General features: G+C 67.7%; 54 protein-coding genes and 1 tRNA gene (2 of these 55 cut by a window edge). 31 read left to right on the forward strand and 24 right to left on the reverse strand.

Translation table 11 applies throughout. The features are described from left to right. The 7 genes from glmM to SOM18_RS13865 all read left to right on the forward strand — a co-directional run. Positions 1–793: the 3' portion of a phosphoglucosamine mutase gene (glmM, locus tag SOM18_RS13835; RefSeq protein ID WP_031439764.1), read on the forward strand. 548 nt of this gene lie to the left of the window's left edge; 793 of the gene's 1341 nt are visible here — the last part of the coding sequence; the start codon falls outside the window, past its left edge; it ends in the stop codon at positions 791–793. Beyond that, the gene (locus SOM18_RS13840; RefSeq protein WP_031439763.1) at positions 793–1008 is read left to right on the forward strand and encodes a DUF1272 domain-containing protein; all 216 of its coding nucleotides are present in this window, start codon (positions 793–795) and stop codon (positions 1006–1008) included. Before glmM ends, SOM18_RS13840 begins: the two co-directional genes overlap by 1 nt. 206 nt (positions 1009–1214) lie before the next feature. Continuing rightward, positions 1215–2006 carry a bifunctional hydroxymethylpyrimidine kinase/phosphomethylpyrimidine kinase gene (thiD, locus tag SOM18_RS13845; protein WP_320481832.1) on the forward strand — a complete coding sequence of 264 codons (792 nt, stop codon included), beginning with the start codon at positions 1215–1217 and terminating at the stop codon, positions 2004–2006. Further along, positions 1994–2632 (forward strand): ribonuclease HII, encoded by a 639-nt coding sequence (locus SOM18_RS13850; protein WP_042466978.1) that lies wholly within the window; start codon positions 1994–1996, stop codon positions 2630–2632. Before thiD ends, SOM18_RS13850 begins: the two co-directional genes overlap by 13 nt. A gap of 177 nt (positions 2633–2809) precedes the next feature. Next, positions 2810–3952, forward strand: coding sequence for a site-specific DNA-methyltransferase (locus tag SOM18_RS13855; RefSeq protein WP_320481833.1), 1143 nt, complete (start codon positions 2810–2812; stop codon positions 3950–3952). 156 nt (positions 3953–4108) lie between these two features. Beyond that, positions 4109–5167: a dihydropteroate synthase gene (folP, locus tag SOM18_RS13860; protein ID WP_192069477.1), complete on the forward strand. Its 1059-nt coding sequence runs from the start codon at positions 4109–4111 to the stop codon at positions 5165–5167. A 104-nt stretch (positions 5168–5271) separates the two neighbouring features. Next, the gene (locus tag SOM18_RS13865; RefSeq protein WP_031396098.1) at positions 5272–6156 is read left to right on the forward strand and encodes a bestrophin family protein; all 885 of its coding nucleotides are present in this window, start codon (positions 5272–5274) and stop codon (positions 6154–6156) included. Between the two features lie 43 nt (positions 6157–6199). Here SOM18_RS13865 and SOM18_RS13870 read toward each other — a convergent pair whose 3' ends face one another. After that, positions 6200–7615: a sigma-54-dependent transcriptional regulator gene (locus SOM18_RS13870; RefSeq protein ID WP_031439238.1), complete on the reverse strand. Its 1416-nt coding sequence runs from the start codon at positions 7613–7615 to the stop codon at positions 6200–6202. 207 nt (positions 7616–7822) lie between these two features. Between SOM18_RS13870 and SOM18_RS13875 the strand changes: the two genes are divergently transcribed. From SOM18_RS13875 to SOM18_RS13905, 7 genes are all read left to right on the forward strand, one after another. Beyond that, entirely contained in the window at positions 7823–7945 is a 123-nt protein-coding gene (locus tag SOM18_RS13875; protein WP_031396100.1) for an aa3-type cytochrome c oxidase subunit IV, read from the forward strand. A gap of 4 nt (positions 7946–7949) precedes the next feature. Further along, entirely contained in the window at positions 7950–9071 is a 1122-nt protein-coding gene (locus SOM18_RS13880; protein ID WP_320481834.1) for an NAD(P) transhydrogenase subunit alpha, read from the forward strand. Positions 9072–9140: 69 nt separating this feature from the next. Then, positions 9141–9434, forward strand: a complete 294-nt coding sequence (locus SOM18_RS13885) for an NAD(P) transhydrogenase subunit alpha (RefSeq protein WP_031394789.1) — start codon at positions 9141–9143, stop codon at positions 9432–9434. A 28-nt stretch (positions 9435–9462) separates the two neighbouring features. Beyond that, positions 9463–10896 (forward strand): NAD(P)(+) transhydrogenase (Re/Si-specific) subunit beta, encoded by a 1434-nt coding sequence (locus tag SOM18_RS13890; protein ID WP_031439236.1) that lies wholly within the window; start codon positions 9463–9465, stop codon positions 10894–10896. Between the two features lie 108 nt (positions 10897–11004). Further along, complete coding sequence (locus SOM18_RS13895; protein ID WP_052380809.1) at positions 11005–11955, forward strand: hypothetical protein; 951 nt, start codon at positions 11005–11007, stop codon at positions 11953–11955. Between the two features lie 75 nt (positions 11956–12030). Beyond that, positions 12031–12106: transfer RNA gene (locus tag SOM18_RS13900), tRNA-Val, on the forward strand. Positions 12107–12172: 66 nt separating this feature from the next. Next, complete coding sequence (locus SOM18_RS13905; RefSeq protein WP_031439234.1) at positions 12173–13492, forward strand: M20/M25/M40 family metallo-hydrolase; 1320 nt, start codon at positions 12173–12175, stop codon at positions 13490–13492. A 22-nt stretch (positions 13493–13514) separates the two neighbouring features. Here the strand turns inward: SOM18_RS13905 and SOM18_RS13910 are convergent, their stop codons facing one another. The 4 genes from SOM18_RS13910 to SOM18_RS13925 form a co-directional block, all read right to left on the reverse strand. Then, on the reverse strand, positions 13515–15950 hold the full coding sequence (locus SOM18_RS13910; RefSeq protein ID WP_320481835.1) for a hypothetical protein: 2436 nt from the start codon (positions 15948–15950) through the stop codon (positions 13515–13517). A gap of 53 nt (positions 15951–16003) precedes the next feature. Continuing rightward, positions 16004–17308, reverse strand: coding sequence for a nicotinate phosphoribosyltransferase (pncB, locus tag SOM18_RS13915; protein ID WP_031439232.1), 1305 nt, complete (start codon positions 17306–17308; stop codon positions 16004–16006). A 21-nt stretch (positions 17309–17329) separates the two neighbouring features. Then, positions 17330–17989 (reverse strand): dTMP kinase, encoded by a 660-nt coding sequence (locus SOM18_RS13920; protein ID WP_320481836.1) that lies wholly within the window; start codon positions 17987–17989, stop codon positions 17330–17332. Positions 17990–18131: 142 nt separating this feature from the next. Beyond that, positions 18132–18410: a chorismate mutase gene (locus SOM18_RS13925; protein ID WP_031439230.1), complete on the reverse strand. Its 279-nt coding sequence runs from the start codon at positions 18408–18410 to the stop codon at positions 18132–18134. A 101-nt stretch (positions 18411–18511) separates the two neighbouring features. Between SOM18_RS13925 and SOM18_RS13930 the strand changes: the two genes are divergently transcribed. Next, positions 18512–19540 (forward strand): polyprenyl synthetase family protein, encoded by a 1029-nt coding sequence (locus SOM18_RS13930; RefSeq protein ID WP_031439229.1) that lies wholly within the window; start codon positions 18512–18514, stop codon positions 19538–19540. Positions 19541–19618: 78 nt separating this feature from the next. On the opposite strand, the gene SOM18_RS13935 is transcribed toward SOM18_RS13930, so the two are convergent. The 3 genes from SOM18_RS13935 to mutS form a co-directional block, all read right to left on the reverse strand. After that, on the reverse strand, positions 19619–20029 hold the full coding sequence (locus tag SOM18_RS13935) for a glycine zipper 2TM domain-containing protein (RefSeq protein WP_031439228.1): 411 nt from the start codon (positions 20027–20029) through the stop codon (positions 19619–19621). A 52-nt stretch (positions 20030–20081) separates the two neighbouring features. Beyond that, complete coding sequence (locus SOM18_RS13940; protein ID WP_031439227.1) at positions 20082–21041, reverse strand: cation diffusion facilitator family transporter; 960 nt, start codon at positions 21039–21041, stop codon at positions 20082–20084. A gap of 127 nt (positions 21042–21168) precedes the next feature. Beyond that, positions 21169–23748 carry a DNA mismatch repair protein MutS gene (gene mutS, locus SOM18_RS13945; protein ID WP_320481837.1) on the reverse strand — a complete coding sequence of 860 codons (2580 nt, stop codon included), beginning with the start codon at positions 23746–23748 and terminating at the stop codon, positions 21169–21171. A 151-nt stretch (positions 23749–23899) separates the two neighbouring features. Here mutS and SOM18_RS13950 point away from each other — a divergent pair, with 151 nt between their 5' ends. Further along, complete coding sequence (locus tag SOM18_RS13950) at positions 23900–26158, forward strand: NADP-dependent malic enzyme (RefSeq protein WP_031394701.1); 2259 nt, start codon at positions 23900–23902, stop codon at positions 26156–26158. 159 nt (positions 26159–26317) lie between these two features. On the opposite strand, the gene SOM18_RS13955 is transcribed toward SOM18_RS13950, so the two are convergent. Further along, the gene (locus tag SOM18_RS13955; RefSeq protein ID WP_031439786.1) at positions 26318–27106 is read right to left on the reverse strand and encodes an SDR family oxidoreductase; all 789 of its coding nucleotides are present in this window, start codon (positions 27104–27106) and stop codon (positions 26318–26320) included. A 344-nt stretch (positions 27107–27450) separates the two neighbouring features. On the opposite strand from SOM18_RS13955, the gene SOM18_RS13960 reads away from it, so the two are divergent. Beyond that, the gene (locus tag SOM18_RS13960) at positions 27451–28065 is read left to right on the forward strand and encodes a CHAP domain-containing protein (protein WP_081874169.1); all 615 of its coding nucleotides are present in this window, start codon (positions 27451–27453) and stop codon (positions 28063–28065) included. Positions 28066–28078: 13 nt separating this feature from the next. On the opposite strand, the gene msrB is transcribed toward SOM18_RS13960, so the two are convergent. The 4 genes from msrB to SOM18_RS13980 form a co-directional block, all read right to left on the reverse strand. Then, positions 28079–28585 (reverse strand): peptide-methionine (R)-S-oxide reductase MsrB, encoded by a 507-nt coding sequence (gene msrB / locus SOM18_RS13965; RefSeq protein WP_031439784.1) that lies wholly within the window; start codon positions 28583–28585, stop codon positions 28079–28081. 62 nt (positions 28586–28647) lie between these two features. Continuing rightward, positions 28648–29850, reverse strand: coding sequence for a cytochrome P450 (locus SOM18_RS13970; RefSeq protein ID WP_031439783.1), 1203 nt, complete (start codon positions 29848–29850; stop codon positions 28648–28650). Between the two features lie 142 nt (positions 29851–29992). Further along, the gene (locus tag SOM18_RS13975) at positions 29993–31222 is read right to left on the reverse strand and encodes an ABC transporter permease (RefSeq protein WP_031439782.1); all 1230 of its coding nucleotides are present in this window, start codon (positions 31220–31222) and stop codon (positions 29993–29995) included. Further along, positions 31219–32130 carry an ABC transporter ATP-binding protein gene (locus tag SOM18_RS13980; RefSeq protein WP_031439781.1) on the reverse strand — a complete coding sequence of 304 codons (912 nt, stop codon included), beginning with the start codon at positions 32128–32130 and terminating at the stop codon, positions 31219–31221. The genes SOM18_RS13975 and SOM18_RS13980 overlap by 4 nt, the downstream gene beginning before the upstream one ends. Positions 32131–32174: 44 nt before the next feature. On the opposite strand from SOM18_RS13980, the gene queG reads away from it, so the two are divergent. Both queG and SOM18_RS13990 read left to right on the forward strand, forming a co-directional pair. Next, a complete protein-coding gene (queG, locus tag SOM18_RS13985) occupies positions 32175–33326 on the forward strand; it encodes a tRNA epoxyqueuosine(34) reductase QueG (protein ID WP_031439780.1) in 1152 nt (383 codons plus the stop codon). 125 nt (positions 33327–33451) lie between these two features. Next, the gene (locus tag SOM18_RS13990; RefSeq protein WP_320481838.1) at positions 33452–34474 is read left to right on the forward strand and encodes a VacJ family lipoprotein; all 1023 of its coding nucleotides are present in this window, start codon (positions 33452–33454) and stop codon (positions 34472–34474) included. A gap of 5 nt (positions 34475–34479) precedes the next feature. Here SOM18_RS13990 and SOM18_RS13995 read toward each other — a convergent pair whose 3' ends face one another. From SOM18_RS13995 to SOM18_RS14005, 3 genes are read right to left on the reverse strand one after another with little or no spacing between them, the layout of a single operon-like run. After that, entirely contained in the window at positions 34480–34887 is a 408-nt protein-coding gene (locus SOM18_RS13995; protein WP_192140612.1) for a hypothetical protein, read from the reverse strand. Continuing rightward, on the reverse strand, positions 34887–35585 hold the full coding sequence (locus SOM18_RS14000; RefSeq protein WP_056406908.1) for an EI24 domain-containing protein: 699 nt from the start codon (positions 35583–35585) through the stop codon (positions 34887–34889). Before SOM18_RS14000 ends, SOM18_RS13995 begins: the two co-directional genes overlap by 1 nt. A gap of 49 nt (positions 35586–35634) precedes the next feature. Further along, the gene (locus tag SOM18_RS14005; protein ID WP_031440838.1) at positions 35635–36198 is read right to left on the reverse strand and encodes a helix-turn-helix domain-containing protein; all 564 of its coding nucleotides are present in this window, start codon (positions 36196–36198) and stop codon (positions 35635–35637) included. Between the two features lie 105 nt (positions 36199–36303). Between SOM18_RS14005 and SOM18_RS14010 the strand changes: the two genes are divergently transcribed. The 3 genes from SOM18_RS14010 (at position 36304) to SOM18_RS14020 (ending at position 38477) form a co-directional block, all read left to right on the forward strand. Beyond that, positions 36304–36906: a DUF6456 domain-containing protein gene (locus SOM18_RS14010; protein WP_414712119.1), complete on the forward strand. Its 603-nt coding sequence runs from the start codon at positions 36304–36306 to the stop codon at positions 36904–36906. After that, positions 36891–37838 (forward strand): diaminopimelate epimerase, encoded by a 948-nt coding sequence (dapF, locus tag SOM18_RS14015; protein ID WP_031440505.1) that lies wholly within the window; start codon positions 36891–36893, stop codon positions 37836–37838. The genes SOM18_RS14010 and dapF overlap by 16 nt, the downstream gene beginning before the upstream one ends. A gap of 84 nt (positions 37839–37922) precedes the next feature. Next, positions 37923–38477: a fasciclin domain-containing protein gene (locus SOM18_RS14020; protein ID WP_031440506.1), complete on the forward strand. Its 555-nt coding sequence runs from the start codon at positions 37923–37925 to the stop codon at positions 38475–38477. A 242-nt stretch (positions 38478–38719) separates the two neighbouring features. Here SOM18_RS14020 and SOM18_RS14025 read toward each other — a convergent pair whose 3' ends face one another. After that, complete coding sequence (locus SOM18_RS14025; RefSeq protein WP_031440507.1) at positions 38720–39985, reverse strand: NupC/NupG family nucleoside CNT transporter; 1266 nt, start codon at positions 39983–39985, stop codon at positions 38720–38722. A gap of 161 nt (positions 39986–40146) precedes the next feature. Between SOM18_RS14025 and SOM18_RS14030 the strand changes: the two genes are divergently transcribed. The 6 genes from SOM18_RS14030 (at position 40147) to SOM18_RS14055 (ending at position 44134) form a co-directional block, all read left to right on the forward strand. Continuing rightward, the gene (locus SOM18_RS14030) at positions 40147–40791 is read left to right on the forward strand and encodes a queuosine precursor transporter (protein WP_031440508.1); all 645 of its coding nucleotides are present in this window, start codon (positions 40147–40149) and stop codon (positions 40789–40791) included. 132 nt (positions 40792–40923) lie between these two features. Further along, entirely contained in the window at positions 40924–41841 is a 918-nt protein-coding gene (gene argB, locus SOM18_RS14035; RefSeq protein ID WP_031440509.1) for an acetylglutamate kinase, read from the forward strand. 179 nt (positions 41842–42020) lie between these two features. Continuing rightward, positions 42021–42323 carry a YggT family protein gene (locus SOM18_RS14040; protein ID WP_031395935.1) on the forward strand — a complete coding sequence of 101 codons (303 nt, stop codon included), beginning with the start codon at positions 42021–42023 and terminating at the stop codon, positions 42321–42323. Then, the gene (locus tag SOM18_RS14045; protein WP_320481839.1) at positions 42320–42616 is read left to right on the forward strand and encodes a DUF167 family protein; all 297 of its coding nucleotides are present in this window, start codon (positions 42320–42322) and stop codon (positions 42614–42616) included. The genes SOM18_RS14040 and SOM18_RS14045 overlap by 4 nt, the downstream gene beginning before the upstream one ends. A 10-nt stretch (positions 42617–42626) precedes the next feature. Beyond that, the gene (gene folD / locus SOM18_RS14050; RefSeq protein ID WP_320481840.1) at positions 42627–43517 is read left to right on the forward strand and encodes a bifunctional methylenetetrahydrofolate dehydrogenase/methenyltetrahydrofolate cyclohydrolase FolD; all 891 of its coding nucleotides are present in this window, start codon (positions 42627–42629) and stop codon (positions 43515–43517) included. Beyond that, on the forward strand, positions 43514–44134 hold the full coding sequence (locus tag SOM18_RS14055; RefSeq protein ID WP_031440980.1) for a MarC family protein: 621 nt from the start codon (positions 43514–43516) through the stop codon (positions 44132–44134). Before folD ends, SOM18_RS14055 begins: the two co-directional genes overlap by 4 nt. Before the next feature lie 250 nt (positions 44135–44384). Here SOM18_RS14055 and SOM18_RS14060 read toward each other — a convergent pair whose 3' ends face one another. After that, complete coding sequence (locus SOM18_RS14060; protein WP_320481841.1) at positions 44385–46175, reverse strand: AcrB/AcrD/AcrF family protein; 1791 nt, start codon at positions 46173–46175, stop codon at positions 44385–44387. 112 nt (positions 46176–46287) lie between these two features. On the opposite strand from SOM18_RS14060, the gene SOM18_RS14065 reads away from it, so the two are divergent. Together SOM18_RS14065 and SOM18_RS14070 are read left to right on the forward strand one after the other, a co-directional pair. After that, on the forward strand, positions 46288–46692 hold the full coding sequence (locus SOM18_RS14065; protein ID WP_320481842.1) for a GtrA family protein: 405 nt from the start codon (positions 46288–46290) through the stop codon (positions 46690–46692). Between the two features lie 16 nt (positions 46693–46708). Beyond that, on the forward strand, positions 46709–47437 hold the full coding sequence (locus SOM18_RS14070; RefSeq protein WP_320481843.1) for a class I SAM-dependent methyltransferase: 729 nt from the start codon (positions 46709–46711) through the stop codon (positions 47435–47437). Positions 47438–47475: 38 nt separating this feature from the next. Here the strand turns inward: SOM18_RS14070 and SOM18_RS14075 are convergent, their stop codons facing one another. The 4 genes from SOM18_RS14075 to SOM18_RS14090 form a co-directional block, all read right to left on the reverse strand. Beyond that, positions 47476–47715: a hypothetical protein gene (locus tag SOM18_RS14075; RefSeq protein ID WP_152555544.1), complete on the reverse strand. Its 240-nt coding sequence runs from the start codon at positions 47713–47715 to the stop codon at positions 47476–47478. Between the two features lie 642 nt (positions 47716–48357). Next, positions 48358–49350 carry a glycosyltransferase family 2 protein gene (locus SOM18_RS14080; protein ID WP_031441714.1) on the reverse strand — a complete coding sequence of 331 codons (993 nt, stop codon included), beginning with the start codon at positions 49348–49350 and terminating at the stop codon, positions 48358–48360. A gap of 62 nt (positions 49351–49412) precedes the next feature. Then, the gene (locus SOM18_RS14085) at positions 49413–51224 is read right to left on the reverse strand and encodes a DUF885 domain-containing protein (RefSeq protein WP_320481844.1); all 1812 of its coding nucleotides are present in this window, start codon (positions 51222–51224) and stop codon (positions 49413–49415) included. 507 nt (positions 51225–51731) lie between these two features. Beyond that, entirely contained in the window at positions 51732–53852 is a 2121-nt protein-coding gene (locus SOM18_RS14090) for a RelA/SpoT family protein (RefSeq protein WP_031394869.1), read from the reverse strand. A 248-nt stretch (positions 53853–54100) separates the two neighbouring features. Between SOM18_RS14090 and SOM18_RS14095 the strand changes: the two genes are divergently transcribed. Next, positions 54101–54502, forward strand: coding sequence for a winged helix-turn-helix transcriptional regulator (locus SOM18_RS14095; RefSeq protein ID WP_042467067.1), 402 nt, complete (start codon positions 54101–54103; stop codon positions 54500–54502). Positions 54503–54506: 4 nt separating this feature from the next. Here the strand turns inward: SOM18_RS14095 and SOM18_RS14100 are convergent, their stop codons facing one another. Both SOM18_RS14100 and SOM18_RS14105 read right to left on the reverse strand, forming a co-directional pair. Further along, positions 54507–54935, reverse strand: coding sequence for an acyl-CoA thioesterase (locus SOM18_RS14100; RefSeq protein WP_031440658.1), 429 nt, complete (start codon positions 54933–54935; stop codon positions 54507–54509). Between the two features lie 455 nt (positions 54936–55390). Then, positions 55391–56438, reverse strand: partial view of an LL-diaminopimelate aminotransferase gene (locus tag SOM18_RS14105; protein ID WP_031440657.1) — the 3' portion only. 161 nt of this gene lie beyond the right edge of the window; the window shows 1048 of its 1209 coding nt (coding positions 162–1209); its start codon lies off the right edge, out of view — the gene reads right to left on this strand; it ends in the stop codon at positions 55391–55393.

Consider the following 56438-nt stretch of genomic DNA (forward strand, 5'->3'; position numbering starts at 1 on the left):
CGGCGCCGCCTACAAGGTCGCCCCCTCGGCGCTGTGGGAACTCGGCGCGGACGTCGTCGCGATCGGCGTCACGCCCGACGGCACCAACATCAACGACGGCGTCGGCTCGACCGCACCGCAGGCGCTTGCCGAGACGGTCGTCGCGAGCGGCGCGGATATCGGCATCGCGCTCGACGGTGACGCCGACCGGCTGATCGTCGTCGACGAGACCGGCACGATCGTCGACGGCGATCAGCTGATGGCGACGATCGCGGCAAGCTGGGCGCGGCAGGGGCGGCTCAAGGGCGGCGGCCTCGTCGCCACCGTGATGTCCAATCTTGGCCTCGAACGCCATCTCGCCGCGCAGGGGCTCGGGCTGGTCCGTACCCAGGTCGGCGATCGTCACGTGCTCGAAAAGATGCGGTCGAGCGGCTATAATGTCGGCGGCGAGCAGTCGGGGCACATCATCCTCAGCGACTATGCCACGACCGGCGACGGCCTGGTCGCCGCCCTCCAGATCCTCGCCGAGGTCAAGCGCTCGGGCGCGCGCGCGGGCGAGGTGCTCCACCGGTTCGAACCCTTGCCGCAACTGTTGAAGAACGTACGGTTCGGCGGCGGCAAGCCGCTCGACGACGAGGCGGTGAAAGCGGTGATCGCGCAGGCCGAGGCCGAGCTCGCCGGCAAGGGGCGGCTCGTCATCCGCCCGTCGGGCACCGAACCCGTGATCCGCGTGATGGCGGAAGGGGATGATCCGGGTCAGGTCGGGCGCGTCGTCGACCGGATCTGCGAAGCCGTCCGCAAGGTCGCCGCCTGATGCTCGAGATGCGCCCCACCTGCGAACGCTGCGCCGCCGAGCTTCCCGCCGACGCGCCCGGCGCGTTCATCTGCTCGTACGAATGCACCTTCTGCGCCTCCTGTGCGGACGCGCTCGACGAGCGCTGTCCCAATTGCGGCGGCGAACTCCTCGACCGCCCGACCCGGTTCGGCGATGCCCCGCCACAGAGACCCGCCTCGGGCCGGCGGCACTAGACCCCGCTCCAAACCTCAACCACCCCGGCGAAGGCCGGGGCCCAGTTGGCAAGGTCGAGGTAACGGATCGCTGCCCTCCGTCAGGAGCAGTCCCCAACTGGGCCCCGGCCTCCGCCGGGGAGGTGGCGAGGGCATGGCCCTGTCCCGCACCGCACCGACTATGCCATAGCCCGACCCATGACCTCCAACCCCGCCCGGCACCGCCAATGACCGCGAGACTCCTCATCATCGCCGGCTCCGATTCAGGCGGCGGCGCCGGCATCCAGGCGGACATCAAGACCGTCACGATGCTCGGCGGCCACGCGATGACCGCCATCACCGCGATCACCGCGCAGAACACGCTCGGCGTGCAGGCGGTCCACCCGGTGCCCACCGACATCGTCCTCGCGCAGATCGACTCGGTCGTGTCCGACATCGGCGTCGACGCGGTGAAGATCGGCATGATCGGCTCGGCCCTGACCGCCAACGCCGTCGCCGACCGCCTGACGTCAATGTTTTCCCGCGACCCGATACCGATCATCTTCGACCCGGTCATGATCGCCAGCAGCGGCTCGGTGCTCGCCGCCCCCGACACGATCGCCGCCTTCGCCCGCCTCATGCGGATCGCCACGCTCGTCACCCCCAACCTCCCCGAACTCGCAGCGCTCGGCGGCGAAGCCGCGGTACGCGCACTCGGGCCCGCCGTGCTCATCAAGGGCGGCCACGCCGAAGGCCCGCTTGTCACCGACCGCCTCGTCACCGACGCCGGCGAAACGCTGTGGACCAACCCCCGCATCGAAACCCGCCACGCGCACGGCACCGGCTGCACGCTCGCCAGCGGGATCGCCACCGGGCTCGGCCAGGGCATGCCGCTCGACGCAGCCATCGCGCGCGCGATCGCGTTCGTCCGCGCCGCGCTTGCGCAGCCGCCGGGGCTTGGCGCAGGGCACGGGCCGATGGGGCACGCGCTCGGCGTCAGCCCGTTCGACCAGCTGAAAGACCGCACATGCCCGGCATGAAACATGAAAAGCTCTGCGTCGGCCCCGTCGCCGGCGTCGACGAAGCCGGTCGCGGTCCGCTCGCCGGCCCGGTCGTCGCCGCCGCGGTGATCCTGCCCGCAAAGGGCGTGCCCCGCGGCATCGACGATTCGAAGAAGCTCTCCGCCTCCGAGCGCGAACGGCTCTGCGCGCGGCTCAAGGGCTGTGCGATCGTCGGTATCGGCATCGTCGAGCCCGATGAGATCGACACGCTCAACATCTACTGGGCGACGATGAAGGCGATGACGCTCGCGGTCGATGCGCTTGCCACCGAGCTCGGCCACGCGCCCGGCCATGTGCTGGTCGACGGCAACCGCCTGCCGCGCTGGAGCTACCCCGCCACCCCGCTGGTCGGGGGCGATGCGAAATCGCTGTCGATCGCCGCCGCCTCGATCGTCGCCAAGCACACGCGCGACCTGATCATGATCGCCGCCGCCGACGTCCACCCCGAATATAACTGGCATTCGAACAAGGGCTATGGCTGCGCGCACCACATGAAGGCGCTGCGCGATCATGGCCCCACACCGATTCATCGCCGCAGTTTCGCCCCCGTCGCGGCGGCCTATCGGACGCGCGAGGGCCTTTTCGCGAAGGAAACGACGAGCTGAGTCTTTCGCGCCACACCCCAAGGGCTTGAGGCGCGAGTCTGTCACGACTCAACATCTGGGCGACGGCGACTCGTTTGGTCGCACCGACGGATTCGCGCCCGCGCGCCGTTCATCAAACTCTGCTTGACGGAGTCGGACAATTCCGCAGCTATGGGGGTCGACAAGGGGCGCAAAAACATGGGTTTGATCGACACGATCGCGCGGCCGCGCGCGGTAAAGAGGGTAGCGGCGCCGGCGGTGCAGCCCGCGCTGCCGCTCGACCAGATCCTGCGCGGCGACTGTATCGAGCGCATGAAGGCGCTGCCGTCGAACTCGATCGACATGATCTTCGCCGATCCGCCCTACAATCTCCAGCTCGGCGGCGAGCTCTATCGCCCCGATGGCAGCCATGTCGACGCGGTCACCGACGAGTGGGACAAGTTCGACACCTTCGCTGCCTATGACCGCTTCACCCGCGCCTGGCTGAAGGAAGCGCGCCGGATCCTCAAGGACGATGGCAGCATCTGGGTGATCGGCAGCTATCACAACATCTTCCGCGTCGGCGCGGCGGTGCAGGATCTCGGCTACTGGATCCTCAACGACATCGTCTGGCGCAAGACCAACCCGATGCCCAATTTCCGCGGCACCCGCTTCACCAACGCGCACGAGACGCTGATCTGGGCGTCGAAGGGCGAGAAGGCGAAATACACCTTCAACTACCGCGCGATGAAGACGCTCAACGACGAGCTGCAGATGCGCAGCGACTGGGAATTCCCGATCTGCGGCGGCCCCGAGCGGTTGAAGAAAAACGGCACCAAGGTCCATCCGACGCAGAAGCCCGAGGCGCTGCTCTACCGGATCCTGCTCGCGTGCACCAAGCCCGGCGACGTCGTGCTCGACCCGTTCTTCGGCACCGGCACGACCGGCGCGGTCGCCAAGCGGCTGGGGCGCAGCTGGATCGGAATCGACCGCGAGGGCGAGTATATCGAGGCGGCGCAGGAGCGGATCGAGGCCGCACTGCCGCTCGACGAATCCGCGCTGGCGACGATGATGAGCCCGCGCGCGCAGCCCAAGGTCGCGTTCGGCGTGCTCGTCGAGAATGCCTATCTCGCGCCCGGCACGGTGCTGACCGACGGCAAGCGCCGCTGGCGCGCGACGATCCGCGCGGACGGCTCGCTGCTCAGCGATTGCGGCACGATCGGCTCGATCCACAAGCTCGGCTCGACGCTCCAGAACGCGCCCGCCTGCAATGGCTGGAGCTTCTGGCATTACGAGAGCGACAAGGGCCTGAAGCCGATCGACGATCTCCGCCAGACCTATCTGCTGGCGACGACGGTCTAGCGAATTGCCGTTCGTGCCGAGTAGAGACCGAGCGTAGTCGAGGGCTCGTATCGAGGTACATGTCCCTCGATACGGTATCTCGACGTGCTCGATGCCTATACGGGACGAACGGGATTAGCCGTTTGAACGGCATGCGGATTTGGGGAAAAGGGGGGCATGACCAGCCTCCACCTCCGCCCCGTTCAGTTCGTCGACACCCCGATCGGCCATCCCGACGGCAGCGTCGCGCGGCTCGCGGGCGGGATGCAGTGGTTCGCCGCCTATGAGGTGATCGAGCACGGGACCCGTCGCACGATCCCGGTCGCCGACGTCGCCACGCTGGGCGACCGCGCCGCGCATCGCCACGCGCTGATCACCGCGCCGCGCGCGCCGCTCGCGCTCGGCGAGCGTATGCTGCGCTTCGACCAGCCGCTCGTCGCCGCTATTCTCAACGTCACCCCGGACAGCTTTTCCGACGGCGGCAAGCATGTCGACGACCCCGCCGCCGCCGCGGCCGCCGGGATCGACATGGCCGCGGCGGGCGCGACGATGATCGATGTCGGCGGCGAATCGACCCGCCCCGGCGCGGCGGCGGTCTGGGAAGGCGACGAGATCGCCCGGCTCGTCCCCGTCGTCGAGCGGCTTGCCCGCGCCGGCGCGATCGTCTCGGTCGACACGCGCAAGGCCGGCGTGATGGCGGCGACGCTCGCCGCCGGCGCGCATATCGTCAACGACGTCGCCGCCCTGCTGTGGGACGACCGCGCGCTCGAGGTCGTCGCCGCCAGCGGCTGTCCGGTCGTGCTGATGCACTCGCCCGACCCCCGCGAGGGCGGCCACGGGCGGACCGGCTACGGAAACGTCGTCACCGACGTCTTCGACTGGCTCGAGGCGCGGATCGCCGCGGTCGTCGCGGGCGGCGTCGATCGCACGCGGATCATCGTCGATCCCGGCATCGGCTTCGGCAAGACGCTCGCCGACAATCTCGCGCTGCTCAACGGCCTGGCGATGTTTCACGGGCTTGGCTGCCCAATCCTGCTCGGGGCGAGCCGCAAGCGGCTGATCGGCGCGCTGTCGAACGAGGCCCCGGTCGGCGACCGGCTCGCCGGATCGCTCGCGCTCGCGCTCAAGGGCGTCGAGGCGGGCGTCCAGATCCTGCGCGTCCACGACGTTGCCGAGACCGTTCAGGCGCTGCGCGTCTGGCGCGGGATGCGTGACCTCGCACTCGTCGGCGGCTGACCCCGCGCCGATCTTCTGGTCACATGTTCGGGGCGGAATATCGCCGCATTGCAGCGAAATGCGCGATCGCGCATTAGACAAGGTGTCAGCAAGGAGCCTTTCGTTTGATCGTTACCGCAACACCGCGCCTCAGCCAGATCCTCAGCGAAGTGTGGCGCCCGTTGCTCGGGCTCTTTGTCTGGGACGTCGTGGTAACCATCACCTATTATGTCCTGCCCTTTCATGCGCCGTCGCTGCCGCTGACGCTGTTCGGCACCGCGCTCGCGCTGTTCCTCGGCTTTCGCGACAATTCCGCCTATCAGCGCTGGTGGGAAAGCCGCGGCCTCTGGGGGCTGATGACCAACGCCTCGCGCAGCCTTGCCCGCATGACGCGCAACCTGCTGCCCGAACCCGAAGGCCATGATCTCAAGCGCACGATCGTCCTGCGCCAGATCGCCTATGTAAACGCGCTACGCTGTCAGCTGCGCCGCCAGCCGGTCGCGCCCGATGTCCTGCGCTTCCTGTCGGAGGACGAGGCGTCGTTCGCACTCGCGCGGACCAATCCCGCCAACGGCCTGCTCGACGGCACCGGACGGCGGATCGACATCGCCCGCCGCAATGGCTGGATCGACACGATCCAGCAGGCCTCGTTCGAACGGCTGCTGGTCGATATCGCCAATGCGCAGGGCGGGATGGAGCGGATCAAGAACACCCCGCTGCCCAACCAGTACCGGTTCTTCCCGACGCTTTTCACCCGGCTGTTCTGCATCCTGCTGCCGATCGGGCTGGTCGAAACGCTCGGCTTCGCAACCCCGATCGGCTCGACGATCGCAGGGCTGATGTTCCTCGCCGTACTTCAGATCGGCGACGATCTCGTCGATCCGTTCGCGGACACGATCCACGACGTACCGCTCAACGCGATGTGCCGGACGATCGAGATCGACCTGCTCCAGGCGATCGGCGACGAGGCCCCCGAGCCGCTGAAACCGGTCAAGGGCGTGCTCTGGTAGGTCGCTGCCTTTAATCCAGCTCCAGGACAACGTCGCCTAGGGATCAGGCGACGTTGTCGATCCCGAGTTCGGCGAGCTTGCGGTACAGCGTCGACCGCCCGATCCCGAGCCGCCGCGCGACCTCGGTCATCCGCCCGCGATAATGACCGATGGCGAGCCGGATGAGGTCCGATTCGATCTCCTCCAGCGTGCGCAGATGCCCGTCTGCGCTGAACAGCGTCACACCACCGCCACCGGCCGCGGTCGCGGGCTCGGGCCGGCGACGGCTGCCGAGCGCCGCGATCTGCGGGAAATCGGCGCGTGTCAGCGCGTCACTCTCGCACAGCACCGCGGCGCGGAAGAGCGCATTCTGCATCTGCCGGACATTGCCCGGCCAGTCATATTGGACCAGCAGCGCCAGTGCATCGTCGGTGATGCCGAGCGGGCGCAGTCCCGGCTGCTGCGCGATCCGCGCGAGCAGATGGCGGGCAAGCGCCGGGATGTCGCCGGTTCGCTCGCGCAGCGGCGGGATCGTCACCTGCACCGCGTTCAGCCGGTAATAGAGGTCCTCGCGAAACCGGTCCGCCTCGACCTCGTCGATCAGCGTCGTGTTGCTCGCGGCGATCACCCGGACGTCGACCTGCTGCGGATGCCGCGCACCGAGTGCATGGACGTCGCCCGTATCGAGCAGATGGAGCAGCTTGATCTGCGCGTCGATCGGCATCGCGCCGATCTCGTCGAGGAACAGCGTGCCGCCGTCCGCCTCGCGAAACCGGCCGATCTTGCGCTCGAACGCGCCGGTAAACGCGCCTTCCTCGTGCCCGAACAGCTCGCTCTCGACCAGATTGGCGGGGATCGCGCCGCAATTGACGCTGATCATCGGGCGTTTGGCGCGCGGCGACGCCGCGTGGATCGCCTCGGCCACGACCTCCTTGCCGACCCCGCTTTCGCCTTCGAGCAGGATTGCGACGCGGCCGCGCGCGGCCTTGGCGGCGATCGCCAGCGCGGCGCGGAAATCGGGCGACGAGCCGACGATCTCGTCGAAGGCGAGCAGCGCGGGGATCTTCTCGGTCAGCGGGCGCAGCTCGCCCGCGGTCGTGCCGGCGACGACTGCATCGAGCGAGGCGAGCAGCCGGTCGGGCGCGAGCGGCTTGACCAGGAAGTCGGTCGCGCCCGCGCGCATCGCGTTCACCGCATGCTCGACCGATCCGTTCGCGGTCAGCATCAGGATCGGCAGTGCCGGGCGGCGATTGCGCAGCTCGGCGATCACCGCCGATGCGTCCTCATGCGGTGCGGAATGGTCGAGGATGATCGCGTCGAGCTGCATCCCGTCCTGCGTGCCGAGCGTGGCGATCGCCATCTCGCCGTCGCTCGCGAACACGGTCCGCCAGCCGCCACGCGACGCCAGTGCGGACACCAGCCGCCGTTGTGCAGGCTCGTTGTCGATCAATAGTAGCAGGCGCTGCCCGTTGCGCGTCATGGCGAATCCTGTCCCGTTTGCGGACAGTCTTTAGCGTTTTCAGGTAAAGGGCGACTTAAATATCGCTTTGGGGCGGTTGCGATGCGCTCCGACCATGTCGCCGCGGCTGTACGACGGCGTGAAGCCGGGGTTTGGAAGCGCGGGGGTTGAGGCTGGGGCATCGGCCCGATAAGGTCGCACCGATAACAGAATGGCGAGGGACGGATCATGGCGGACGATGCAAACATCAAGGGTCATGCTGCGACCTATGACAGCGTCATCGGCGTGATGAAGATCGGCGCGATCGCCTGTGCGGTGATCGTCGCGATCGTCATCTGGCTGATTTCCTGATCCGATGAAGATCGCCGTCCTCAAGGAGCAGGTGGACGGCGAGCGGCGGGTTGCCGCGACGCCCGAAACCGTCCGCAAGTTCGTCGCTTTGGGCGCGACGCTCGCGGTCGAGGCAGGGGCCGGCCAGTCCGCGTCGATCGCCGACGCCACCTATGCCGATGCGGGGGCGAGCGTCGCCGACCGGGCGGCGGCGATTTCGGGCGCGGACACCGTGCTCGGCGTGCAGGCGCCGGATCCGGCAACGCTGGCAGGCGTCGCGCCCGGCGCCTGGGTCGTCGCGAGCTTCAATCCCTTTGGCGAGCGCGCCCGGGTCGATGCCTATGCCGCGGCGGGCCTCGAGGCGCTGGCGATGGAGTTCATGCCGCGGATCACGCGCGCGCAGTCGATGGACATCCTGTCCTCGCAGTCGAACCTGTCGGGCTACAAGGCGGTGCTCGACGCGGCGGCCGAATATGGCCGCGCCTTTCCGATGATGATGACCGCGGCAGGGACGATCAGCGCCGCGCGCGTGTTCGTGATGGGGGTCGGCGTCGCCGGGCTCCAGGCGATCGCGACCGCGCGCCGGCTCGGGGCGCAGGTCTCCGCCACCGACGTCCGCGCCGCGACGCGTGAGCAGATCCAGTCGCTCGGCGCGAAACCGATCTTCGTCGAAAGCGTCGCCGGGATCGAGGGCGAGGGGACGGGCGGCTATGCGGGCGAGATGAGCCCCGAATATCAGGCCGCGCAGGCCGAACTCGTCTCCGGGCACATCGCCAAGCAGGACATCGTCATCACCACCGCGCTAATTCCCGGCCGCCCCGCGCCGCGGCTGATCTCGGCCGCGCAGGTCGCGAGCATGAAGCCCGGCTCGGTGATCGTCGATCTCGCGGTCGAACAGGGGGGCAATGTCGAGGGTGCGGTCGCGGGCGAGATCGTCGAGGTGAACGGTGTCAGGATCGTCGGCCATCGCAACGTCCCCAGCCGGCTCGCCGCCGACGCCAGTGCATTGTTCAGCCGCAATCTGTTCAACTTTCTCAGTGCCTTCTGGGACAAGGAGACGGGGCGGCCGGTGCTCGATGCCGAAATCGGCGACGCGATCCGGCTGACCCGCGACGGCGCGGTCGTCAATCCGCGTTTGCAGCCATGACCCGGCACGATACAAAACCCCGTTTGCGTCTCAACATTCGCAACATTCGCGGGGCTCAGGAGGGCTGAGATGGACTTTATCGCGATCCTGTCGATCTTCGTCATGGCCTGTTTCGTCGGCTATTATGTCGTCTGGTCGGTGACGCCCGCGCTCCACACGCCGCTGATGGCGGTGACCAACGCGATCTCCAGCGTGATCATCGTCGGCGCGCTGATCGCGTCCGCCGCGGCGGGATCGCCGGTCGCGAAATATCTCGGGCTGCTCGCGGTCGTGCTGGCGAGCGTCAACATCTTCGGCGGCTTTGCGGTCACCGCGCGGATGCTGGCGATGTACAAGAAAAAGGAACGGCCGGTCGCCAAGTGACCGTTACGGATCCGAGGGGAACTGAGTGATGCATGACGTAGCCGTGAACCCCTGGGTCGCGCTGGCCTATCTCGTCGCCGGCATGTGCTTCATCCTCGCGCTGCGTGGTCTGTCGAGCCCGGCGACGAGCCAGCGCGGCAACCGGTTTGGCATGATCGGCATGACGATCGCGGTCGTCACGACGCTGGTCACGCATCTCAACGTTGGCATCTGGGAGATCGTCGTCGCGATCGGCATCGGTGCCGCGATCGGGCTCGTCACCGCCCGGCGGATCGCGATGACCGCGATGCCGCAGCTCGTCGCCGCGTTCCATTCGCTGGTCGGGCTTGCCGCAGTGCTGGTCGGGGTTGCGGCCTATCTCAACCCGCAGGCATTCGGCATCTCGGACCTGATGATCCCGCTGCTTGGCGATCCGGTCGCGATCATTCGGCCGGTCAGTCGGATCGAACTGGGGCTGGGCGTCGCGATCGGCGCGATCACCTTCTCGGGCTCGGTCATCGCCTTCCTGAAACTCAACGGCAACATGGGCGGCAAGCCGATCATGCTGCCCGGGCGCCACGTCATCAACATCGCGCTGCTTGCCGCGATCCTCGGGCTGATCGCCTATTTCGTCACCAATCAGGAGCCGTGGATCTTCTGGACGATCACGGCCTTGAGCTTCGTGATCGGCTTCCTGCTGATCGTACCGATCGGCGGCGCCGACATGCCGGTGGTCGTCAGCATGCTCAATTCCTATTCGGGCTGGGCGGCGGCGGCGATGGGCTTCACGCTCCACAACACCGCGATGATCATCACCGGCGCGCTGGTCGGCTCGTCGGGCGCGATCCTCAGCTACATCATGTGCCGGGCGATGAACCGCAGCTTCATCAGCGTGATCGCCGGCGGGTTCGGACAGTCGGCCGAGGCCGGCGGCCCCGCGGCCGCCAGCGACCGTCCGTGGAAGCGCGGCTCGGCAGAGGACGCCGCCTTCCTGATGAGCCAGGCCGAACAGGTCGTCATCGTGCCCGGCTACGGCATGGCAGTCGCCCAGGCACAGCACGTCCTGCGCGAGATGGGCGACAAGCTGAAGGCGGAAGGGGTGCGCGTGAAATACGCGATCCACCCCGTCGCGGGGCGCATGCCAGGCCATATGAACGTCCTGCTGGCAGAGGCGAACGTGCCCTATGACGACGTGTTCGAGCTCGAGGACATCAACAGCGAATTCGCGCAGACCGACGTGGCTTTCGTGATCGGCGCGAACGACGTCACCAACCCGGCGGCAAAGACCGACAAATCATCGCCAATCTATGGCATGCCGGTGCTCGACGTCGAGAAGGCGAAGACCGTGCTGTTCATCAAGCGGTCGATGGGCGGGGTCGGCTATGCCGGGGTCGACAACGACTTGTTCTATCGCGACAATACGATGATGCTTCTGGCGGATGCGAAGAAGATGGTCGAAGACATCGTCAAGGCGCTCGACTGACGGCGTCCGCCTGTCCGCCTGTCCGCCGGATCCGCCGAGAACCGACCCATTTGGCGTGTGAATCCGGTACGATCTATGGCCTAATCGCGTCTGGCGGGGGATGCGGCAATGACGGCGATCGACGCGCTATCGGCGGACATACGCTATGATGGCGGTGCCGCTGCGGTTCTGATTGCGGACCTTGGCGGTGCGGGGGCAGGGGATCGGCTCGCGATCGCGCTGGACGCGCTGGGCGGACGCCTGATTGCCCGGATCGACTGGCACGTCCCGCTCGATCGGTCCGCAACACCGCGTATCATTCTGGTCGATACGGTGGGGATCGACGCGCCGCTGCTCGCCGGGCGGATGGCGCAGATTGTGGCCTGGGCCGCCGATACCGATGCTGCGCTGGTGGTCGCGCTGCGGCCCGACCAGATCGACGCGATCACCGCACTGACGCTAGGCGGTGCGACATCGCTGCTCGTCGATCCCGGGATCGGCGAGTGCGTCGCCGCGGTGGCGATCGCGATCGAACGATCGCGCCAGCCCGCCGGGGTCTTCGACGTCACCCGCGAAAGCGACGGGGCCCGGCTGGAGCGTCTAAGCGCGGAGGTCGGGCGCATTGCCGAGGCGCTTGCCCGGCTGACACAGGCAGATCATGATCGACCGTCCGATCCCCCGGCGATCGTCGGCGATCGATCGGTCGCCTATCAGGCAGCGCCCGGGGCGACGCAACACGACGCGACCGACATTCGACGCGCGATCCGCGCGCGGCGGCTTCGCGACCAGTTTTTCGGCGGCACGCTGTTCGAGGATCCGGGCTGGGACATGCTGCTCGATCTCTACGCCGCCGATCTCGAGCGGCGCCGTGTGTCGGTATCGAGCCTGTGCATCGCCGCAGCCGTCGCGCCGACGACGGCGTTGCGCTGGATCGCGCGCATGACCGATAGCGGGCTGTTCGAACGCCAGCCGGATCCGCATGATCGCCGCCGCGCCTATATGGCGCTGTCGCCGCCCGCGCGCGATGCAATGCGCGGCTATTTCGGCGCAGTCTTGCGCAACGAGTTGCGGATCGCCTGAACGCATGCGCTTTGGGGCTTGCCCCGACGCCGCAGCTTTGGCATCGAACCCCGACCTCAGGGTCTCATCCCGAGAGGGCGCTTAGCTCAGCTGGTAGAGCGGCTCGTTTACACCGAGTAGGTCGGCGGTTCGAACCCGTCAGCGCCCACCATATCTCCCGACACTGGACGCAGCGGCCGAACCCCGCTTTCATGCTGCCAAGGGAGATGCGAGGCTTATGGCACGACAGAAATTCCGGTGGGTCGCGACGGTGTGCGGGGGTATCCTACTCGCAGGGGCCGCGCAGGCGCGCCTCACGCCGTCAGAAATGCGGGCCGTCGCGACCGTCGATGCCGAGCATGAGCGCTCGATCGCACTGCTCAAGACACTCGTCGACCAGAACAGCGGCACGATGAATCTCGAAGGGGTCGCCAAGGTCGGTGCGATGGTCCGTGCTGAGCTCGAACCACTCGGCTTTGCGGTGACCTGGAAACCGATGCCACAGACGCAGCGGGCGGGACATCTGATAGCGCGGCACCCGGGCAAGCTTGGCGCCAAACGCCTGTTGCTCATCGGTCATCTCGACACCGTTTTCGAGCAGGATTCACCGTTTCAACGGTTCGAACGCAAAGGCGAGAGCGCGACGGGGCCAGGTGCGGGCGACGACAAGGGCGGGATCGTCGTGATGCTGTCGGCGTTGCGGGCGATGAAGGCCGCCGGCCTGCTGGACGCCGCCGATATCGAGATCGTGCTGACCGGCGATGAGGAAGATGCGGGCGACCCGGTGGCGATCGCGCGGGGCGATCTGATCGCAGCGGGCAAGCGCGCCGACATCGCGCTCGACTTCGAAGGCCTGTCGGTCGTCGAGGGTCGCGACATGGGATCGATCGCACGACGGTCGTCGAACGGATGGGTGCTCACCACGTCGGGCAAGACCGGGCACTCGTCGCTGATCTTCTCGGACGCCTATGGCGACGGCGCCATCAACGAAATGGCCCGGATCCTGGCGGCATTTCGAAAGGATCTGCCCGAACCCAACCTGACCTTCAATACGGGCGTGGTCGCGGGCGGTGCGACGGCGGCGCTCGACAGCGACGCCGTCCGGGCGAGCGCGACGGGCAAGGGCAATATCATCCCTGCAACCGCGGTCGCCCGTGGCGACTTCCGAACCCTGAGCGAAGATCAGACCATGCGGGTCCGTGCGAAGATGGAGCGGATCGTCGCGGCGCATGCGCCCGGCACGAATGCCACGATCCGGTTCGAAAGCGGGTATCCCGCCATGCCGCCGACGGTGGGAAATCGCGCGCTGCTCGACCGGTTGAATCTGGTCAATCGCGACATGGGATTGCCCGAGATGACGGCGCTCGATCCGCTCAAGCGGGGTGCGGGTGACATTGCGTTCGTCGCGGGTGACGTCGACGGGCTGATCGGGCTCGGAACCGCGAGCAGCGGTGATCATGCACCGGGGGAGACGGTCGACCTTGCGAGCATTCGCCGTCAGGCCAAGCGCGCCGCGATCCTGATGGCCCGCCTCTCACGCGAGCCAAAGGATCTGTGACAAGGCTCGACGCCTCTCTGGGCTAGCGGTCGACGACGTTCGGCTTGGCGGTCGCAACGACTGAATCATCGTCGCGCAGCTTGAGGAACAGCGTGTCGGTCGGGCGCGGAATGGCGACCGTACTGGCGGTATAGCCGTCGGGAATTGCCGCAACGCCGGTGAACTGCGCGTCTCCGCCAACAGCGGCGAGCAGATACAGCGCGTCACCGGTCAGCAGGCAGCGCGGCGCGCCCTTGTCGCATGTCACGCCCGTGATGGTCGGCAGGCGGACGAGGGTGACGAGTGGCGCCCAGTCGCTTTCCGCACCGTCCTGCAGGAGGCGGTATCGCAGCGGGCCATAGGCCGATACGCCCAGCGCCTTGGCCGGTTCGATCGTCGCAATCGCGACTTGTGCACTCTGGACGCGGTAGCCGTTCGCTGCGGCGATGACCGTCGACGCGCGTCCGTCGACCGTGGCGATCTCGACCTGTTCGCGTCCGCTGAACCGGGTCGCCCCCGCGCCGCGGAGCGAAAAGGTCAGGCTGGCATCGACCGACATGACGGTGCCCGACGGCAATGTGATCGGCAGCGACGCTGCGTGCGCCGCCGGGGCGAAGGTCTTGTCGATGAGTGTGACCGACGGCCGCGCGGGAGCGACATGCACGGCGACCGGCAGCACGCGACCGTCCTTCAGCGTCACCCGCCCCGATCGATCCTGGCCTACGGTCCAGGCGGCGACCGGAGCAGGCGTGTGGACCGTCATGACGCGTTCGTCGGCCTTGCCGGTCCGTACCACCGCACCAGGGCTGAATACCGCGCCATCGACGCTCAGCGAGGCGACGGTGTCCAGCCGTGTGCCCGTCAGGACACCATGAAGATCGCCGGCGTGCAGCGTGAACGCGTCGATCCGCCCCGTCTCCGTCAAGGCGGTCAGGGCGATCGTGTCGACGTCTGCGATTCCCTGCTGGCGGACGAGCAGGCTGACCTGCCCCGCCGCGATCTGCGCCTTCGGGATCGTTGCAGTGATCCGGCCATCCGGCAATGCGGCCCATTTGAGCGGCTCGGTCGTGCCGGAGGTGCGGGCGAGCGCGATGTCCTCGACACAGGCGGCTGCTCCGCCCTCGATCGTCAGGCTGTTATCGCGTCCGGCGATCACCGTGGTGCCCTCGATCGCGCGCCAGCTGTTCGCGCGCGGACTCTGGATGCGAAAGCGTGGACCGTCGAACGGGGTGAAGCCCCATACGCCGTGAAGCGTGGCGTCAAAGCTGACTCGCAGATCGCCGCCGTAGCTGCCCGGGCCGGCGAGAAGGAAACCCCCGCGTTCGACATCGGCGCTGACCGGCAGATCGAGCGTGCTGCCGTCGGCACGCGTCACGCGGACCGCCATCGCATGCGCATAGCGCGTGGCATAGATCAGCGGCGCGCCTTCGACTGGAAGCAGCACACCCTCTCGTGCTCGACACAGCGCGCGACCGGGCGCGATCGTCCGCAGCGGCGGCGGCTCGGGCGCCTCGATCGCCGGAAGCGCCGCGACCATGACCGACTTGGGCTTTGCAAAGGAGGGGGCGGCGTTCAGCAACAGCGACAGGCGCGCCTCTGCCGCACGGCCGAGGGCGGGTATATACTGGAACTGGGTCGACTGGAATGCGCCAAAAATCCGGGCAAGATCGCGAACGACACCGATATAGGAGCTGTAATAGCCGTATCCGGCCTCGGGTGTTGCGGCGAGTTGCAAGGCCAGATCGGTGGGGGCGCCGACGAGGGTTTCGGTCAGCGATGCGCTGTGACTGTCGGCCAGCAGTAGCGAGCTTCGGCTCTGCGTCAGGCAGGCCGCCTGGAGATCGATCGCCTGCTCGAGGCATTCGGCCTTGAGCGTGATTGACAGGCTGCGGGTCAGGACGGGTGATACGGTCTCGATCCGTTCAGGATGCGTGCGCTCGAGGCGGTGGATCGAGTCCAGGAACGTGTCGAGCCGCGCGCGGTCGAGCGACGCCTGGTTGAGCTCCTGCGAGGCGCGGACGAACGCGCCGGGCTGTTTGCGGACGGCGTCGACGATCGAGTCATAACCCCCGCCGGTTTCCGGCGCGAGGAAGAGGATCAGCTGGCGTGCGCCAGCGGGCACGGTCAGGTCGAGAGTCTTGTTCTTCCGCTCCCACGTCTTGGCCTGCGTGAACCAGTTTTTGGGGGGCGGATTGGTCGCGCCGCGCAAGAATGCGGCCACCAGCAGGTAATGGACACCCTGATCACGGGGTAAATCCGCACTCACCGCGATCCGGTCGCCTTCGCTGAGATTGGGCACCTGCCCGATCGGCAACCTCGTCGCACCGTGCGTCACCATGACGTTCAGCGCCGGACCAGACAGGTCGAAGGCCGCGGGGTCAGCCTGTGCCGGGGTGAGCGGCAGCAGCGCGGCGAAGAGCAGCGCGATGCGTCCCGACCAGGTAATCGACGCGCCGAGGGGGAATCGCGAAACAGCCATGGGCGCTACCCGTGGCGGCAGGGCATGGCCATTTTAGGGCGGTGGCGCAGGGTCTAGACCGCGACCTTCGCGTTCGTGCGGCCCTCGTCGCCGAAGATTCGCAGGTACCGGGCAATCTCGCCCGGATCGCCGGTCGCCTTGGCCGGATTGTCCGACAGCTTGACCGCCGGGCGTCCATTGGCCTGCGTGACCTTGGCAACCAGCGAAATCGGCTCGAGTCCGGCCATGCCATCGGGGTCGCACCCTCGGAAGTCGTTGGTCAGATTGGTCCCCCAGCCAAAACTCATCCGCACCCGGCCGTGGAAATGCCGATAAGTCTCTTCGATCGTGTCGACATCCATGCCGTCCGAAAAGATCAGCAGTCTCGTTTTAGGGTCGCGACCCTGTGCCTTCCACCAGGCAATGATCGCTTCGCCACCGGCGATCGGGGGTGCACTGTCGGGGCGGAAGCCCGTCCAGTCGGCGACCCAGTCGGGCGCGTTCGCGAGGAACGCGCTCGTTCCGAACGCGTCGGGCAACGCGATCAGCAGATTGCCGCCATAATGGCGTCGCCAGTCATCGAGCACCCGGTAGGGCGCATCCGCTATCCCCCGGTCGTCGTCGGCCAGTGCGGCATAGACCATCGGCAATTCATGCGCGTTGGTGCCGATGGCTTCCAGATCGTTATCCATCGCCAGCAAGACGTTCGACGTGCCGATGAAGCGGCTGCCAAGCCCTTCCTTGAGCGCCTCGACGCACCAGCGCTGCCACAGGAAGCCATGGCGGCGGCGCGTGCCGAAGTCGGACAGGACCAGATCGGGCAGATCCCTCAACCGTTCGACTTTGTCCCACAATTTGGCCTTCGCACGGGCATAGATCACGTCGAGCGCGAAACGTCCGCGATCGCGGACCGCCGCGCGCGCGCGCAATTCATTGATGATCGCGAGCGCGGGGATTTCCCACATCGTCGTTTCCGCCCAGCAGCCCTCGAAGCGCAGCTCGAACTGTCCGTCGACGGTCCGCAGCTCGTATTCAGGCAGCCGGAAGGCGGCAAGCCACTGCAGGAATTCGGGCGCAAACATGCGATCCTGGCCATAGAAGCTGTTGCCAGCGAGCCAGATCAGCTCCTTCTTCCCGAACCGCACCGTGCGCGCATGATCGAGTTGCGCGCGCAGTTCGCCTTCGTCGATGATGTCCGCCAGCCGCACGCTCGTCGTGCGGTTGATCAGGGTAAAGGTCGTCTGCACCTTGGGATGCAGGTGACGGATCATCTGCAACATCAGCAGCTTGTAGAAATCGGTATCGAGCAGGCTGCGGACGATCGGATCGAGCCGGAAGCCGTGGTCATAGGTACGCGTGGCAATATCGGTGACGGCCATGCCGATCTCCTTCCGGGGCGTTCAGCGCAGCAATGCAACGATATCGCGTGCAATGTCCGCTGGCAGTCGCGAAGCGCCGGCCGTGACCGTTGATACGGTCGCCCAGCGGCCGAGCAGCCCTGCCGCCGCCATCGCGGCATAGTTGACGCGGACGCGGTCCTGGAGCCCGGTATCCGCTTCGTAAGCGTCGAACGCATCGTCGGTATAGGAGCGCTTGCGCTTCTGGCGGATCAGCCCGCGTGCAATGTCTGCCGGCGTATCGAGGTAGACGGATAGATCAGGCGTCGGCAGGGCAAAGCTGCCCGTTTCGAGATCCGCGATCCAGGCCATCATCGTATCCGCTTCGTCGACGGGCACCTGCGCCGCCTGATACGCCATGTTCGACGCGATATAGCGGTCAAACACGACGACGTCGTTCGCCGCCATCGTCGCTATCAGGTGATCGCGCGATTCCATCCGGTCGAGCGCGTAGAGCACGGCGGCGGCCTTTGGTGACGTGCCGCGTGGCAGCGTGCCCGCGAGCATCGCCCCCAGCGCCCAGCCGCCGACCGTGTCCGTATAGCGCGGGAACGAAATGACCGCGGCGCTGCGTCCGGCGGCCTGCAACTGCTCGACGACCAGTGCGGAGGCCGTGGCCTTACCGGCGCCGTCGGCGCCTTCGATAGCGAGGAGGAAGCTCATCGCGCTCCCCTAACCGACCCGCGCGTGCAGGTCGATAAAGCTGTGCTGTAGCAAATTATACGGGGCCGTGCGGTCTGGCGGAGACGCCGCGCCGCCTTGGCGATGCCGTGCAGCGCTCAAGCTGCCGTCACCGCCCAGCGTGTCATTCGCAAAGTTTCTGGTGGTGGCGGATCACCTCGTCGATGATGAACCGTAAAAACTTTTCGGAGAATTCCGGATCGAGCTGGGCTTCCTCGGCGAGCCGACGCAACCGCGCAATCTGACGCTCCTCACGTCCGGGATCGGCAGCCGGCAGACCGTGCTCCGCCTTGTGCCGGCCAACCGCCTGCGTCACCTTAAACCGTTCGGCAAGCATATGAATCAGCGCCGCATCGATGTTGTCGATGCTCTGGCGATAGCCGCTCAGCAGGTCGTCGGGCATCGTGTAACCTCCACCTATTGCCGTCGCCTGCCTTTTGGTGAGGGTTTGCCGAGCCGGCAAGGGTTGCTTTGCGAGGCGGTAGCCGTCAGAGGCACGGGCAGATGAGCGCCACCGTCCACCGCCTCGACTCCCCTCGTTCGAATCCCGGGCCACAGCCTTCGCTGGACCCGATGGTCAAGCTCGTCACCACCGACATGGACCAGGTCAATGCGGTGATCGTCGCGCGCATGACCTCCGATATTCCGTTGATCCCCGAACTGGCGGGTCATCTGATCGCGGGCGGGGGCAAGCGGATGCGCCCGATGCTGACGCTCGCGAGTGCACAGCTGCTGGACTATGCCGGGACGCAGCATTACCTGCTCGCGGCGGCCGTCGAATTCATCCACACCGCGACGTTGCTGCATGACGACGTCGTCGATGGCTCCGACCTGCGGCGTGGGAACCGCACCGCGAACATCATCTGGGGCAATCCTGCGAGCGTATTGGTCGGCGACTTCCTGTTCAGCCGCAGCTTCGAACTCATGGTCGAGGCGGGCAGCCTGAAGGCGCTCAAGATCCTCTCATCGACCAGCGCGGTCATCGCCGAGGGCGAGGTCAATCAGCTGACGGCGGCCCGCCGCGTCGATCTGGGCGAGGAGCGCTATCTCGACATCATCGGCGCAAAGACTGCAGCGCTGTTCGCTGCCGCCTGCCGAATCGCTGCCGTGGTGGCCGATCGGCCCGAGAATGAAGAGGCGGCACTCGACGCCTATGGCCGCAACCTCGGGATCGCCTTCCAGCTTGTCGACGACGCGATCGACTATGTCTCGGATGCGGACACGATGGGCAAGGATGCGGGCGACGATTTCCGCGAAGGCAAGATGACCCTGCCGGTGATCCTCGCTTATGCGCGCGGGTCGGCCGAGGATCGTCAATTCTGGAAGGATGCGGTCGAGGGGCGTCGCGACACCGACGCCGACCTGCAGCATGCCGTGCGCCTGATCCGGGCAACCCGCGCGATCGACGACACGTTTGCGCGAGCGCGGCATTATGGTCAGCGGGCGATCGATTCGATTGCGGGCTTTGCCAATGGCGAGGCGAAGGACGCGATGATCGAAGCGGTCGAGTTTGCGGTGGCTCGCGCTTATTAAGTTCAACCGGCTGAGGCAGACACAATAACAGCGGCCGATCGCTCGGCCGCCGTATCTTCATTTACCGAGCAAAAAAGCTCAGCGGCACTTGACGTTACCGCGGTCGACCGACCGTCCGAGCAGTGCACCGCCACCGGCACCCGCCAGCGTTCCGAGCGTGCCGCCGCCGATCAGATTGGCAAGAACGCCGCCACCGAGTGCGCCGATCACGAGCCCGGTCGTGCCATCGTTGCGCTTGCAATAGGCCCGGCCATCGTTGCCGCGATAGATCCGGTCGTTGCGACCGAGCCGACGCTCGCGGTAGTTGCCGTTCTGATAGCTGCGCGACGGATCCCAGTTGCGGTCGTCACCGCGCCAGTTGCGGTCGTTGCCGCGGCGCGAATCATTTCCCCGGCGGTCGTCATGACGCTGAGCAGCGGCTTCGACAGGCACCATTGCGGGGGCGACCACGGCGACGGACATGAGCGCAGCGATAAAATGCTTCTTCATCGGGTATTACTCCAGAACTATACTAGGATAACCCGCGCAACGCCCCAAAGGTTCATATCGCCGTGTGGCGCGTCATCGAGCATGGCTGACCGTCGCCCGTCTCGACCTGCAACGTGGCATGGCCGATCCCGAAACGCTCCTGCAGCATCGTGCGGGTCGAGGTGAGGAACGGATCGCCGGGATGGCCGCCCGGCATGACCAGGTGCGCGGTCAGGACGGGCTCCGTCGTGCTCATCGGCCAGATGTGCAGATCATGGATCGCCGTCACGCCGGGCAGGGTGCATAGCGCCTCGTCGACCTGGTCGAATTCGATCCCGCGCGGCACCGCGGACAGCGCCATTTCGACGGTCTCACGCAGCAATCCCCAGGTTTGCCAGAAGATCAGGACCGCGATGACGATGGAGACCGCCGGGTCGATCCAGGAGATCCCGGTCTGCCAGATCAGCACGCCCGCGATCACGACCCCCGCCGATACCAGCGCGTCCGCGGCCATATGCAGATAGGCGCCACGGATGTTGACGTCCCCCTTGCGACCGCGCGCGAACATCCAGGCGGTGATCGCATTCACCGCGATGCCGATCCCGGCCACCATCGATACGGTCAGGCCCGCCGTGGGCGTCGGATCGGCGAAACGCTGTGTCGCTTCGAGCAGGATCGCCCCCAGCGCGACGAGCAACAGTAGCGCGTTGGTCAACGCCGCAAGGATCGTCGATCCCTTCAGCCCATAGGTAAAGCGCTTGGTCGGCTCGGTTCGCGCGAGCATCGTCCCGCCCCAAGCGACGACCAGGCCCAGCACGTCGGAGAGATTATGCCCGGCGTCCGCGAGCAGCGAAACCGAGTCGATCCGCACTCCGACCAAGGCCTCGACCGCGACAAACACGACGTTGAGCCCGATCCCGATCGCAAACGCGCGGTCGAACGATGCCGGAGCATGGCTGTGTGCATGTGCGTGCCCATGTCCTGCATGCCCGTGTGCATGCCCGTGTGCATGCCCGTGCCCGTGTCCGCCCAAAGCCCATGCTCCAATGATTCGGCCGGCGCGTAGCATCCGTCTTGCATGTGATACTAGGACGCCGCGCGATGGGATTGCAGGCCGGGGGCAAGTATCGGCAATACAGTGGTTTTCGCCGGGTTTGCGCTCAGCCCTCGGTCGCGAGCGCCTTCAACCGGTAAAGCGCGTCGAGCGCGTCGCGTGGGCTCATCGCATCGATGTCGAGCTTCGCCAGGTCTTCGCGCAGCACGTCGCACGCCACCTCCTCGATCTGCGCGGCGGCCGCGAACAGCGGAAGATCATCCAGCCCCGCCGCCAGACCGCCAGTTTTGGCACGCCCGGCTTCCAGCTTGGCAAGTACCGCTTTCGCACGCTGCACAGTGACCGGCGGCATGCCGGCGAGGCGCGCGACGGCCAGGCCGTAGCTGCGATCCGCCGGCCCGTCGGCGAGTTCGTGGAGCAGGACGAGTTCGCCCTTCCACTCGCGCGCGCGAACGTGGTGCAGCGACAGCGCCTCGCAGCGTTCGGCGAGCCGGGTCAGCTCATGATAATGCGTGGCGAACAGGCAGCGGCACCGATTGTCCTCATGGATCGCCTCGACCACGGCCCAGGCGATCGCGAGGCCGTCATAGGTCGAGGTGCCACGACCGACCTCGTCGAGGATCACGAAGCTCCGCGGCGTCGCCTGTGCGAGGATGGCGGCGGTTTCGACCATTTCGACCATGAAGGTCGAGCGGCCGCGCGCGAGATTGTCCGACGCGCCGACGCGACTGAACAATCGGTCGACGAGACCCAGCGTGGCCTTGGTCGCCGGCACATAGCTTCCGGCCTGCGCCAGGACCGCGATCAGTGCATTCTGGCGCAGGAAGGTCGACTTGCCGCCCATGTTGGGGCCCGTGACGAGCCACAGTCGCGAGGATTCCGACAGGTTGCAGTCGTTGGCGACGAACCGGTCGCCAGACTTGGCGACGGCGGCCTCGACGACCGGATGCCGGCCTCCCTCGATCTCGAAACAGGCATGGTCGACCAGGATCGGGCGCGACCATTGCCCCTCGGCTGCGCGCTCGGCGAGACCGGCGGCGACATCGAGCCGGGCAAGCGCATCGGCGGTCGCGGCGATCGCCTCGCGCCCTGCGAGCGCCCGCGCGGTCAGATCCTCGAGATGCGCCGACTCCGCCGCCGTGGCATGCGCACCCGCCTGCGACACTTTCGTTGCGACATCGTGCAACGCGGGCGTGTTGAAGCGTACGACACCTGCGAGCGTCTGGCGGTGTGTGAAACCGCTGTCGGGCTTCATCAGCGAATCGGCAGCTCGTGCAGGGACCTCGACATGATAGCCGAGCACGCCATTGTGCCGGATCTTCAGCGCGGACACGCCGGTCGAGGTGCGGAACTCGGCCTCCAGTGCGGCGATCGCGCGGCGTCCCCCAGCGCCGGTATCGCGCAGGTCGTCGAGTGCGGCGTCATATCCCGCCGCGATATACCCCCCGTCAGACGCTTCGATCGGTGGCGATGGTACGAGCGCACGCTTGAGCAGGTCGATCAGGCTGCCATGCCCGCGCAGCAGCGGTGCGACGTCGCTCAGCAGGCGCGGCGGATCGGTCAGCGCGTCGAGCCGCTCGCCCAGATTCCAGGCGCCGTCGAGACCGTCGCGCAACTGGCCCAGATCGCGCGGTGATCCTCGACCCGCAGCGAGGCGGCCAAGCGCCCGGCCGATGTCCGGCAGCGCGCGCAGCGTCGCGCGCAACCGTTCGCGCAATGCCTGGTCGTCATGGAACAACCGGACGAGGTCGAGCCGCGCGTCGATCGCGGCCTTGTCCATCAGGGGCGCGCCAAGATCGGCACCGAGCAGCCGCGCACCGGCACCGGTGACGGTACGATCGACCGCGTCGAGCAGGCTTCCCTTGCGGACGCCGCCGGTGGTGCAGGTCAGTTCGAGGCTTTCCCGCGTCGCGGCGTCGATCGCCATCACCTGTGCCGCCCGCCCGATTCGCGGCGGCCGCAGGAAGGGCAGCGCGCCCTTCGCATTATGTTCGAGATACGCGACCAGACCGCCCGCCGCGGCCAGCGGGGCCCGCCCGAACTGCCCGAAGCCGTCGAGGGTCGCGACGCCGTAGATCCGCTTGAGCCGCGCTTCGCCCGCACCGCTGTCGAAATCGCTCCTGGGCCGCAGCGTCGTGGCGGCCTCTGCAAAACCGCTCGCCTCGGCGACGACGATCTCGGCTGCGGCAAGTCGCGCGAGTTCGGCCCCGACCGCGTCATCGGCGACGTCGATGACCTCGAACCGGCCGGTCGACACGTCGGCTGCGGCAATCGCGACGGATCCCCCGGCTTCACCGATCGCCACGCACCAATTGTCGCTGCGCGCGTCGAGCAAGGCTTCCTCGGTCAGCGTGCCCGCGGTCACGACGCGGACGATCGCGCGGGCGACCAGCGCCTTCGATCCGCCGCGCGCCTTCGCCTCGGCCGGACTCTCGACCTGCTCGGCGATCGCGACGCGGTGCCCGGCCTTGATCAGCCGTTGAAGATAGGCCGTGGCCGCGTGCACCGGCACGCCGCACATCGGGATCGGCTTGCCCTCATGTTCCCCGCGGGCGGTCAGCGCGATGTCGAGCACCGCCGCGGCGATGCGCGCATCGTCCATGAACAGCTCGAAAAAATCGCCCATGCGGTAGAACAGCAGGCAATCCTGCGCCTCGGCCTTGAGGCCGAGATACTGCGTCATCATCGGGGTAGCGGCGGGAGTGGACATCGGCGCGGGGTAGCGAAAACCGTCCGCACGTCCAATAGCACTGCGAAGGGTTCCCAAGGGGTGACGAACAGCCACGCGTTCCGTAAAGGCAGGGGCTCCCCCTGCAGATACCCCCGAGGCCCCGCTTATGTCCGACGACAATAATCTCCAGTTCTCCGAACGCGAAGCGCTGCTGTTCCATTCGGAAGGCCGTCCCGGGAAGCTCGAGATCATTGCGTCCAAACCGATGGCGACGCAGCGCGACCTCGCGCTCGCCTATTCGCCCGGCGTGGCGATTCCGGTGCAGGCGATCGCCGACGATCCCTCGACCGCCTATGACTATACCGCCAAGGGCAATCTGGTCGCGGTGATCTCGAACGGGACCGCGATCCTCGGCATGGGCAATCTCGGCGCGCTGGCGTCGAAGCCGGTGATGGAGGGCAAGGCGGTGCTCTTCAAGCGCTTCGCCGACGTCGATTCGATCGACATTGAGCTGAAGACCGAGGATGTCGATCGCTTCATCGATGCGGTCGAGCTGATGGAGCCGACCTTTGGCGGCATCAACCTTGAAGACATCAAGGCGCCCGAGTGCTTCATCATCGAGCAGACGCTGCGCGAGCGGATGAATATCCCCGTATTTCATGACGATCAGCACGGCACCGCGATCATCTGCGCGGCCGGGCTGATCAACGCCTGCCTCGTGACCGGGCGCAAGCTTGGCGACATCAAGCTGGTCGTCAACGGCGCGGGCGCGGCGGCGATCGCGTGCACCGAGCTGATGAAGGCGATGGGCGTGCGGCCCGACAACGTCATCATGTGCGACCGTACCGGCGTGATCTACCAGGGGCGCGACGATGTGAACCAGTGGCAGTCGGCGCACGCCACGACGAGCAGCGCGCGGACGCTGACCGAGGCGCTGGTGGGCGCGGACGTGTTCCTCGGCCTGTCGGCGGCAGGCGCGCTCAAGCCCGAGATGGTCAAGGACATGGCGGCCGCGCCGATCATCTTCGCGATGGCCAATCCCGAGCCCGAAATCCGCCCCGAACTGGCGATGGCTGCGCGTCCCGACGCGATCGTCGCGACGGGCCGGTCGGATTATCCGAACCAGGTCAATAACGTGCTGTGCTTCCCGTTCATCTTCCGCGGTGCGCTCGACGTCCGCGCGACGGGGATCAACGACGCGATGAAGATCGCCGCGGCCAATGCGATCGCCGAGCTGGCGCGCGAGCGTGTGCCCGAGGAGGTCGCGCTGGCCTATGGCGTCAGCCACAGCTTCGGCCCCGCCTATATCATCCCCGCGCCGTTCGATCCGCGGCTGATGGAGGTCGTTCCCGTCGCGGTCGCCAAGGCGGCGATGGCATCGGGCGTCGCGACCAAGCCGATCCTCGACATCGAGGCGTATCGCCAGTCGCTGCGCGCGCGTCTCAACCCGACCACCTCGGTGCTGTCGATGGCCTATGAGGGCGCGAGGGCGCATCCCAAGCGCGTGATCTTCGCCGAGGGCGAGGAAGAGGTCGTGCTGCGGGCGGCGATCGCGTTCAAGGAGGGCGGTTATGGCACGCCGGTGCTGGTCGGCCGCGACGACGTGCCGGACCGGTTGCGTGCACTGGGCGTCACCGACCCCGAGAGCTTCGAGCTGCACAACAGCCGCGTCTCGCCGCTGGTGCCGAAGATGGTCGAGCTGCTCTATGCCCGGCTCCAGCGTCGCGGCTATCTGCGGCGCGACTGCGAGCGGATGGTGAACCAGGATCGCAACATCTTCGGTGCGCTGCTGCTGCAGCTCGGCGAGGGCGATGCGATGATCACCGGCATCACGCGTACGTACGGCGAGACGATGCGCCAGATCTACCGCGTGATCGATCCGGCGGCGGGCAAGACGCCGTTCGGCATCCATCTGCTCGTCGGGCAGAGCCACACGGTGTTCATCGCCGACACCACGGTGAATGAGCGCCCGACCGCCGAACAGCTCGCCGATTTCGCCGAGCAGACCGCAGCGGTCGCGCGTCGCATGGGGCATGAGCCGCGCGTCGCGTTCCTGAGCTATTCGAACTTCGGCAACCCGAAGGGCGAGTGGCTCGACAATATCCGCGACGCGGTGACCGTGCTCGACGGTCGTCAGGTCGGGTTCGAATATGAGGGCGAGATGGCGCCGGACGTGGCGCTCAACCCGAAGCAGCTGGCGAACTATCCGTTCGCGCGGCTGTCAGGGCCGGCGAACGTGCTGATCATGCCGGGTCTTCAGTCGGCGCATATCTCGGCCAAGCTGTTGCGCGAGCTCGGTGGCGATTCGGTGATCGGGCCAATGCTGATCGGCATGGAGAAGCCGGTGCAGGTCGCGCCGATGACGAGCACGGCGAGCGAGCTGGTGACGCTGGCGGTGCTCGCCGCGGGTGGAATTGCTCGGTGAACTCTCCCTCTCCCCTTGGGGGAGGGAAGGGGCCCGCGGCACTTGCCGTGGGAAGGGTGAGGGGTTTGAGGCTCGGACGGTGAGTCCCAACTGTCCCTTACCCTCCCACCGCTGCGCGGCGGGCCCCTCCCTCTCCCCCGAGGGGAGAGGGGTTTGTGATCAAGCGTCGATGCTGGTGCCTAGCGAGGCGTGGACGAGGCCGCCGTCGACGGTGATGGTTTCGCCGATCACGTAATCGCCGGCGCGGCTCGCGAGGTAGATCGCGGCACCGGCCATGTCCTCGTCGACACCAACCCGCTTGGCCGGAATCCCTTGCGCAACCGCGTCGCCGTGATCGCGGGCGGCCTTGTTCATGTCGCTGGCAAACGCACCGGGGGCGATCGAGGTAACGTTGATCGAATCGGTCACGAGCCGCGCGGCCATGCGCTTGGTCAGATAGATCAGCGCTGATTTCGACGCGTGATAGCTGTAGGTTTCCCAGGGGTTGAGCCGCTGGCCGTCGATCGAGGTGATGTTGATGACCTTGGCCGGCCGGTCGCGCGAGCCCGAGGCCGTGAGCGCTGCGTGAAGCGCCTGGGTCAGGAAGAAGGGCGATTTGACGTTGAGGTCCATGACCTTGTCCCAGCCGACCTCCGAAAACTCCTCGAACGGGACGCCCCAGGCCGCACCCGCATTGTTGACGAGGATGTCGAGCCGGCTCTCATGCTCGGCGAACTGCGCCGCGAGCGCCTTGCAACCGGCGACGGTCGAGACGTCCTGGGGCAGCGCGATGCAGTTGGGGCCAAGTTCGGCCGCCGCGGCTTCGCAGACATCCGCCTTGCGCGACGAGATATAGACCTTTGCGCCCTGCGCGATGAAGCCCGCCGCAATCATCTTGCCGATGCCGCGGCTGCCGCCGGTGATCAGCGCGACGCGGCCGTCGAGACGGAACAGGGTGGTCGTATCCATGCGGCATCCTCCAAAGATTTTTGCGACTGGTATCCCCGCGCGATGCGTGCCGCAAACCCGTTTTTCGAATTATGGCAACTTGAGTAGGTGGTGTGCCGTACTGTCATCGCAAAGCCGGCCTTCGTGTGCTCTTTTGGAGCGCGCGGCGCAGGGATGCCTGTATGCATTCGCGCGTTAGCTGTATCAGGGGCAGAACGCCGCATAAGGGGCAGCGTGACTGGCGAATAAAGGGGCTCGTCGGCGCGGCAACACGCTTCGTCGGATATGGTTCCGCGACGCCTTTCAATTAAATCCGCACTCCCGTAGCCAGACTGTGACGAACGGGTTTTGACCGGGGGGTCTCGATGAATTTCAAGGCGTTAGCAGCGCGTTTTGCGCTGGTGGTATCGTGCGGCCTGATGACGGCCACACCGGCAGCGGCCCAGTTCTGGCAGTGCGTGACCTTTGCCCGCTCGGTGTCGGGCATCGAGATCCGCGGCAATGCCAACACCTGGTGGAGCCAGGCCGAGGGCCGTTACGAGCGTGGCCATGCACCAAAGGCCGGTGCCGTCCTCGCCTTTTCGCCGACCTCGCGGATGCGCGTCGGCCATGTCGCGATGGTTTCGAAGGTCGTCAGCGACCGCGAAGTGCTCCTGACCCATGCCAACTGGTCGCGTCGCGGTGCGATTGAAACCAATGTCCGCGCGATCGACGTGTCCGACGCGGGTGACTGGAGCATGGTCAAGGTCTGGTACGGGCCGCAGGGCGATCTCGGCACCTCGGCCTATCCGACCAAGGGCTTCATCTATTCAGGCCATGCACCGCGCGGCGAGATGCTCGACGCCCCCGCCCAGCCGTCGCTCCAGATGGTCAGCGCGCCCAGCGCGACGCAGCGCGCCAACGCCGCTCAGCTCGCCACGGTGCAGCATGGCCCGACCGACCCGCGCGGCGTCTTCACGCTCGTAAACGACGCGGGCTGAACCAGTTAAGCGATTACCGGGCCGCCATCGCCCGGAACGTCAGCGCATCGCCGTTCATGCAATAGCGCTTTCCCGTCGGCTTGGGGCCGTCGTCGAACACATGGCCGAGATGCCCGCCGCAGCGTCGGCAATGCACCTCGGTCCGCGCCATCCCGAGCGTCGAATCGACCCGGGTCCGCACGGCATTGGGCAAGGGCTGCCAGAAGCTCGGCCATCCCGTCCCGCTCTCGAACTTGGTCTTTGACGAAAAGGCGGGCAGCGCGCAGCCGGCACAGGAAAAGATCCCGGCGCGATGTTCGCCGTTGAGCGGGCTCGAATAGGGTCGCTCGGTTCCTTCCTTGCGCAGCACGTTATAGGCATCCGGCGACAGCTTCTTGCGCCACTGCGCGTCGCTCAGTGTGACCTCGAAGCGTTCGGCGGCCTGGGCGGACTGCGACGAGCAGCCCCAGAGGGCAAAGCCCGCCGCGCCGGCGCCGGCGAGCGTGAGGAACGTGCGGCGATCGGGCGATGTGTGTGTCATGGTCATGATATAAGTACGAACCTTGCCGCGAACAGGATGCGCGCGGAGGCGGGCGATGAAAGTCAGTAGCGGCTGATCTCGACCGGGAGCGAACGATAGCCGTGGACGAAACAGGCGGCGACCCGGGTGGGGGCGCCGACCACGTTGATCCGCATGCGGCGCTTCGCCATCTCCTCGAGCAGGATCGCGAGCTGCATCTCGGCGAGCCTCGCCCCGACGCAGCGGTGGATGCCGTGGCCGAAGGCGAGATGGCGCCGCGCATTGGGACGGTCGACGCGGATCGCGTCGGCATCGTCGCCGAACACGCTCTCGTCGCGGTTCGCCGAGAGATACCACAGGGCCAGCTTGTCGCCGGCCTTGATCGACTGGCCCTGCAATATGGTATCCTGCGTTGCGGTGCGCCGCATGTGCGCGAGCGGCGTCTGCCAGCGGAGAATCTCACTCACGGCGTTGGGAATGAGCGCCGGATCCGCTTCGAGCATGGCGCGGGCGTCGGGAAATGCGTCGAGGCCATAGGCCAGCGCCGACATCGAGTTGCGCGTCGTGTCGTTGCCCCCGACGATCAGGAGTATCAGGTTTCCGATGAATTCGTGATGCTCCATATGCGCCATCGCATCCGAATGGATCATCATCGAGATCAGGTCGGGGGTCGGCGGCCGGTCGATCTTGGCGTTCCAGAGCGTCTGGAAATAGGCCCCGCAATCAAACATATGCGCGAGCCGCTGCTTGCGCGTCTCCTCGTTCTTGACGAGTTCGATGTCGCCCGCCCAGTCCGACCACAAGGTCAGCTTGCGCCGATCCTCCCAGGGGAAGTCGAACAGGATGGCCAGCATCTGCGTCGTCAGTTCGATCGCGACGCGGTCCACCCAGTCGAACGGCGTGTTCCAGTCGAGCCCGTCGAGGATCTCCGCGGTGCGCCGGCGGATGTCGGGCGCCATGCGGGTCATCTCGCTCGGCGTGAAGGCGGGGGCGACGGTGCGGCGCTGGCTGGTGTGGATCGGGCGATCGCGCGCGATGAACATCGGCATGCGGACGTCGCGATCGCGATCGAAATCGGCGAGCGTGATGCCGCCGGCTTCGGAGGAATAGAGGTCGGGCAGCGACTCGACCTCGACGATCCCCCGGTAGTTCGAGACCGACCAATAGGGGCCGTAATCCGAGCTCGCGACATGGTGGACCGGGGCATGGGCGCGCAGGTGGCGGAAGGGGACGTGCCAGACGTCGTCGCGGTAGAGGTCCGCGCGACTGACATCGAGCGGGTCGATCGGGTGTTTTCCGGTTGCCGCCCCGGTGGTTACGGGGCCGCCAAGCGGAGCCGTCGTGATGTCCCCTGCAAGCGTCGCCACCCATCACTCTCCTGTTTTCTGGCAGGAGACCAAGTACTGACAGCGATGTCAACAACCTGCGTCAGTGGGGCTTCGCGCTGCGCCAGAAGGGCCGGGCGCTGCCCGACTGGAGCACGCCGCGGCGGAACAGTCGTGCGCCAACGACGATGAAGATCGTCACCCACAAGGCCTGCCAGGCCAAGGCGGCGACGTGCGGCCAGAGCTCGGGGGAATTGGCCGCGTGCCCGGCCATCGCGAAAGGCGAGGAGAGCGGGAAGAGCTCGGCGAGCGTCGCGATCCAACTGCCGGGGCGCGAGACCGCGGCGGACGAGAGGCCGAACATCGCGACCTGAAGGATCGTGATCGGCAGCGACAGCATCTGGATCTCGCGCATCGTCGAGGCCTGCGCGCCGACGCCGAGAAACACTGATCCCAGAAGCAGATAGGCCATGGTGAAATAGCCCGCGAACAGCAGCGCGAACATGGGTCCGCCGACTGCGGGACGGAGATCGCCTATCGCCGCCGCCGCGCCTGCGGGAAGCAATGTCGTGACCTGTCCGACGACGGTTCCCCAGAAGGCGACGAACAGCACCGCGACGCCGAACATGCCGATCAGCTTGCCGAAGAACACCGATTCGAGCGGGACCGCGGCGGCGAGCACCTCGATCACCTTGTTGTTGCGCTCCTCGGCCATCGTGCCGACGACCTGGCCGGAGAGGAACAGCGTCAGGAAGAAGATCCCGAACACCGCGAAGAACGCCGACTGATGCTGGCCGCCGACCGATCCGCGCGACCGCGTGATCCGGGTCTTGGTCACGTCGATCGGGGGCAGCGTGCCGCCCGCCTGTTGCGCCGCGAGCGTGGTCTGCGCGAGCGTCGCGAGATAGCCAGCCGCGCGGTCGCCGCGTGGACCATAGAGGATCTGTGGCGCCGCGAGCGGGCCGTAAAGCACTGCGGCGGCGTCGATATCGTTGCGGTTGAAGGCGTTGCGCGCCTGTGCCGCCGGATCGGCGGCGGCCGGCTGGGTGGTCAGGTCGGGCGGTCCCTCGCCTGGCCGGAAGATGCCGCGCAGCTGCGTGTCGGCCTCGGCCATCGTACGCGACTCGGCGGCGGGGAGGATCGCGATGATCTGCGCCTTGTCCTGCGCGCCGTCGGTGACGCTGGCCGCGCCGAGCCCGCCGACCGCCCCGAATGCGCCCATGATCAGTGGCGCGAACAGGAAGAGCAGGAAGATCGGGGTGAAGACGGTCGCGGTGAAATCGCGGCGGGCGATGGTGAAGGTCTGGCGCAGCGTGCGGCGGAAGCGGGTCATGGCTGCGCCTCCTGCTGGCCGACGATTCGCACGAACGCCTCGTGCAGCCCGGGGCGTTCGATGGAGAGCCCGGAAATGCCGTATCCCGCGTCGATCAGCCGGACCAGCAGCGTCTCGATCCCGCCGCCCGGCAGTTCGAACCGCCAGCCGTCGCGATCGGGCAGCGCGTCGGGGGGCAGGACGCCGCGGATCGCGGGGTCGGGACGGTGCGGGGTGTAGTGCACGCGCTGGGGCAGGACGCCGCGCGCGTCGTCGACGGTGCCTTCGAACCGGCGCTTGCCGCCGGCGATGATCGCCAGCCGGTCGCACAGCCGTTCGGCATGGCTCATGATATGCGTCGAGAACAGGATCGTCGCGCCGCGATCGCGCTCGACAAGGATAAGCTTTTCAAGACGTTCCTGGTTGACCGGATCGAGCCCGGAAAAGGGTTCGTCGAGCACGAGCAGATCGGGCTGATGCACGACCGAGCCGAGCAGCTGGACGAGCTGCGCCATGCCCTTCGACAATTTGCGGATCTTCTCGTCGACCGCATGGCCGAGCCCCGCCCCCTCCATCAGCGTGACCGCGCGCGCACGTCCGGTCTTCCAGTCGAGACCGCGCAGCGCGCCCATGAACGCGATCGCCTCGCGTGCCTTCATCGCAGGATAAAGTCCGCGTTCCTCCGGCAGATAGCCGACATGATCCGAGGCGTCGCGCGGGCTGTCGAAGCCCAGCAGCGTGCGATGGCCTTCATCGGGTTCGATGATCCCGAGCAGCATGCGCAGCGTCGTGGTCTTGCCCGCGCCGTTCGGGCCGAGCACGCCGTAGATCGCGCCGGTCGGCACGGCGATGTCGACGCCGTCGACCACCCGCCGGTCGCCGAAGCGCTTGACCAGCCCGCTGGCCTTGACCGCCCATTCCTCGCCCACGCGTAAACTTCCTTCAAGCCGAGCGGCTGTGGTAGCGGGCGGACGTGCCCGACGACAAGCCATCCGACCTCGAATCGCGCGTGAAGGCCAAGGCGGCCGAACTGGGCTTTGCGGCGTGCGGGATCGCGCGCGCGGATGCGGCGCCACTGGCGGGCGAACGGCTGCACCAGTGGCTCGCCGAAGGGCGGCATGGCGACATGATCTGGATGGAGGAGCGGCGCGATCAGCGGGCGAGCCCGGCCGGGCTGTGGCCCGAGGTCCGCAGCGTGATCGCGCTGGGCATGAGCTATGCGCCGAAGGACGATCCGCTGCGGCTGGCGGAGCAAGGCGAGGTCGGCCGGATCTCGGTCTATGCGCAGGGCGCGGATTATCACGACGTCATCAAGCGGCAGCTGAAGGCGCTCGGCCGGTGGCTGGCGAGCGACGCGGTCGGCGTCGAATATCCGTTCGATCTCAAGGTGTTCGTCGATACCGCCCCGGTGATGGAGAAGCCGCTCGCGGAGGCAGCGGGGCTGGGGTGGCAGGGCAAGCACACCAATCTGGTCAGCCGGGAAGAGGGCAGCTGGCTGTTCCTCGGCGCGATCTACACGACGCTCGAACTGAAGGGCGATGCCGCGGGTCGGGATCTGTGCGGGAGCTGTGACGCGTGCCAGCGTGCGTGCCCGACCGATGCGTTTCCGGCGCCCTACAGGCTCGATGCGCGGCGTTGCATCTCGTATCTGACGATCGAGCATGCGGGGGTGATTCCTGAGGAATTCCGGGCGGGTATCGGCAACCGCATCTATGGCTGCGACGATTGCCTGGCGGTGTGCCCGTGGAACAAGTTCGCCGCCGCCGCGAACGCCAATCTCGCCTTTGCGCCGCGCGCCGAGTTGGTCGCGCCCGAGATCGCCGACCTGATCGCGCTCGACGATGCGGGATTCCGTCAGGTCTTTGCGGGATCGCCGATCAAGCGGATCGGGCGCGACAAGATGGTACGCAACGCGTTGATCGCGGCGGGGAATAGCGGCGATCCGGCCTTGTCGGAGGGTGTCGCGGCGTTGCTGGGCGATCCGGCGCCGGTGGTGCGCGGGACGGCGGTGTGGGCCTTGTCGCGACTCGACGCGGCGCGATTCGCGGCCGAGAAAGCGCAGCGTCGCGGCAGCGAAAATGACGACGGCGTCCGCGTGGAATGGGATCGGGCGAACTTAAGCTGACGCGGGCCAAGTGACGCGCGACAGGGGAAATTATTCACGAACGCCGGTGTAGGGGCGCGCATTCGAGACTTGCCTTGCGGGGGCAATGCGGACAGCGGTGGCGGTCCAAGGGGCGATGATTGCATATGTTGGCATTTTCCACTGCTACGATGGTCGCCGCGCTGGCGGTGCAGGCCGTCGACCCGCTGCCCGTCGCGCCGGTCCCGGTTGCGCCGTCGACGGTGGTCGCGGACGAGCAGCGCGTGCCCGAATCGCCCGTCGTGCCGGTATCGCCGCCCGTGGTGCCCGTAGCGCCGGTTGCAGCGCCGCAGACCGCCCCGGTTCCCGCGCCGGTTGCGGTGCCCCAGACCGCCCCGGTTCCAGCGCCCGTGCCCGCCGAGCCGAACGCGCAGAAGGACATCGTCGTCGTCGGGCAGACGCGCGATCCCGGCGATCCGTTGCGCGGGGTCAATGCCCAGGCGTTCGGCGCGACCCAGGCGGTCGACAGCGCGGTCGTCGGCCCGGTGGCGCGGGTCTACAAGCGCAAGGTGCCGAGCCCGATCCGCAAGGGTATTCACAACTTTCTCTATAACTTGCGCGAGCCGATCGTGTTCGTAAACTTCCTGCTGCAGTTCAAGCCGGGCAAGGCGGCCGAGACGGTCGGGCGGTTCGTGATCAATTCGACGGTCGGCGCGGCGGGGGTCATCGACGTCGCCAAGAAGCGGCCGTTCCGGCTGCCGCGCCGGTCGAACGGCTTTGCCAACACATTGGGGTATCACGGAATCGGCAACGGGCCGTTCCTGTTCCTGCCGCTGGTCGGGCCGACGACGGTGCGCGACCTGATCGGCGGGACGCTCGACCGGTTGCTGTTGCCCACTGCGATCGGGTCGCCGTTCACCGATGCGAGCTACACGGTGCCGGCCGGCGTGCTCGGCGCGCTCGACCACCGCGCCGATTTCGACGAAACTCTCAAGTGTTTGCATGACGATGTGGGGGATCCCTATGCATCGTCGCGGGCCTTCTACCTGCACCGGCGACAGGCGGAGATCGATCATCTCCACCGCCGGCCGCCGGCGCCGCCGCCCGAATGCCAGGCGGCGCTGCCCGCGACGCGGATCCCGGTCGGCGCGGCGGGCGCGACCGAAACGGTGCCGCCGCCCGGGCCCTGAGCGGCTTAGCGGCCGCCGTCGCGGCGGGTGAGCGCGGCGACGCAGCTCGCGCGGTCGATCGTGCTGCCGTCGAGCTCGCGCGCGTCGATATAGGTGACCTTGGGCTCGCCCGATCCGGCGGGGTAGAGATAGGCGTCGAGCACGCAAATTCCGCTCTGGAACTGGAGCTTGCGCGCCACGCCCTCGCGGACATCGGCGTCGGGATCGCCGAACAGCCGGGTCAGGCCGGCGGCGGTCTGGCCGATCACGCGTTCGAGCCCGACGCTGGTATAGGGGATGGCGGGACGGCCGACCGGGGCGGTCGCGACCGGCGCGGCGCAGCCCGCGAGTGCGAGGCCGAGGGCGATCGCGAGGCCCGGGGCGGACCGCGAGATTGCGAAGCCTTTCAACGCGTTGACACGTGATCTCGTCATCAGCTGGTCCCCCGGGCGCGCACCGCTGCGCGCGTCCCGTGATAAAAATGCGTTGCCATCGCCGCGCCCAGCACGGGGGCGGCGATGTTGAGGATCGGAACCACGAACAGCGCGGTGTTCGCAAGACCCAGCACGAACCGCGACGCCCGCGTCGTCGCACGCCAGCCCCGCATCGCCGCGGCGTCCATGTGGCGCGCGGCGACCATGTCGCCTAGATCGCGCCCGAGCAGCCAGCCATTGACCACGAAAAACGCCGCCGCGGTCCCCACACCGGTGACGAGCAGGCCGATATAGACGGGCACCATCAACAGGTTGACGAGCAGCACGCGGAACGCCGAGCGCAATCCCATCGCCAGGCTGCGCGCGAACGGCACGGGTCGCGCGGTAGCCAGACTGGCGGGATAATGTCGCGCCTCGACCGCGGCGACGACATCGTCGGCGAAGATCCCGACGACCGCGATGGCGACCGCGCGAAACAGGATCCAGACCGCGAGGATGGTCAGGAACAGCGCGACCGCGGCGGCGATCCCGGCCTGGTCGCTGCCGAGCCAGGCGGCGAAAATCGCCTTTGCGCCCAGCCACATGAGCAGGCCGAGCGCGGCGAAGACGAGCAATGTCACCGCCATCGACTTGGCGAAGACGCGCAGCACCGGCGGATCGCCGAGCTGGCCGAGCGAGAGGAAGAAACCGCGGATCATGCGGCAGCGATGGCCCGCCGCCCTCGGGCCGTCAACGTTGGGCTGCGACTCAGAGCGTGCGGATCAGGCGGACGGCGCGGGCGATCCAGACGGGGCGCTCGATCTGCTGGGGCGCGGCATCGTCGCCGACCGGAATAAGCGTGGGACTGCCGTCGGTTAGCGCGACCAGACGGCCAAAGGCGAAGCGGCCGGCGGGGCGGGGGACGAGCACGTCGCGGTAGAGCGCGCTCTCGAATTCGTCGGGGCCGAGCGTGGTGCACCAGAGCACGTCGCCGGTGCGGTAGTCGCCGACGCCGGCGGCCACCGTGACCGCGACCTGACCCGGCTCGACATGCGGCGGGGTGGCGAGGTTGGGGCGGGTAGGGGCTTGAATTCCGGTCGAATCCAGGATCGCGACGACGGGCAGATCGGCGCGTTCGGGCATCGTTACGAGATCGACCGCGGCGACGTCGAGCGCGGCGGCGATCCGGTTGAGCCAGCCGACCGACACGGTCCGCGTCCCCGTCTCGAGCCGGCCGATCGTCTGCGCAGTTGTCGGGGGATCACAACGCCTTGCGACGTCGTCGAGCGTTAGTCCCTTGGCGCGGCGGACGGCACGGATAGCAGTGATCATCGACAGGCTCCGTCGCTTGTGCAAACCAGATAGGTTAGTTTCTCTTGCAATTTCTGGTCGAATATGGCAAGACAGACGGGACTCGGCAAATGGAAAGGGCGGCGCATGCAGGATCTGATCGAGGTCGCGATCGACGGGCGGGGCATGCGGCGGGATGCTGACAGGGAAGGTGAGCGGGAAGCTGACAGGGTCGGTGAGCGGGAGGTGCAGAGGGAAGGTGTAACCCGGGGCGGGCGGAGCGTGACGGTCAACCGGGCGGAGTCGCCGCTGACCTGGCTGCGGTCGCGCGGGCTGATCGATGCGCGCCAGTTTGCGGCGGGCGAGCGGTTGCGCGCGGCGTACGAGACCGCGTCGATCGCGCCGAGCGTGACGATGCGCTGGACGCCGCAGGTCGATGGCGGCGGGCAGGATGCGCTCGACCCGACCGTCGCGCAGATCGCGGCGAAGCGGCGGTTCGATGCGGCGATCGCGGCGGCGGGGCCGGGGCTCGCGGATATCGTGTGGCGGGTGGTGTGCGCGGGCGAGGGGCTGCCCGCGGCGGAGCGCGCGCTGTCCTGGCCGGCGCGCGCGGGGCGGCTGGTGCTGACGCTCGCACTCGACCGGCTGGCGACACATTATGAGGGCGGGGACGTCAGAGGGCGCGAGGGGGGCGGCGGCTCGCCTTTGCGCGGCGACGGGGTTAAGGGCGCGGCATGCGCTTCGAACTGATCAAATGTCACGGCTCCGGCAACGATTTCCCGCTGATCGACGCGCGTGCGCTGTCGCTGGGCGATGCGGACTGGGCGCGCGTCGCGCGCGCGCTGGCGGATCGCGCGGGGCCGGTCGGGGGCGACGGGCTGCTGCTGTTGACTGCGGGTGACGAGCAGGGGCGGGCGTTCGGGATGCGGATGTTCAATTCCGATGGCAGCGAATCGGAGACGTGCCTCAACGGGCTGCGCTGTGTCGCGCGTGCGGGGTTCGCCGCGACCGGGCTGACGCGCGCGACCGCTCGGCTGAAGACGAGCGATGCGCTGGTCGTGCGCGATGCGGCAATCGCGCCGGGCGTGTTCACGGTGCGCGAGACCGCGGGGCCGGCGTCGCTCGACGTGGCGGCGTGGCCGATGCATGTCGATGCGGACCAGATCGTCGAGGCGCCGCTGGCCGGACTGCCCTTGACGCGCGCGTTCACCGCGGTGGCGATGCCCAACCCGCATCTGGTGGCGTTCGTCGAGGCGGTCGACGATGCCGAGCTGGTCCGCGTCGGCGAGGCCTGCGAGGCGGCGCCCGACTGGCTGCCCAACCGCGCCAATGTGAGCTTTGTCGAGGTGCGCGGGACCGACCTGTTCGTCCGCACGCATGAGCGCGGGGTCGGGCTGACCGACAGTTGCGGCAGCGCGATGGCGGCGTCGACCTTTGCCGCGTGCCTGACGGGGCGGATCGCGTACGACACGCCGACGACGGTGTTCAACCGCGGCGGGCTGGTCCGCGCCGAGGCGGGGGCGGACGGCATGGTGACGCTGTCGGGCAATGCGACGGTCGAATGGACCGGCTCGGTGACGGTCGATCTGGATGCGGGCGAAACCGGTGCGCGCGACCTGGTGATCGCGCGGCGGCATGACGAAGAGATTGCCGCCTGGGAAACATTGCGCACCGGAATGTAAAAAAGCGTGTGCATCGTTGCGGCCGGGGTGGCCGTATCTTCGCCGCGGCAGCCGGATCATCGGCGCCGATCAGGAGAGACTGTCATGACCCCCCTGTTTCGTACCACGATCATTGCCGCCGCTGTCGCCGTCAGCGGCACCGCGCTGGTCGCCGCGCAGACCAACCCGATGGTCGGCGGCGCCGCGATGTACCCGACCAAGACGATCGTCGAGAATGCGGTCAATTCGAAGGATCACACGACGCTGGTCGCCGCGGTCAAGGCCGCCGACCTGGTCGAGACGCTGTCGGGCCCGGGGCCGTTCACGGTCTTCGCGCCGACCAATGCCGCGTTCGGCAAGCTGCCCGCGGGGACCGTCGACACGCTGCTCAAGCCCGAGAACAAGGCGCAGCTGGCGGGCGTGCTGACTTATCATGTCGTGCCGGGGACGATCATGGCCGGCGACATCGCGGCCAAGGCGAAGGCGGATGGCGGGACTGCGAGTTACACCACCGTGCAGGGTGAGCCGCTGATGTTCATGAAGTCGGGCAGCGGCTGGGGCATCATGGACGGCAAGGGGCACAAGGGACGGATCACGATCGCCGATGTGCGCCAGTCGAACGGGCTGATCCATGTGATCGATACGGTGATGCTGCCGTGAGGGGGTGAGGGTTTCTAGCCTCACGTGCCCTCACCCTCCCACGCTTTGCGTGGGCCCCTCCCTCTCCCCCGAGGGGAGAGGGGTTTTGGGGTCCCTCTCCCCTTGGGGGAGAGGGAAGGAGGAGCCTTTAGGCGACGGGAGGGTGAGGGGTGGTTGGGATGACGGCCTCGAGCCTCTCGTGCCCTCACCCTCCCACGCTTCGCGTGGGCCCCTCCCTCTCCCCCGGGGGGAGAGGGGTTTGTTCAGCTGATCAGGAGGCCGGCTAGGGCGGCGGACATGAGGTTGGCCAGGCTGCCGGCGGCGAGGGCGCGGAGGCCGAGTTTGGCGATCATGGGGCGCTGGTTGGGGGCGAGGCTGCCGGTCACCGCCATCTGGATCGCGATCGACGAGAAATTGGCGAAGCCGCACAAGGAGAAGGTGATCACCGCGATCGTCCGCGGGCTGAGCCCGGGTTGGGTGCCGAGCGAGATATAGGCGACGAATTCGTTCAGCACGATCTTCTGCCCGAACAGCCCGCCGGCGATCCCCGCCTCGCTCCACGGCACGTTCAGCAGGAACATGATCGGCGCGAAGACATAGCCGAGCAGACCCTGGAAGCTGAGCCCCGGCAGCCCGATCATGTTGCCGAGCCCGCCGAGCAGGCCGTTGGCGAGCGCGACCAGCGCGACGAAGGCGAGCACCATCGCGCCGACCGCGACCGCGAGGCGGACGCCGGTCTGCGCGCCCTGGGCGGCGGCCATGATCAGATTGGCGGGCTTTTCCTCGTCATGCGTCGCCTGCGGCATGGGCTCGCCCGCGGACGATTCGCCGGGCAGGTCGCCGAGCGCGAGCTCGCCCTCGGGCGGCGTGACGCGGTCGGGCATGATGATCTTCGCCATCAGGATCCCGCCGGGCGCGGCCATGAAGCTGGCGGCGAGCAGATAGTCGATGCGGATCCCCATCGAGGCATAGGCCGCGAGGATCGTCCCCGCGACGCCCGCCATCCCGCTGGTCATCACGGTGAAGAGCTGCGCCGGGGTGAGGCCGGCGAGATAGGGGCGGATGACGAGCGGCGATTCGCTCTGGCCGACGAAGATGTTGGCCGCCGCGCAGAGCGATTCGACCTTCGACACGCCGATCACCTTCTCGATGCCGCCGCCGACCCAGCGCACCACGAACTGCATGATGCCGAGATAATAGAGGATCGAGACGAGGCTGGCGAAGAAGATGATGACGGGGAGCGCGGCGATCGCGAAGCTCTGGCCGCCGATCTCGGGGGTCGCCATCTTGCCGAACAGGAATTCGGTGCCCTTTTGCGAATAGCCGAGCAGGTTGGCGACGCCGCCCGACATGCTGCCGAGCACGACCTTGCCGAAGCTCGAATAGAGCACGAGGATCGCGATGCCCGCCTGGAGCGCGAAGGCGGCGCCGACGATCCGCAGCCGGATCGCGCGGCGGTCGCTCGACAGCAGCACCGCGATGCCGAGGATGACGGCGATGCCTGCAAGGCCGATGATCAGTCTTTCCATGGACGCCCTGCGTTTTGGTACGGTGACACACGCGGCCCCCCGGCTGCGCAAGCGGCCGACATGACACGGGTACGCCGTGCTCGCCAGTCATTTGACGCCTGCACGCTTTCAGAAGGGCTAGGCATTTGACGGCGCGCGGCATTTCGCTAGCGTCCGGCGCGATGACCACAGACCTTCCCGCGTTCCCGCGTTCGCTCTTCATTTTCTCTGTCCTCTATGGCGGCATGGTGTGCATCGCCGGCGTGCTGGGGGTGAAACAGGTCGCGCTCGGGCCGCTCGCGGTCGAGGCGGGGATCTTCGCGTTCCTGCTGCTGGTGGTGATCAGCAGCGCGATTTCGGAGCTGCACGGGCAGAAGACCGCGACGTTCCTCGTGCGGCTGGGGTTCATCCCCCTGCTGGTGTCGGCGGCGCTGATCCAGCTGGTGCTCGCGCTGCCGCATGATCCGGGGATGTACCCGCCCGCGGTCGACGCGTTTCCGGTCGTCGTCGGGCAGGGCGCACGGATGATGATGGCGGGGCTGATCTCCTACGGGATCTCGCAGACGCTCAACGTGCTGATCTTCGCGCGGCTGGCGGGGCCGGTCGGCGGCGAGGGCAGGCTGGTGTGGCTGCGCGGGATGATCGCGAGCATCGTGTCGCAGGTGATCGACACGGTGTTGTTCATCACCATCTCGTTCCTCGGTGCGCGGCCGATCGTCGAGCTGATGGCGGGGCAGATGCTGACCAAGGTGGTGTTGTCGGTGGTGCTGGTGCCGTTTGCGATCACCTTCTTCGTGCGGCTGGGGCGGCGGCTGGACCGGGTTTGACCGGGCCGGCCACCTGATGTGTCCCCGCGAAGGCGGGGACCCAGACTGGGCTCCCGCCTTCGCGGGAGAACAGGGAGGCAGGCGGGCCCCCGGCGGCTTTCACTCCCTCCCTCAACTGGCTAAGGGGGCGGGATGACCGATCATACGCCCGATCCCGCCCTGCTCGCCAAGGCCGAGACGCTGACCGAGGCGCTGCCCTATCTGCAGCGTTATGCCGGCAAGACCTTCGTCGTGAAATATGGCGGGCACGCGATGGGCGATCCCGAGCTGCAGCGCGATTTCGCCGAGGACATGGTGCTGTTGAAGGCGGTCGGGATCAACCCGGTCGTGGTGCATGGCGGCGGGCCGCAGATCGGCTCGATGCTGAAGCGGCTGGGGGTCGAATCGCGGTTCGTCGACGGGCTGCGCGTGACCGACAAGGAGACCGCGCAGATCGCCGAAATGGTGCTGGCGGGATCGATCAACAAGGAAATCGTCGGCTGGATCGGCCAGGCGGGCGGCCGCGCGGTCGGGATTTCGGGGAAGGACGCCGGCCTCGTCCTCGCGCAGAAGGTCGGGCACGGGCGCGAGCCCGACAAGCTGCAGGGGATCGAGCGGCATGTCGACCTGGGGTTCGTCGGCGAGCCGATCGCGGTCGACCGGACGATCCTCGACACGCTGATCGCCGCGGACATCATCCCGGTGATCGCGCCGATCGGGATCGGTGCGGACGGGCATACCTACAACATCAACGCCGACACGATGGCGGGCGCGATCGCCGCCGCGATGGGCGCGGCGCGGTTCTTCCTGCTGACCGACGTGGTCGGCGTGCTCGACAAGCAGGGCGAATTGCTGACCGATCTGGATCCGGCGAAGATCGCCGAGCTGCGCGCCGACGGGACGATCACCGGGGGGATGATCCCCAAGCTCGAGACCTGCGTCGCGGCGGTCGGATCGGGCGTCGACGCGGCGGTGATCATCGACGGGCGCGTGCCGCATGCGATGCTGCTGGAGATTTTCACGCGGCAGGGGGCCGGGACGCTGGTGAGTGCGCGGGGTGGGGCGCGGTAGGGGTTTTTCTGCCGTCATCCCGGGCTTGACCTGGGATCCAGGGTCACGGGCCGTGGTGCTGCTTGGCTCTGGGTCCTGACTTTCGTCAGGATGACGGAAGGGGGTTGTTTGGAGGCGGCGGGGTTCTCGTTGTCGGTCCGCTGCCTTATATAAGGCATACACCAGCGGAGACCCTTGCCTTGCTCGCCCTTCTTCAGATCGTCCAGTTGCTGCTCAACCTCGTCTGGTGGGTCATCATGATCCAGGCGGTGATGTCGTGGCTCATCGCGTTCAACATCATCAACACGCAGAGCAATGTCGTCCGGTCGGTATGGGAGGCGCTGCAGCGGATCACCGAGCCGCTCTATCGGCCGATCCGGCGGATCCTGCCCGATTTCGGCACGCTCGACCTGTCGCCGCTCGTCGTGCTGCTGATCCTGTACATCCTGACCAACATCGTCGTGCCGAACATCGCACAGAGCCTGCTCGCCCCCGGTCTGTGAGCGAGCCGGCCGCCTGGCGTGCGGTGGACGGCGGTCTGGCGATCGCGGTCCGCGTGACGCCGCGCGGCGGGCGGGATGCGCTGGCGGCGGGGACGCCGGAGCATCTGGCCGCAAGGCTCGCAGCGGCGCCGGTCGATGGCGCCGCGAATGCCGCGCTGATCGCGCTGGTCGCCAAGAGCTTCGGCGTGCCGAAACGCGCGGTCACTATCGTCGCGGGCGAGACCGCGTGGCTGAAACGGCTGCATGTCGCGGGCGACACGCCTGCGCTGGCGGAAATCGCCGCCGCGCTTTAGGACGGCGGGCATGAGTGCGACCATCATCGACGGCAAGGCCTTCGCCGCCGGCCTCCGGGCCCGTATCGCCACCGGCGTCACCGCCTTTGCCGCAGCGGCGGGCCGCGCGCCCGGGCTCGCGGTCGTACTGGTCGGCGAGGACCCCGCGTCCACCGTCTATGTCCGGTCGAAGGGCAAGGCGACGCGCGAGGCGGGGATGGTGAGCGTCGAGCACCGGCTGCCCGCCGATGTCGGGGCCGAGGCGCTGCTCGCGCTGGTCGCCGATCTCAATGCCGATCCGACGATCGACGGGATCCTCGTTCAGCTGCCGCTGCCCAAGCATATCGACGAGCAGGCGGTGATCGCGGCGATCGATCCCGACAAGGATGTCGACGGATTCCACCCGATCAATGCGGGGCGGCTCGCGACGGGTTCGGCGGGGTTCGTGCCGTGCACGCCGCTCGGCTGCGTGATGGTGCTCAAAAGTGTCGTGCCGAACCTGAGCGGGATGGAGGCGGTGGTCGTCGGCCGGTCGAACATCGTCGGCAAGCCGATGGCGCAATTGCTGTTGCGCGAGAGCTGCACGGTGACCGTGGTGCACAGCCGGACGCGCGACGTGCGCGCGCATGTCGGCGCCGCGGACATCGTCGTCGCCGCGGTCGGGATCCCCGAGATGATCAAGGGCGACTGGCTGAAGCCCGGCGCGACCGTGATCGACGTCGGCATCAACCGCACCGAGGCCGGGCTGGTCGGCGATGTCGATTTCGCGAGCGCGGTCGGGGTCGCGGGCGCGATCACGCCGGTGCCGGGCGGCGTCGGGCCGATGACGATCGCGTGCCTGTTGCGCAATACTCTGGTGTCCGCCGGGCGACGCGAAGGCGTGGCGATCGACGAGGCGGCGCTCGACCGGGCCGGCGCATGATCGAGCTTTATATCTCGTCGCTGATCACCTTCTTCGTGGTGATCGATCCGCCGGGCTGCGCGCCGATCTATGCCGGGCTGTCGGCGAGCGCGTCGGCGGCGCAGAAGCGCGCGATGGCGTTCCGCGCGGTCGGCGTGTCGGCGGCGATCCTGTTCGTGTTCGCACTGTTCGGCGAGGCGTTGCTCAAAGGATTGGGGATCAGCCTGGCGAGCTTCCGGATCGCGGGCGGGATCATGCTGTTCCTGATCGCGCTCGAGATGGTGTTCGAGAAGCGCACCGAACGCCGCGAGGACCGCGCCGCCAAGGTCGCGAGCGATCCCGAAGCCGACGACGTGTCGATCTTCCCGATGGCGATGCCGATGATCGCGGGGCCGGGTTCGATCGCGTCGGTGATGCTGCTGATGAGCCGCAACAGCGGGATCGAGCGCTCGGCAGTGGTGCTGGCGGCGATGGTGACGATCCTGTTGCTGACGCTGGTCGCGCTGCTCGCGGCGGGGCCGATCATGCGGATCCTGGGCGCGAAGATCGAGGCGGTGATCACGCGGCTGCTCGGCGTGCTGCTGGCGGCGCTGGCGGTGCAGTTCGTGCTGGATGGGTTGTCGGTGGTGTTGCGGTAGGTTGGGGTCGGCGTGCGCGGTGCGTCGATTGCCGTCATCCTGACGAAAGTCAGGATGACGGGGGGAGGTAAGGTGACGGTGTGCCCACCCCTGCCACGTCATCCCCGCGGAGGCGGGGATCCATAGTCTATGCGCTCGCCTATGACTCGCAGCGGTTGCCAGTCTGGATCCCCGCCTTCGCGGGGATGACGGTTGGGGGGCGGGATGACGGTGCGCGTGTGCGGTGCGTTGGTGCGTGGGAGCCTGGGCTTCAGTCGACCTTGAAGAGTCGCAGCGGGGAGTTGCGGGGCAGGGGGAGCGGGGTCAGCCAGGTGGGGACCTGGTTCTTCGCCATCTGCGCGTAGAAGCCGTTGGGGCTGCGGGCCTTGTAGTTGGTCGATTCGGCGGCGTTGGGGCAGAGCAGCAACAGGGTCGCGCCGTGGCGTTTGATGATCGCGTGGGCTTCGTCGGGGGTGCGGGCGAAGGCGTGCTGGACGTCGAGGATCGCGGCGCCGTTGCGGTGATAGGGGCCGGCGATCGCGTTGTGGTGCGTGATCGTGATCAGCCGCGGGCCCATGTCGACGAAGGTGAAGATCGTCTGCGCGGGGTATTTGTTGAGCGCGAGCAGCACGGTGGTGCGCAGGCAGTTGCCGGTCGCCATGTTGACACGCTTTTCATAGCCCTTGGGCTTGCCCACGGGGACGTATTTCAGCGCGATGCCGACGAAGAAGCCCGAGACGATCACCAGCGCGCCCGCGGTGCCGAGCACGCGCACCAGCATCGAGCGGTGGCCGAGCAGCCGGGGGACGATCACCCAGGCGAGCGCGACGCCACCGGGGACCGCGAGCATCTGCGCCGCGGGACCCGCGCGGACCTGCCACAACAGCATCAGCACCGCGAAGGTGGTGAACAGCGCGACCGCGACCCAGCCGATCGCGCTCGGGCGGCGGCGTGCGCGCCATGCGGCGAACAGCGCGCCGAGCAGGCCGATCACCGGCAGCGTCGCGATCGCGACGCCGGTGCGCCAGCTGTGCTTGTAGATCGGTTTCGCCTCGCGGACATTGTTCAGCCAGTTGCGCTGAAGCTCGGGCGAGACGCCCTCGGGCCGGGCGAGGCATTGCGGGAACATCAGCGCGAAGCCGATCACGATCGCTGCGCCCGCCGCGACCGCGAGCGCGAGCCGCACCCCGCGCGATGCAGGGCCGAAGCGCGCGAGCAGGAAGAGGAGCATCCCGGCGGCGATCATCACGCTGAGCCAGACGGGCGTCAGCGCGTCGCAGCGCATCGCCTGGTTCGCGTTCGAGGCGAAGAGTGCGAAACCGAGCGTGCTGCCGCCGCCCAGGGTCAGCGCATAGACCGCGAGCCGCGGCGCCTCGGCGCGGTCCCAGACCCAGCGCAGTGCGATGATCGCGCCCGCCATCGCGGCATAGGGGAGGAGTTCGAGCCCGATCGAGAGCGACACCGCGCTCGCGATCCCGACGAGCGCGCCGCCACGTCGCGCGCGCGGGTCGCAGAGCCCGGCGAGCGTGAGGCTGAGCATCGCGAGCTGCCAGCCGTGATGGTCGATGCGTTCGGGCATGTACATCAGCATCGTCGCGGTCGCGCCGACGAGGAACAGGATCGCGAGCGGCCAGGCGAGCGGGTGGATCAGCCGCCGCACCGTCGCGCCGATGCCGAGCATCGCGATCGACAGCGGCAGCAACGGCGCGATCCCGCAGGCGAGCCGTTCGGCCCAGCTGTTGCTGGTGAACAGGCGGAAGAAGAGGATGAGGCCGGCGATCGGCAGGTCGACGATCCGGCTCCAGTGGATGTCGAAGCCCGCGGGCGGGTTCATCCGGTACTGGCGCAGATCATACCAGCCCTGGCCGTCGAGCCATGCGCGGACCTGCATCAGGCGCATATTGTCGTCGGTATCGCCGAGGGACAGCCAGCGGACCTGACCCCAGCGGTCGGCCAGCGACCAGGCGGCGACGCCGAGCCATGCCAGCAGCGTCAACGCGACCCAGTGGCGATCGAGCAGGTCGCGCCCCCGCTGCCATGGGGACTGGTGGGGCTGATCCAAAACGCTTTCCTCCTGACCGCGCGCGGACTAATGCGCGGGGCGTGACGTTGAGCGCCGCTGTATCGACGCGCGTGTAAAGAACAAGGCGGGCATGCAGGCGATCAGGCGACAGATGGACCAGATGCGGGCGAGCGGCGTGCTCGGCCAGCTCTTCCGCTTCGGGATTGCGGGCGGGCTGTCGAGCGTGATCTATTCGCTCGTCTATCTGCCGCTGACCAGGTTCGTGTTTCCGCCCGAGCAGGCGGTCGCGGCGGTACCCTTCGCCTTTGCGGTGGCGGTGACCGCGGGCTATTTCCTGCACAGCCGGTGGAGCTTCAAGGGGCATGCCGCCGAGCCGGGCGGGGCCAAGCACGTCAAGTTCGTGCTGGTGCAGGGGACGGGGCTCGCGCTCAACGCGCTGATCACCTGGATCGGGACCGCGTTCCTCCATCTGCATCCCTGGGTGCCGCTGGTCCCCGCGGTGTTCCTTGCCGCGATCGTGACGTTCGTGCTCAACCGTTTCTGGGTATTCTCTTGATTATGGCCGATTGCTGATGGATCGCATCGTTTACGACCGGATGGCCGCGCATGATTCCACGCATTGGTGGTACCGCGCGCGCCGCGACATCCTGGCGGATTATCTGACGCGCTATGGCGGCTTGCCGGCGGATGCGAAGATCCTCGAGATCGGCTGCGGGACGGGGCACAACCTGCCGATGCTGGCGGGGTTCGGCGAGATCGACGCGATCGAGATCGACCCGGCGGCGCGCGAGATCGCGAGCGCGCGGCTCGGCAAGCCGGTCGGGGCGGCGCCGCTCCCCGAGCTGCCGGGGGTGCCGCGCGGGCATTACGACCTGATCGCGGTGCTCGATGTGGTCGAGCATATCGCGGACGACGTCGCGGCGCTGAAGGCGATGGCGCAGTGCCTCGCGCCCGGCGGCAAGATCCTGATCGCGGTGCCGGCGCACCAGTGGCTGTGGAGCGCGCACGACACGGTCAACCATCACCATCGGCGCTATTCGAAGGCGACGCTGAAGACGGCGATCGCGGCGGCGGGGCTGAAGCCCGACAAGCTCGGCTATTTCAATTCACTGCTGTTCCCGCTGGCGGCGGCGGCGCGGATCGCCGGGCGGCTGTCGGGTCGCGACGACAGTGATGACTCGCCGCCCGCCAAGCCGATCAACGCGCTGTTCGAGCGGATCTTCCGGCTAGAGCGGCATCTGGTCGGGCGCGTGCCGATGACGCCGGGGGTTTCGATCGTGACGCTGGCGGTGCCTGGGTAGGGATTGGGGGGGGCGTGACACTGTGTCTGCGCTCTCCGTCACTCTTGCTGGTCGGGTGATTGCCGATATTTGTCCGGGATCGGACGGACGAACGCCGCCAGGACGCACCCGACGATCAGCGCGCCGAGCTTCACCAGGTCGAAAGAGTCGCCCTTTTGCACGGTCTCGATCAGGCCGGTCAGGGCGAGCCAGCCGATCGCGAACGACAGAAATGGCGTCATGGCCATACGCAGCCGCGGGGGCAGCCTGTTCGCCAACCGTGCTGTTACCGTCGCCATTCAGATCTCCTCTGCGTAAAGACATGTCACGATGGTCTTCTGTCCGCAATCTGGCCAGGCGCCGCCCCATGTTCGTTCGCCCTGAGCGCAGTCGGAGGGTGGGTGCCGGGGGGTGGTGCTTCGACTTCGCTCAGCACGAACGGGGGTTTGGGGCGGTGCTGCGGTTGGGTGTGGTTCGCCCGTGACGTCTCGCCAATTCCTCCCCGGCGGAGGCCGGGGTCCAGTTGGGGGACGGTGCTGACGGGCGTTGCGCTTCGTTACTCTGGCTTTCCCACCTGGGCCGCGGCCTTCGCCGGGGTGGGGGCTCAGGTGTAGGGTGCGTGTCTGGCGGTGCTTCGACTTCGCTCAGCACGAACGGGGGGTGGGGGCGGTGGTGCGGTTGGGTGGGTTTCGCCCGTGACGTCTCTCCAATTCCTCCCCGGCGGAGGCCGGGGTCCAGTTGGGGGACGGTGCTGACGGGCGCTGCGCATCGTTACTCTGGCCTTCCCATCTGGGCCCCGGCCTTCGCCGGGGTGGGGGCTCAGGTGAAGGGTGCTGCGTGGTGCTTCGGCTTCGCTCAGCACGAACGGGGACTTTGCGAGCCAGTGCTTGCGGGGTGGGGCCCCACCCCAACCCCTCCCCTGAAGGGGAGGGGCTTTTTGGTTACGTGAGGGGGGTTTCTGTGGGTTCGGCGCGGAAGCCCAGCGTGGCCTTGCCCTGGATGGGGCCGGCGATGTCGGCGACGATGTAGAGGGGGCGGCGTTTGGATTCCACGTACAGCCGGCCGAGATATTCGCCGATCATGCCGAGCACGAACATCTGCACCGCGCCCAAAAACACCGTCACCAGCATCGTCGAGGTCCAGCCCTGCACCGCGCTGCCCGAGAGCCAGCCGATCGCGATGTAGACGAACAGCAGCAGCGAGACGCCGGTGAGTGCGAGGCCGGCATGGCTGGCGAAGCGCAACGGGGCGGTCGAGAAGCCGGTGACCGCGTCGAAGGCGAGGCGCATCATCTTGGCGAGCGGATAGTTGGTCTCGCCCGCATGCCGCTCGGCGCGGTCATAGGCAAAGGGGACCTGGCGGAAACCGATCCAGGCGACCATGCCGCGGATGAAGCGCGCCTGTTCGGGGAGGCTGAGGAACGCGTCGAGCGCGCGCCTGCTCATCAGCCGGAAATCGCCGGTATCGACCGGGATCGGCGTGTCGGTCATCTTGGTCAGCAGCCGGTAGAAGGCGGCGGCGGTGGCCTTCTTGAACACGGTCTCGCCCGCGCGCTGGCGGCGGACCGCGTAGACGACGTCGGCCTGCTGCTCGGCCATCGCGGCGCGCATCTGGGGGAGGAGCTCGGGCGGATCCTGGAGATCGGCGTCGATGATCAGGATCTGCTCGCCCGCGCACAGATCGAGTCCGGCGGTGAGCGCGAGCTGATGCCCGTGGTTGCGCGACAGGTTGATCGCGACGAGCCGGGGATCGGCGGCGGCGAGACGCTGCATCACCGACCAGCTGTCGTCGCGCGAGCCGTCGTTGATGAGGACGATCTCGTAATCCTCGCCGACCGCGCTCTGCGCCGCGCCCGATATGCGCGCGTGGAGGAGGTCGAGGCAGGCGGCCTCGTTGTAGCAGGGGACGACGATGGAGAGCGCGGGACGGTGCATCCCCGCTCTCTAGCCGCCCCGTTGCGCGGCGTCATCGTTTGTTCTTGGGGGAGGATTAGGCGTCAGGCCCTGGCCAGCGCGGTGGCGCGGGCTTCGACGAGGCGTTCGAGGATCGTGAGGGGGACGGCGCCGTCGCGCAGCACTTCGTGGAACTGCTTCACGTCGAACTTGTCGCCCAAAATTCTCTTCGCGGTGTCGCGGGCGCGGAGCCAGCTGATGTGGCCGAGTTTGTAGCTGCAGGCCTGGCCCGGCATCGTGCAGTAACGTTCGATCTCGCGCTGCGAGCGGGGGCGGGCGAAGCCGACGGTGTCGACGAAATAGTCGGTCGCCTGTTCGCGCGTCCAGCGCTTGGCGTGGAGGCCGGTGTCGGCGACGAGGCGCGCGGCGCGGAAGAGGAAGGACTGGAGATAGCCCGCGCGTTCGATCGGGCCGGCATAGCCGCCAAGCTCGTCGGCGAGCTGTTCGGCGTAGAGCGCCCAGCCCTCGACATAGGCGCCGAAGAACGAGAATTTGCGCAGCAGCGGCGTGTCGAGCCCGGCGACGAGGCTGAGCTGGAGATGATGCCCCGGCACGCCCTCGTGATAGGTGAGCGAGGGGAGCGTGTATTTCGGCCAGTCGGCGACGCTTTTCAGGTTGATGAAGTAGATGGCCGGGCGCGACCCGTCGAGCGCGGCGAGCCGGTAATAGCCGTTCGAGGCGCCGTCCTGGATATCGGTCGGGACCGCGCGGATCTGCAGCGGGGCGGACGGCGGGTTTATGAACGCCTGGGGGAGCTTGGCCTGCATCGCGGCGAGCCCGGTGTTGAGCCCGGCGATGAGGTCGGTGCGGCCGGCGGGCGTGTCGGGATAGAGCTGTGCCGGGGTGGCGTTGAAGGCGGCGAGGCGTGCGCCGATGCTGCCCTTGGTCAGGCCTTGCGCCTTGAGGATGGTGTCGAGTTCGGCGCCGATCTGCGCGACCTGGTCGAGGCCGAGCTTGTGGACCTCGTCGGGGGTGAAGTTGGTGGTGGTCGCCTGGGCGAGCGCGGCGGCGTAGATCGCGTCGCCGCCGGGGACCGCCCAGAGCCCGGCCTCGGCGCGGGCCGTGGTCCGGAGCTGCTTGACCAGCGCGATCTGGCGGTCGAGCGCGGGATAGACCTTGTCCGTCACGAGCGCGGTGGCGCGGCGGTCCCAGTCGCCGGTCAGCCCGGCGGCCTTGCTGCGCGTCGCGACCGAGGTGACGAGGCCGCTTTGCGCGGGCGCGGGGGCGCGCAGCGCCGCCATCTGGCCGAGCGCGAGGTCGAGCGAGAAGCCGGGGGCGACGAGGCCGCGTTTCGCGCGCTCGGCCTGCGTCGCGGTGTCGCCGTCGAGCGCGGTCGCGAACGCGTCGAGGCGTGCGCAATAGGCGTCCGCGTCGGCGGCGGTCTTGATGACGTGCGCGCTGTCGAGGAAGTCGGGGACGTCGAAATAGGCGCCGTCCTGCTGGCTGATGACATAGGGGTTGGTGGGGGAGCCGAGCCCGAACCGCTCGGCGGCGGTGCGCTGCTGGTTTTGCGAATAGAGCACGACCTCGCGGTTGAGGCGGCCGGCGTCGGAGAGCGTGGCGGGGGCAACGGCCTCGATCTGCGCGATCGTGCGGGTGGTGCGCGCCAGGTTCGCCCTGACCGCGCCGGGGGTGTAATCGCCGAGCCGGCTTTTCAGCGCGGCGTTCGCGCCCTTGTCGAGCCCGAGCTGGGTGGCGAATTCGGGGGCGTATTTGAGGTTCGCGTCGAAGATCGAGGTGAGCAGCGCGTCGAGCTTCGCGTCGCCGGGGGTGGCGCCGGCGGCGAGGGCTGCGCGCGGGACGAGGGCGAGCGTGGCGAGCATGCTCGCGGACGAGAGGAAGGCGCGACGGTTCATGTGATGGGTCCCCCGGGGTGTTGCGGGGGATAGTAGCCGGGGATTTTTGCGGGGCAAGCGCGGGGGGGAGGGCTGGTCCCCCGCTCCGTCATCCCCGCGGAGGCGGGGATCCATAGGCTATGCGTTTGGTGATGGATCGCGGGCGGTCGCCAGTCTGGATCCCCGCCTTCGCGGGGATGACGGGGGAGGGGTGGCTCTCCCCTTTCGTCATCCTGGGCTCGACCCAGGATCCAGGGTTACGGGCGTCGCGCTGCTTGGCTCTGGATCCTGACTTTCGTCGGGATGACGGTGGGGTGGGGGGCACGTTCGCGCGCTTCGTCAGCGGGGGCGGGGCGGGGGCGTTTCCGCCCGCTCCGTCATCCCCGCGGAGGCGGGGATCCATAGTCTATGCGGTTGGTGATGAATCGCCAGCGGTCGCCAGTCTGGATCCCCGCTTCCGCGGGGATGACGGCGAGGGGGTCGGGGACTGGGGTGAGGACGGCGCGGGCGGCGCTGGGCCGCGTTCCCCTAAACGCGTTCGACGGTGTTGACGGCGTCGGCGGCGCGGAGGCCGGCCATGAGGCGCATGAGTTGCTGGATGTCGTGGACCTCGACGTCGATCTCGTTGGTGTGGAAGCTGGTGTCGCGCGTGTCGAGGCGGAGGTTGATGATGTTGGCCATGTGCGTGCCGATGATCGACGCGACCACGCCGAGCGAGCCGGGCTCGTTCTTGACCATCACCGAGATGCGCGCGACCGCGCCTTCGGTCTTTTCGCCCCAGGCGACGTCGACCCAGTCGGTCTCGTTCTCGGTCCGCTCGGCGAGTTCGGCGAGCACGCGGCAGTCGATCGCATGGACCTCGATCCCCGCATCGGGGCGGCGCAGGCCGACGATGCGGTCGCCCGGCACCGGGTGGCAGCAGGTCGCGAGGTCATAGGCGACGCCCGGCGTCAGCCCCTTGATCGAGATCGCGCTCGACTGCGGCGCGACCGCATGGCCGAGATCGGCGCCGGTGGAGCCCGGCATCAGCGCCTCCATCACCTGTTCGTCGGACACGGTGCGGCGCGCGATCGCGACCATCAGCGCGCCTTCGTCGGCGAATTTGAGCCGCTTGAGCGCGGGTTCGGTCGCGTCGGGGCCGATCGGCGCGGGGAGGCGCGAGGCGATGTCGTCGAACAGCGTGCGGCCGAGCGCCTCCTGCTCGACGCGTTCCTTGTGGCGCAGATGGCGGCGGATCGCGGCGAGCGCCTTGCCGGTGGTCGCGACGTTGAGCCAGTGCGGTTGCGGCGACTGGCCCTTCGACCGCAGGATCTGCACCTGGTTGCCGTTTTCGATCACGGTCGAGAGCGGCACGACGCGGCCGTCGATCTTCGCGCCGACCGCCTGGTCGCCGAGATCGGTATGGACCGCATAGGCGAAGTCGATCGGCGTCGCGCCCTTGGGCAGCTGGATCAGCTCGCCCTTGGGGGTGAAGGCGAAGATGCGGTCGGCGTACATCGCCATCCGCGTGTGTTCGAGCAGCTCCTCGGGGCTTTCGGCGGTGTCGAGGATCTCGACCAGGTCGCGGATCCAGCTGACCTGATGCTCGCCGCCGCCGATCGTCTGGCCGCCGCTCTTCTGCTTGTACGCCCAGTGCGCGGCGAGGCCGAATTCGGCCTGGGCGTGCATCGCCTCGGTCCGGATCTGGATCTCGATACGCGCATTGTCGGCATGGATCACGCTGGTGTGGAGCGAGCGATAGCCGTTGCGCTTGGGCGTCGAGATGTAATCCTTGAACCGGCCGGGCACCATCGGCCAGCGCTGGTGGATGATGCCGAGCGCGGCGTAGCAGTCCGCCTCGGTCGGGACGATCGCGCGGAACGCCATCACGTCGGACAATTGTTCGAAATTGATGTGCCGTTCGGACATCTTGCGGAAGATCGAATAGGGATGCTTCTCGCGCCCCGCGACCTCCGCCTCGATGCCCGCGCGCGACAGCACGAGTTTGAGCCCCGAGGCGATCTTGGCGATGCGGTTGCCGTCGCCGTCCTTCAGCTGCTCCAGCCGGCGGTTGATCGATTCGGAGGCTTCGGGTTCGATCTGTTCGAAGGCGAGCGTCTGCATCTCGCGCATGAACTCGTACATGCCGATCCGCTCGGCGAGCGGCGCGTAGATGTCCATCGTCTCCTTGGCGATGCGACGGCGCTTCTCGGGTTTGGCGATGTGATGCAGCGTGCGCATGTTGTGCAGCCGGTCGGCGAGTTTCACCAGCAGCACGCGGATGTCGTCGGACATGGCGAGCAGGAACTTGCGCAGGTTTTCCGCGGCGCGCTCGTTCTCGGTCTGCGCCTCGATCTTGCTGAGCTTGGTGACGCCGTCGACGAGCCGCGCGACCGACGGGCCGAACAGGCGCGTGATCTCCTCGGGCGTGGCGACGGTATCCTCGATCGTGTCGTGGAGGATCGCGGTGGCGATCGTCTCGTCATCGAGATGCAGGTCGGTGAGGATGCCCGCCACCTCGATCGGATGGCTGAAATAGGGATCGCCGCTCGCACGCTTCTGCGACCCGTGCGCCTGCATCGAAAACACATAGGCGCGGTTCAGCAGGGCCTCGTCGGCATCGGGATCGTAATCGAGGACTCGATCGACGAGTTCATATTGGCGCAACACCCGACATAGATGGGGCCGCAGCGTGTTGCTTTGCAACCAAAAGCGTCCGGTCACCGTGATAGACGCACTCGATGAGCGCATCGCGCGGCGGAATGCTATAGGCTAGACCGGGGTCGGGGGGAGCCGGGACGATGGGGATTTCGGGGGGAATTTCGCGGGGAATATCGCGAGGGATTTCGCGGGGGATTTCGCGGGGGATTTTGCGCGAGCCGCTGCGCGAATGCAGCCTGCCGGCGGCGCTCGAGGCGATGGGGGAGCGCTGGTCGTTCCTGATCCTGCGCGCGGCGTTCAACGGGCTGCATCATTTCGAGGAATTCCAGGCCGAGCTCGGCATCGCCCGCAACATCCTGGCGAACCGGCTCGCGCGGCTGGTCGAGCACGGGATCCTCGCGCGGCGGCCGCTGCCCGAGGATCGCCGCAAGATCGCCTATGGCCTGACCGAAAAGGGCTTTGCGCTGCTGCCGACGATGATCGCGCTGCGGCAATGGGGCGAGCGGTGGGAGACGCGGATCCCGGCCTTCCCGATCCTGGTCGATGCGCGGGACCGGCAGCCGATCGAACAGGTCGCGGTGCGCGCGCATGACGGCCGCGTGCTGGGCCGGGGCGAGCTGATCTGGGCGCTGCCGGGGGAGATCGGCGCGACGGACTGAGCGGTCAGGCGGGGGTGGCGAGCCGCGCGATATGGTCGCGGATCGCGGGCGGCAGGGGTGCGGGGCGGCCGGTCGCGAGATCGACATGGACGCTGACCATCATGATCACGGTGTGGAGCGCGCCGGTTTCGGCATGCGTCAGCTCGATCCGCTTGGTGAGGCTCGACGTGCCGACCCGCTCGATCCGGACATGCGCCGCGATCGTGTCGCCGAGGCGGAAGGGCGCGAGATAGTCGATCTCGGTGCGGCGGACGTTGAATTCGGTGTCGTCCCAGCCGGGCACCGCGGCGGCGATCCCGCTCCAGTCCCAGAAGTCGGTGATCGCGACATCGGCATATTCGAGATAGCGCGAGTTGAAGACGATCTTCTGCCCGTCGATCTCGGCGTAGCGGACGCGCAGGGTGGTGGAGAAGGCGAAGCCGGGGCGGGTCATGGCTTTGGGGGATGGCGGTGGCGGGGGGTGGCGTCAACCTTTCGGGGGGAGCGGCTCTTCGCGCCGTTATGGCGGGCTTGATCCGGGACTCAGCGCCGCGGGGGTGGTGCTGCTTGGCTCTGGGTCCTGACTTTCGTCAGGATGACGGGTGGGGTGGGGGCATGTTTGTCCGAACCGTCAGCAGGGCGGGCGGGGGTATGGCCACCCGCTTCGTCATCCCCGCGGAGGCGGGGATCCATAGTCTATGCGGGTGCCGCTGGACCGCGGGCGTCCGCCAGTCTGGATCCCCGCCTGCGCGGGGATGACGGTTTGGGGAGGGGGTGCGGCTCTCCACGCCGTCATCCCGGGCTTGATCCAGGATCCAGAGCCGCGGGCGGGGCGCTGCTTGGCTCTGGGTCCTGACGTTCGTCAGGATGACGGCTGGGGGCGGCGGGTCAGCCGGCGCCCTGGGCGGGTCAGCCGGCGCCCTGGGCCGGGGTGTTGACGCCCATGCTCTGGAGGTAGCGCTTCACGTTGCGCGCGGCCTGGCGGAGGCGTTGTTCGTTTTCGACCATCGCGATGCGGACATAGCCCTCGCCATTCTCGCCATAGCCGACGCCGGGTGCGACCGCGACGTGGGCGTGGGTGAGGAGCTGCTTGGTGAATTCGAGGCTGCCGAGATGCGCGAGCGCGGGCGGCAAGGGGGCCCAGGCGAACATCGAGGCGCGCGGCGAGGGGATGTCCCAGCCGGCGCGGCCGAAGCTTTCGACCAGCACGTCGCGGCGCTTGTGATAGAGCTCGCGGTTGCGCGCGACGATGTCCTGCGGGCCGTTCAAGGCGGCGCAGGCGGCGGCCTGGATCGGGGTGAAGGCGCCGTAATCGAGATAGCTCTTCACCCGGCTCATCGCCGCGATCAGCGTCTTGTTGCCGACCGCGAAGCCGATCCGCCAGCCCGCCATCGAATAGGTCTTGCTGAGCGAGGTGAACTCGATCGCGATGTCCTTGGCGCCCTTGACCTGGAGGATCGAGGGGGTCGGATTGCCGTCGTAGTAGAGCTCGGAATAGGCGAGGTCGGAGATGATCCAGACCTTGTTCTCCTTCGCCCAGGCGACGAGCCGTTCGTAGAAGGCGAGGTCGACCGCCTCCGCGGTCGGGTTGGACGGATAGTTGACGACGAGGATCGACGGGCGTGGCACGGTGAACGCCATCGCGCGCTCGAGGCTCTCGAAATAGGCGTCGTCGGGGGTGGTCGGCACCGCGCGGATCGTCGCGCCGGCGATGATGAAGCCGAAGGTGTGGATCGGATAGGACGGGTTGGGTGCGAGCACGACGTCGCCGGGCGCGGTGATCGCGGTGGCGAGGCTGGCGAGCCCTTCCTTCGAGCCCATCGTCACGACGACCTCGGTCTCGGGATCGACATCGACGCCGAAGCGGCGGCCATAGTAATTGGCCTGCGCCTTGCGGAGGCCGGGAATGCCGCGCGACTGCGAATAGCCGTGCGCGCCGGGCTTGCTGGCGACCTCG

Source organism: Sphingomonas sp. CFBP9019, from assembly GCF_034045155.1.
GTDB lineage: Bacteria > Pseudomonadota > Alphaproteobacteria > Sphingomonadales > Sphingomonadaceae > Sphingomonas > Sphingomonas aerolata.

Excerpts from the sequence above, each read along its gene's own strand:
- pncB (WP_031439232.1), bottom strand. The coding sequence starts at position 17,308 with ATGGCCGTCACCGATATTGCCACGCGTACCTATGACCACGGCTTCCGG.
- SOM18_RS13840 (WP_031439763.1), top strand. The coding sequence starts at position 793 with ATGCTCGAGATGCGCCCCACCTGCGAACGCTGCGCCGCCGAGCTTCCC.
- SOM18_RS13855 (WP_320481833.1), top strand. The coding sequence starts at position 2,810 with ATGGGTTTGATCGACACGATCGCGCGGCCGCGCGCGGTAAAGAGGGTA.
- SOM18_RS14100 (WP_031440658.1), bottom strand. The coding sequence starts at position 54,935 with ATGACCCGCCCCGGCTTCGCCTTCTCCACCACCCTGCGCGTCCGCTAC.
- SOM18_RS13870 (WP_031439238.1), bottom strand. The coding sequence starts at position 7,615 with ATGACGCGCAACGGGCAGCGCCTGCTACTATTGATCGACAACGAGCCT.
- SOM18_RS13905 (WP_031439234.1), top strand. The coding sequence starts at position 12,173 with ATGGCACGACAGAAATTCCGGTGGGTCGCGACGGTGTGCGGGGGTATC.
- SOM18_RS14095 (WP_042467067.1), top strand. The coding sequence starts at position 54,101 with ATGGGGGAGCGCTGGTCGTTCCTGATCCTGCGCGCGGCGTTCAACGGG.
- dapF (WP_031440505.1), top strand. The coding sequence starts at position 36,891 with ATGCGCTTCGAACTGATCAAATGTCACGGCTCCGGCAACGATTTCCCG.
- SOM18_RS13960 (WP_081874169.1), top strand. The coding sequence starts at position 27,451 with ATGAATTTCAAGGCGTTAGCAGCGCGTTTTGCGCTGGTGGTATCGTGC.
- SOM18_RS14075 (WP_152555544.1), bottom strand. The coding sequence starts at position 47,715 with ATGGCGACGGTAACAGCACGGTTGGCGAACAGGCTGCCCCCGCGGCTG.
- SOM18_RS13880 (WP_320481834.1), top strand. The coding sequence starts at position 7,950 with ATGAAGATCGCCGTCCTCAAGGAGCAGGTGGACGGCGAGCGGCGGGTT.
- SOM18_RS13895 (WP_052380809.1), top strand. The coding sequence starts at position 11,005 with ATGACGGCGATCGACGCGCTATCGGCGGACATACGCTATGATGGCGGT.
- SOM18_RS13910 (WP_320481835.1), bottom strand. The coding sequence starts at position 15,950 with ATGGCTGTTTCGCGATTCCCCCTCGGCGCGTCGATTACCTGGTCGGGA.
- SOM18_RS14020 (WP_031440506.1), top strand. The coding sequence starts at position 37,923 with ATGACCCCCCTGTTTCGTACCACGATCATTGCCGCCGCTGTCGCCGTC.
- SOM18_RS13935 (WP_031439228.1), bottom strand. The coding sequence starts at position 20,029 with ATGAAGAAGCATTTTATCGCTGCGCTCATGTCCGTCGCCGTGGTCGCC.
- SOM18_RS14010 (WP_414712119.1), top strand. The coding sequence starts at position 36,304 with ATGCAGGATCTGATCGAGGTCGCGATCGACGGGCGGGGCATGCGGCGG.
- SOM18_RS13995 (WP_192140612.1), bottom strand. The coding sequence starts at position 34,887 with ATGACGAGATCACGTGTCAACGCGTTGAAAGGCTTCGCAATCTCGCGG.
- argB (WP_031440509.1), top strand. The coding sequence starts at position 40,924 with ATGACCGATCATACGCCCGATCCCGCCCTGCTCGCCAAGGCCGAGACG.
- folP (WP_192069477.1), top strand. The coding sequence starts at position 4,109 with ATGACCAGCCTCCACCTCCGCCCCGTTCAGTTCGTCGACACCCCGATC.
- SOM18_RS14030 (WP_031440508.1), top strand. The coding sequence starts at position 40,147 with ATGACCACAGACCTTCCCGCGTTCCCGCGTTCGCTCTTCATTTTCTCT.
- SOM18_RS14000 (WP_056406908.1), bottom strand. The coding sequence starts at position 35,585 with ATGATCCGCGGTTTCTTCCTCTCGCTCGGCCAGCTCGGCGATCCGCCG.
- SOM18_RS13925 (WP_031439230.1), bottom strand. The coding sequence starts at position 18,410 with ATGCCCGACGACCTGCTGAGCGGCTATCGCCAGAGCATCGACAACATC.
- SOM18_RS14005 (WP_031440838.1), bottom strand. The coding sequence starts at position 36,198 with ATGATCACTGCTATCCGTGCCGTCCGCCGCGCCAAGGGACTAACGCTC.
- mutS (WP_320481837.1), bottom strand. The coding sequence starts at position 23,748 with ATGATGACGCAGTATCTCGGCCTCAAGGCCGAGGCGCAGGATTGCCTG.
- SOM18_RS14025 (WP_031440507.1), bottom strand. The coding sequence starts at position 39,985 with ATGGAAAGACTGATCATCGGCCTTGCAGGCATCGCCGTCATCCTCGGC.
- SOM18_RS13875 (WP_031396100.1), top strand. The coding sequence starts at position 7,823 with ATGGCGGACGATGCAAACATCAAGGGTCATGCTGCGACCTATGACAGC.
- SOM18_RS14055 (WP_031440980.1), top strand. The coding sequence starts at position 43,514 with ATGATCGAGCTTTATATCTCGTCGCTGATCACCTTCTTCGTGGTGATC.
- SOM18_RS13850 (WP_042466978.1), top strand. The coding sequence starts at position 1,994 with ATGCCCGGCATGAAACATGAAAAGCTCTGCGTCGGCCCCGTCGCCGGC.
- folD (WP_320481840.1), top strand. The coding sequence starts at position 42,627 with ATGAGTGCGACCATCATCGACGGCAAGGCCTTCGCCGCCGGCCTCCGG.
- SOM18_RS13920 (WP_320481836.1), bottom strand. The coding sequence starts at position 17,989 with ATGAGCTTCCTCCTCGCTATCGAAGGCGCCGACGGCGCCGGTAAGGCC.
- SOM18_RS13975 (WP_031439782.1), bottom strand. The coding sequence starts at position 31,222 with ATGACCCGCTTCCGCCGCACGCTGCGCCAGACCTTCACCATCGCCCGC.
- SOM18_RS13990 (WP_320481838.1), top strand. The coding sequence starts at position 33,452 with ATGTTGGCATTTTCCACTGCTACGATGGTCGCCGCGCTGGCGGTGCAG.
- SOM18_RS14080 (WP_031441714.1), bottom strand. The coding sequence starts at position 49,350 with ATGCACCGTCCCGCGCTCTCCATCGTCGTCCCCTGCTACAACGAGGCC.
- SOM18_RS13930 (WP_031439229.1), top strand. The coding sequence starts at position 18,512 with ATGAGCGCCACCGTCCACCGCCTCGACTCCCCTCGTTCGAATCCCGGG.
- SOM18_RS13950 (WP_031394701.1), top strand. The coding sequence starts at position 23,900 with ATGTCCGACGACAATAATCTCCAGTTCTCCGAACGCGAAGCGCTGCTG.
- SOM18_RS13890 (WP_031439236.1), top strand. The coding sequence starts at position 9,463 with ATGCATGACGTAGCCGTGAACCCCTGGGTCGCGCTGGCCTATCTCGTC.
- SOM18_RS13885 (WP_031394789.1), top strand. The coding sequence starts at position 9,141 with ATGGACTTTATCGCGATCCTGTCGATCTTCGTCATGGCCTGTTTCGTC.
- SOM18_RS14070 (WP_320481843.1), top strand. The coding sequence starts at position 46,709 with ATGGATCGCATCGTTTACGACCGGATGGCCGCGCATGATTCCACGCAT.
- SOM18_RS14085 (WP_320481844.1), bottom strand. The coding sequence starts at position 51,224 with ATGAACCGTCGCGCCTTCCTCTCGTCCGCGAGCATGCTCGCCACGCTC.
- SOM18_RS13955 (WP_031439786.1), bottom strand. The coding sequence starts at position 27,106 with ATGGATACGACCACCCTGTTCCGTCTCGACGGCCGCGTCGCGCTGATC.
- thiD (WP_320481832.1), top strand. The coding sequence starts at position 1,215 with ATGACCGCGAGACTCCTCATCATCGCCGGCTCCGATTCAGGCGGCGGC.
- SOM18_RS14065 (WP_320481842.1), top strand. The coding sequence starts at position 46,288 with ATGGACCAGATGCGGGCGAGCGGCGTGCTCGGCCAGCTCTTCCGCTTC.
- msrB (WP_031439784.1), bottom strand. The coding sequence starts at position 28,585 with ATGACACACACATCGCCCGATCGCCGCACGTTCCTCACGCTCGCCGGC.